This is a genomic window from Streptomyces sp. NPDC021100, assembly GCF_044333095.1.
Classification (GTDB): Bacteria; Actinomycetota; Actinomycetes; order Streptomycetales; family Streptomycetaceae; genus Streptomyces.
In genome coordinates, this window is record NZ_JBIRQH010000003.1 from 480099 (window position 1) to 536559 (window position 56461).

A 56461-nucleotide genomic window follows, 5' to 3' on the forward strand; every position below is an offset into this window, starting at 1 on the left:
GGGGCCGCAGCAGGGCGGCGGTCAGCACGGCGGGCGTGGTGAGCAAGAGGGTGAGCGTGACCACGGAGGTGTGCGGTACGAGGGGGTTGCCCCCTGCCGCCACCGCGTTCCGGTAGAGGTGATGCGGCGGGATGGGGAGGTGGACCGGCGGAATCGGCGCCGGGATGTGGCTCTCCGCCGGGGGTGGTGCGGCGGGCGATGACGGTGTGGACGGAGAAGACGGCGCGGCCGGCGCGGGTGCCGCGGCGGCGGGGGCCGGTGCGGCGGGGCGGGCGGGCGGGTTCGCGGTGGCGGGGGTCGCCGGGCGGGCCGGCTGTGCGGGAGCGGGAGCAGGAGCGGGCGCTGCTGGTGCTGCCGGTGCCGCAGGAGCGGGAGCGGCTGGTGGTGCTGCCGGGGCGGCGGGAGCCGCGGGTGCCGGCGCGGCGGGAGCTGCCGGTGCGGCTGGGGCAGGTGCGGCCGGAGCGGGAGCCGCTGGTGCGGGGGCTGCCGGTGCGGGTGCCGCGGGAGCGGCGGGCGGGGGAGCTGCCGGGGCGGCGGGCGCCGCCGGTGCCGCTGCCGGCGGGGCGGCCGGGGCCGCAGGGGCGGCGGCTGGTGGTGCTGCCGGGGCGGCCGGTGCCGCGGGGGCCGGAGGGGCCGCGGGGGCGGGAGCCGCAGGAGCAGCGGCCGCCGGGGGAGTCTGGGCCTGGCAGTTGCCCAGCCGCACATGGGCGGTCACCCGGAGCACCCCCGCCCCGACGGCCAGGCAGCGCACCCCGTCGTCGTCCACGTTCGCGCGCACCGCGCCACCCAGCGCGCGCACCCGCACATGCGACGGCGGATGCGGCGGTAGCAGTCTCGGCACGTGGTGGACGACCGCGTGCAGCGAACTGTTGCCGGCCGTCGCGTCCGCCTCCAGGTCGTCGGCGGCCGCCTTGCCCGCCAGCCCGAAGACGGCGAACGCCGCCAGCGCCGTCAGCCGTCCCGCTCTCAGCCATCCCCGCACCCGTACAGCCTGACCAAGAACACGGTTCCCTGGGCCAGTTCGGGCCCACGTTCCACCGATGGGGTGGAAAAACCCCGGGATTCGTCCGCGGACGTTTGGCGCCCGGGGACGCCGGACGGCGTTCGGTACCGGCCCCTGTCCGGGGGCCGGCCCGTGACGGACGTCCCGGGAGCGTCGGCGGTGCGGCGACCGGGGCACGTTCTCCGGGTTTCCGGCAGGGCCGGCCGCCCCGGCAGGCACCCCGGCTCACGCGCCGGCGGCCGGCCCGTCCGCGATGCGCGCCGCCAGGCCGTCGAGTACGCGCCGCAGCCCGTACGCGAACTTCTCGTCCCGCGTCTCGCGCGGGTCGCGGTCGCGCAACGCGGCGTACCGCGCCCGCACTTGGGGGTGCTCGCCGGTCGCCTCCTCGGCCGCGGGCCACAGGCCCCGGACCCACTCGCGTTCGGTCCGGCCGCTTCGGGCCACCGTCGTCAGCCACGCCGCCTCGCTGATGCTCATGCCGATGACGTACGCGCTCACCGTGGACACGGCGAGGTCCGCTTCGTCCGCCGGGAGGCCCGCCGCCTCGAACAGGGCCAGGAGCCCCTCGGAGAGCCGCATGGCGTTGGGGCCGAGCTGGGTGAGTCCGAGTCCGCCCAGCGCGGGGGCCAGCCAGGGGTGACGGAGGATCGTCGTCCGCAGACCGTGCGCGCAGCGGCCGGCGGCCTCGCGCCAGCCGGCCGGGTCGTCCGCGGCGGGCACCCCGATCTCGCCGTACACCTCGTCCACGACCAGTTCGATCAGCTCGTCCTTGGTGGACACGTGCGTGTACATCGAGGTGGCCCCGGCGTTCAGCCGGGCGCCGAGCTTCCGCATGCTCAGGGCTTCGAGGCCGTCCGTGTCCAGCAGGTCGAGGGCGGCGGAGACGATCTGCTCCCGGCTCAGGGCGGGCTGCTCGCGGCGCGGCCGGCGGGGCCGCGTCCAGACGGAGGCGACCGGCCGGTCCCCTCCGGCCGGCCGGTCCGGTGCCGTCCGCGGAGTGTGTTCCTGCTGGTCGGTCGCCATTCGGTGGCCCCTCTCCTCGGTATTCACGCGTACGCCTCGGTTCCGCGCCGTCGCGCCTGCGCGGCCCAGGATAGCCCGACGGCGTACACCGTACGGTCTTGCGAACAGTGTGCGGAGCTCCGTACAGTGTTCGGTGTCGGCGGGTCCGGGGAGGCCCGCCGCAGCGACCGTGCGTTCCAGGGGGAGCCATGCCGAAGGACTTCGACAACACCGCCGCCGACCACGACCGGGGCGCGGCGCTGCCGCCGGGCGCCGTCTTCGACGCCGCCCGCTGGCAGACCCGCCTCGACGAACTGTGCGCGGCGCACCACGTGCCGGGGGCCGCGCTCGCGGTCCTCGCGGACGGCGAGGTCCACGAGCTGGCCACCGGCCTGCTGCACCGGGGGACCGGGGTGGCGGCCACGCCCGACTCCGTCTTCCAGCTCGGGTCCATCGCCAAGATCTACACGGCGACGCTGGTGGTGCAGCTGGCCGAGGAAGGGGCGCTGGACCTGGACGCGCCGGTCACCGCGGTACTGCCGGAGTTCTCGGTCGCGGACCCCGAGGCCACCGCCGCCATCACACCGCGCATGCTGCTCAGCCACACCAGCGGTCTCACCTGTGACTTCACCCTGGACACCGGACGCGGTGACGACTGCCTCGCCCGGTACGTCGCCGCCGCCGAGGGGGTGGCCCTCGACTGCCGCCCCGGCACCGGCTCGTCGTACAGCAGCGTCGGCTACAACGTGCTCGGCCGTATTGTCGAGGTGCTCACCGGTCTGACCTGGGACGAGGCCCTGAAGCAGCGCCTCGTCGCCCCGCTCGGGCTGACCCGGACGATGACCCTGCCCGAGGAGGCGCTCGCCTTCCGGACGGCCATGGGCCACCTGGGCGAGCCGGGCCGCCTGCCGGACCCGGCGCCCGCCTGGGACCTCATGCCGCGGTCGGCCGGCCCCTACGGGAGGGTCCTGGCCAGCGCCGGCGACGTCGTCCGGTTCGCCCGGACGCACCTCGCGGGCGGTGCCGCCCCTGACGGAACCCGGATCCTCGCCCCCGAGACGGCCGTGATGATGCGCCGGCGCGAGGTCGACGTCCCCGACAAGTGGACGGTCAGCGCCGACGGTTGGGGCCTGGGCTGGTCGCTGTACGACTGGTCCGGGACCCCCGGCTTCGGTCACGACGGCGCTTCCATCGGCCAGTACGCGTACCTGCGGGTGGTCCCGCACGCGGGGGTGGCCATCGCCCTGACGACCAACGGCGGCGGCGCCCGCCAGGTCTACGCCGCCCTCTTCCGCGAACTGCTCCACGAGCTGGCCGGCGTGCGGATGCCCGACTCCTTCGCGCCGGCCGCCGTCCCGCCCGTCGTGGACCTCGCGCCGCTCGTCGGCACGTACCGGCGCGAGGGCGTCGTCATCACCGTCAGCGAGCGCGACGGGGCCGGGCACCTGCGGTACGCATTCGTCGACGGCATGAAGGACTTCTCCGAACCGCTGGAGATCGACCTGCGGCCGGTGAGCGAGACGGTGTTCGCGGGGTCGGGGGTCGGCGCGGCCTTCAGCGAGGACTGGATGCCGGTGGTCTTCTCGACGCTGGCCGACGGTACGGGGTGCTGCTACATCGGGATGCGGGCCGCTCCCAAGGTCGCGTGAGGTCCGGACGGGGTGCCCCACCCATCCGCCCTTTCCTGGGGCTGCGCCCCAGACCCCGCTTGTCGCGGCTTCGACGCTCGTCCTCAAGCGCCGGACGGGCTGGGTCTCGCGCCCCGGGCGCGCCCTCCGGTCCGTCCGGCGAGGGAGGACGACTGCGCCGGGGGCGGGACCCCCGGGCGGACGGGACCCGCTGCGGTGGATGCGGGAGCATGGTGCGGGAGGTGGCGAAGATGACGCGTGAGCGAGTCGGGGCGGAAGCGGCAGGACCCGTGGAGTGGACCATCCAGCAGGTGGCGCGCCGCGCCGGCATCACCAGCCGCACGCTGCGCCACTACGACGACATCGGCCTCCTCCCGCCCTCCCGCGTCGGGTCCAACGGCTACCGCTACTACGACGTCGACGCCGTGGCCAGGCTGCAGCGCGTCCTGATCCTGCGGGACCTCGGGCTGAGCCTGCCGGTCATCGCGGAGGTGCTGGACCGGGAGGCCGACGAGGAGACGGCGCTCCGGGAGCACATCCGGCTGCTGGAGGCCGAGCGCGAGCGCCTCGACCGGCGGATCGGGGCCGTCCGGCGCACCCTCGACGCCCGCCGCTCGGGGCAGGATCCGACGATGGACATGATGCTGGAGGGGTTCAACGACAGCTACGAGGACGAGGTGGTCGCCCGCTGGGGCGAGCGCGCCTTCCGGCTCAGCAACGACTGGTGGCACGGGAAGGACATGCGGCAGCAGCTCGCCTGGAAGCGGGACACCGACGAGCTCGTCGACGCGTGGGCCGCGGCCTGGAGGGAGGGCGCGTCCCCGCTCTCGGACCGGGCGCAGGCGCTCGCCGCCCGGCACGTCGCCTGGCTCGGCGCGATCCCCGGCACGCCGGTGGCCGACGGGGACCGCGAGCGGTCCGCCGTGATGGTGCGCTGTCTCGGGGACATGTACGTCACGGACCCCGACTTCGCCACCACTTACGGGTCCGTCGAGGGCGCCGCTTTCGTCCGGGACGCGTTGCACGCGTACGTACGGGTCACCATGGAAGCTCCGTGAGGGTCACCGCGCGGGGCGCGGTCCGAGGGGGTGGGGGTGCGGGAGCCGGCCCCCGCTCGGGGGCCCTCGCCCGGTAGCCGGGAGCCGCGTCACTCTGGCGCCACAGCTCCCTCCCCCTTACCTTGGCCCCGGTGGGCACCCCCATCGAACAGCTTGCCGCGTCTTCGGCGGTCAACTCCTGACGCCAGGAGACGACTTCAGACAAGAGGTGAGTCTTGTTCCTCCACCGTCACAGACGTGCACCGGGATTACCGCCCCGCCGGGCCGGACGCGCCGGACGCGGGCGAATACGGTACGGTCGCGTCCGCGTCGCCGCCGCGCTCCTCGGGCTGACGGCCGGCGCCGTCGCCGCGGGACCGGCGCTGGCGACGCCCGACGCGGGGCCACGGGGACGGCAGTCCCTGGTCCGTCCGATCGATCCGCAGAACTGGCGCAACCCCGACGACATGACCTGGGCGGAGTACCGCTCGGTCCCCGGGACCCGCTGGGCCGACCCCGCCCTCCAGCCCACGCAGCGCAAGTTCAAGGGCGCGCTGGTGCTCCTGGACTACCCGGACGAGGAGTTCTCGGTCAGCAAGCCGGCCGGCGCCGGCCGGTTCGGCAATCCGCAGGCGCCCGCCTCCGGCATCCCCCGCGACCGCGTGCCCGCCTTCTACCGCGACTTCCTCAACAAGCCGGGCACCCTCAACCACGGTCACACGATCAACGAGTACTGGATGGAGGACTCCGGGGGCCGCTTCGGGGTCGACCTGACGGCGTTCGGGGCGTACCGGCTGCCGTGGAAGTCGTACCAGTACGGGATCGAGCCGGAGATGAACCCCGGGGCCTGCCCCCGCGGCGACACCTGCGGGAAGGACATCAGGGCCGACGGGAAGCGGGCCTGGGTCGCCGACGTGGGGGCCGACCAGGTGAAGAAGTTCGACTTCGTCTTCTACCTGACGGCCGGCGTGGACGAGTCGTCCGCCTGGCAGGAGTTCGGGCAGATGAAGTTCCGGTCGGCGGCCGACGTGCCCGCCGCCTGGGGGCCGCCGTCCCCGCTGGCGTCCGGCGGCAACGCGGCGAAGACCCGGTACGTTCCCTGGACCTCCTGGCAGGCCGCCGCCCGGATCTGGCCGAACGCGGCCGACGGCTCGTCCACCCAGGCCGAGAGCTCCGGCATGGCGACGTTCGCCCATGAGCTCAGCCACATCCTGGGCATCGGGGACAACTACAACAACCCCTACGGGACGCCCCTGAGCCGCAGTTACACCGGCATCTGGGGGATGCTCTCGCGCGGGTCCTTCAACGGACCCGGTGGCCCGCACACGCGGTGGCGGATCCCCGCGACCGCCGGCGGCTCCATGGGCGCCCAGCACGTCCTGCGGGACAAGATGAAGCTCGGCATCGTGGACGACAAGAACGTCCTCCGCCTCGACCGCGACGACCTCAAGAACCAGGGGCTCATCGTGGCCCGTGTCACCGCGCGCTCCGCACCACCCGGTGACAAGGGCCTCTCCGGCATCAACGTCAGCATGGGCCGCGACCTCTCCCCGGCCTGCGACCGCACCAAGGACCCGCTCTGCGACGGCGGCGGCTACGACAACTACACCGTCGAGGTCGTCGACCGCATGGGCATGGACTCCTTCACCCCCGACCACGGCGTGCTGATCAGCAAGACCAAGAACGCCGACCGCGCCCCCTTCGCCTGGGTGATCGACGCCCATCCCGAGGACATCGGCATGGTCGACTTCAAGCGCCCCGACGGCTCCCTCCAGAAGATCACCATGGGGGACTACCGGCAGCTCAGCGACGCCCTCTTCCACGCGGGCGCCGACTCCGGCAGCTCCTACGAGTACGTGGACCACGCCAACCGCCTGCACTTCTACGTCCTCGACATCCGCCGCGACGCCGCCGGCGTCCTCTCCTACAGCGTCGGCGTGAAGTCCCTCGACGGGACCGGCCCGCAGGCGCGCGGTGCCGCGCTGGGCCGCGGGACGGCGAAGGGCCGGCCGGTCGACGGCCGCGCCCGGTGCACCTTCGACCTCACCAACACCGGCCGCCCGGCGGAGGCCGACGACGGCTACCGCTCGGCCGACGTCTACCGGCTCTCGGCCACCGCCTCCGGCCGCGGCTGGTCCGCCTGGCTCCCCAACCGCCTCGCGACGGCCGGGGCTGGCACGTCCGTCCCGGTCGACGTGTTCGTCGCGGCCACGACGGGCGCCGACCGCAACGGGAAGATCACCCTCACGGCCCGTTCGGAGAGCGACCCGAACCGGACGGCGACGGCCACGTGCTCGCTCCGCAAGTCGGGGCGGTAGCGACCCCGTTGGGGTAGAGGGGTGGGAGCGGCCGGACACCGCCGCTCCCACCCGCGGGGGGGCTTGTCCGCCGCGCCTCCGGCCACCCCCCGGAGGGGGGCTCGGTCATCAGTTCGCCGGGGAAGGCAGGCCGCGTGAACGGGTCTGTGCGGCACGGGGCGTCGGTCATTCCCCACTGGTTCGGAACGTCCAGGGGCGGTTCGGCCGCCGGCGTGCCCTCCGGCGGCTCATCGGTACTCATCAGCGGCGGTTTCAGGGGCGCTTATGCCCATACACCCTTGCTCCGTACGGAGGTTGGGGCATCCCATGCCCGACGGTACGGAGCGCCGGTACGTCACTCGGCCGTTCGGTGCACATGGATGCTCTGCGCAGGACGATTCGTGGTGGCGGAAGGGGGCGAACGGCACTCATGGTGCTCCCCGGCGGACTCAACGCCGCCCGGTTATGCCGTGTTTGGCGGCATATCGGGAGTGCGATTAAGTCAAGATTCACCTCACCCTTGTCCGGACGGTTGCCCGCATCCGGCGCATGATTTTGAATCGCAGGCAACACGCGGTAATGGCCGTCACACAGGAAAGAGCATTCCGCTTGGTGCCGGTGGTGACCCTCCCGGACGCGGACCGGGAAGGCGGGGTGACCTCGGCGGGCAAGGCCGGCCGAGCAGGTCGGAACGGTGTGTGGTCAGTGTCCGGAAAGCGACGGCGGAGACGGCCCCGGCCCCCACGAAGGAGCTCCGTGGGGTGGGTGGACGGCCGCGGTCCTCACCGGACTTGGCCGGGCGCGACCGGGCGCCCGGTAACGGGGAGAAGAGGCGCACATGATGCGGGACAGCCGGCAGCGAACCGATGCCGACCTGCGAAAACACCGTGAGGAACTGGTCCTCAGACACACCGCGGCGGTGATGTCGAGCGCCGGGCGGGGGCCCGGCGGCGTCTGCCGCGTCGTGCCGTTCGACGAGCAGCCGCTGGTCGGCGACGACGCGGTCCGCCGGCACTTCGAGGGCATGCTGGCGGCCTTTCCCGACCTCGAACACGAGGTGCTGGCCATCCACCACACGGCCGACGTCGTCATCCTGGAGAGCCGGATCAACGGCACCCAGGCGGCCGACTGGCAGGACATCCCCAACCGCGGCAAGCGGATGGAGCTGCCCGTCGCCGTACTCTCCCAGTTCGACGGCGAGTTCCTCGTCGATGGGACGCTGTACTACGACCGCGTGGTGGCCGCGCGGCAACTGGTCTGAAGCGTGGGACGGGGGGTGCCTGCGTGATGACGCCGTACCTGACGCCGGCGGCGGGCGAACGGCCGCCGGCGGGACTGGACCTGTTCTGCCTGCCGTGCGCCGGGGGCGGTGCCTCGGCGTACGAACCGTGGCAGGAGCGGCTGGACGCCCGCGGCGCCGGGGTGCGCGTGCTGCCCGTGCAGCTGCCCGGGCGCGAGGGCCGGGCGCACGAACCGCGGTTCACCCGGCTCGACGACCTCGTCGCCGAGCTGGACGACCACCTCGACGAGGCGCTGTCCAGGCCGCACGTCCTGTACGGGCACAGCATGGGCGCGTTCGTCGCCCACGCGCTGGCGCTGGCCCGGCAGCGCCGGGGTGCCGCGCCGCCGCGCGCCCTGGTGCTCAGCTCGCACCGCGCGCCGCACGTACGGCCGACCCGGATCCTCGACCCGGACGCCGACGACGAGACGCTCGCCGGCGCCCTGGCCGAGCTCGGGGGCATTCCCTGGGAGCTGGCGCGGAGGCGGCGGTTCCGGGCCGCGTACATGCCGCTCGTCCGGGACGACCTGCGGCTCTGTACGGGCTGGGTGGAGCTGGCGGACATCGAGCCGCTGGCGGTTCCGCTGCACCTGTTCGCCGGGGCGGACGACCACCTGGTGCCCGTGCCGGCGATGGCGGCGTGGCGTGACCACGCCGGCCGGGGCAGCGAGCTGCGGGTCCTGCCGGGCGGGCACTTCTTCGTCCGCACGCACGCGGAACGGCTGCTGCGCGAACTGGCGGCCGTCGTGGCGCGGTACGCCCCGCCGGTGCCGGCGGTCTGAAGCGGGACTCGACAGCTCGACAGGTCGACAGCTCGACAGGGGGAACGGCGACGTGAGGAGCAAGGAGGCTGCTCGCATGCTGGTCACAGAGGGTGCGGGGGAAGCCGGCGGGGTGGGATGCGGCCGGGGCGAGGCGGGGATCGGGGGTGGGGGCGGGGGCGCTCCTCAGGGCTTGACCCCCCAAGGGCCGGCCCCCCTAGGGGCCCTCCCGCAAGGGCTCACCCCTCACGGGCCCGGCGATCTCGGCTTCGGCGAGCTGTTCGGGCGGGAGAGCGAACTGCTGCGCCTGCGCGCCTGGTTGGCGCGCCCGGCGCGAGTGCGGCTGCTCACCCTGACCGGTCCCGCCGGAGTCGGCAAGAGCCACCTCGCGCACGCCGCCGTCACGCCCGGGCGCGAGGACGGTACCGGGGGCGCCCGCGGACCCCTGGGCGCCGGGTGCCCCGCGCCGCCGCCGCGGCTCCCGGTGCCACCTCCGTCCCTGCCCGACCCGCCCCTTCCCCCGCCCCCGCCGTCGGTCTGGGTCGACCTCGCCGACGCGCCCGACGCCGCCGCCTTCTGGGCGCGCCTGGGTGTCCGCGACGCCCGCGAGGCCGCCGCCCGGATCGCCGGCGCCGACCTGCTGCTCGTCCTGGACAACGGCGACCGCCTGGTGGCCGACATCGCCCTCGACGTGGCCGCCCTGCTGCGCTCCTGCCCGGGCCTGCGCACCCTCCTCACCAGCCGCGTCCCGCTGGACATCCGCGCCGAGCGGCTGTTCCCCGTCGGCCCGTTGCCCACCGGCGCGGGCTCGCCCGCCGAGGCCCTCTTCGCGGAGCGGGTGCGCCCGTACCACCGTCCCGGCGTCGACAGCGGGCCGGGCCGGCTCGCCGTGGGGGAGATCTGCCGGCTGCTGGACGGGCTTCCGCTGGCCGTCGAGATGGCCGCGGAGGCGGTCGGTACGGAGGGGCCGCGCGCCCTGCTCGAACGCCTGGAGCGCGGCGACTGCGACCCCGGGCGGCACCGGGCGCGCGACACCCCCGAGCGGCACCGCAGCGTCGCCGCCGCCCTGACCTGGCCCGCCGGGACGCCTGGGGAGGGCGACCCGGCGCTGCTGCGGGCCCTGTCGGTGTTCGACACCTACATCGACCCGGCCGCCGTGCGGCGCGTCACCGGGCTCGACCACAGCGCCGCGGTCGCCGGCATCGACGCGCTGCTGCACAAGAGCCTGCTGCTGAGCACTCCCGGGCAGGACGGCGAGCCGGAACTCCGCCTCACCTACATGGCCCGCGCCTACCACCGCGCCCGGCTGGCCGCCGACCCCGGCGAGCTGCGCCGCGTCCTCGACGGGCACGCCGCCCACTGGGTGGCGTACGCCGAGGCCACGGCGCAGGCCCTGCGCGCGGGCCGGCACCTGGACCAGGTGCTGCACGCGGTCGCCGGCCGCCTCCCCGACGTCCTCAAGGCGGCCCGCCACCTGACGTCCACCGGCGACCACCTCGCCGCGCTGCGCCTGCTGACCGCCCTGGAGGTGCCGCTGCTGCGCCACCGCCTGGCCCCGGAGGCGGCGGACGCGGTCGAGGCGGCCGCCGACGCGTGGACCGCGGCCGGCCGGCCCGCCACCCGGGCCGCGGGCGGCGAGGTGGTGGCCGGGGCGCTCGTCGCGGTCGGGCGGTGGGCCGTCGACCGCGGGGAGTACGCCCGCGCGGCGCGTGTACTGGAACGGGCGGATTCCGCCGCCGCGGAACTCCCCGTGGCCCGCGCCCGCGTCGCGGCCGCCACGGGTGAACTGCTGCGGCGGATGGGCGAGTCCACGTCCGCCGCCGACGTGCTGGAGCCGGCGGTGCGCCGGCTCGACGCCCACGGCGACCGGCGCACCGCCGCGCTGGCCCGGCGCGGCCAGGCCCTGCTGCGGGCCGCGCACGCCGACCCGGACGCCGAACGTCCGCTGTTGCGCGCCCTGGAGGACGTACCGGACGACGCCGCGCTCCGGGCGTCGCTGCTCACCGCGCTCGCCCGGGTCCGACGGACGCTCGGGCGCGACCGGGAGGCGCACGAGACCGCCCGCGAGGCGGCCCGGCTGCTCATGGGCACCGGCGACCCCGCGCAGGTGGCCGAGGCGCTGGAGACGGTGGCCGTCACCTCCGGCGGCGCGTGCGGCGACGGGGAGCAGCGGCGGCACGCCGTCGCCCGGGTGCTGGCGCACGCGGAGGCCGTCCGGCGGCGGTACGGCGTCGTCCCCGACGGTGACGACGCGGCCGGCGAGCTCGCCCGGAGCCTCGTCGGGAGCCCCGGCGCCCGCCCGCTGCGGGAACTGCGCCGCGACGCGGAACGGGTGTCCCTGCACGACGCCCTCGTCGCCGCCCTGTTCGCCCCGGCCCCCGCTCCCGAGCCCGCGCGCGCGGCCCGCCGGGGAACCGCCCCGCACGGCCTCACCCCACGGCAGCACCAGATCGCGCTCCTGGTAGCGGAGGGCCTCACCAACCGGCAGATCGCGCGGCGGCTGGGGATCTCCGAGTGGACGGTGACCAACCATCTGCGCGTGGTGATGCAGAAGTTGGGGTGCGCGTCACGCGTGCACGTCGTGCGGGCGGTGCAGGGCGGTACGCCGTGAGGGGCATGCGGCGTCGGGCACCTCTTGAGGTCCATGCCGGAGGGGGCGCCCCCGAGGCGGAATCCGCCGCCGGGCGCGCCCCCGATCGGAACCCCCGAGGACCGTCGTCCGGGCCTCGTACCCGGCTCAGAAGACGAGCGGGCCCGGGGTCTGCGAGGACACGGCGGTGCAGGTGTTGGCCGTGCCGAGGACGTTCAGGCTGAGCGACGAATCGCCCGAGCCCGCGGCCGGGATGTAGGAGTCGAGGCGGTCGCCCGCCGCCACCGGCCCGGTGAGGGGGCCGACGACGACCGGCTGCCCGGCCGGGGTCGCCGCGTTGGCGGTGCCGCTGAAGGTGGCGATGCCGCCGTCGGCCTTCCGCAGCCGCAGCGTGGCGCTGACCGAGTCCGCGGGGATGTCGGCCGGGGCCAGGCCGCCGCTGGTGGAGAAGCGGAGGGAACCGACGCCATGGTCGGCCGAGCCCTCGATGGTCAGGTCGGTGACGCCGAATTGGCCGCAGTCGTACCGGGCGGTGACCGTCTGGACGCCGGCCGGGGAATCGGCGGCGGCAGTGGCCGGCCCGGCCGTCGCGAGGCCGCCCAGGAGCAGGGCCGCGCTGGCGACGGAGGCGGCGGTGAGCTTCTTCCGCATGATCGGTTGCCTTTCCACTGAACGGATGGTGTGGGGAAGCGTCCGGGCGGCGGATCCACCGCCCGTCGATCACCCGGTGACGTGGGTGACACGCCCCCGGGGGCTTGGGGGGCGGCCGGCGGACGCGGGTCCGCCGGGCCGTCGCGGCGACTACGTCCGGGCGTCCTCGGTGACGTCGGTCGCGGTCGTGCCGGTCCCGGTCACGTCGGCATCGGCTCCGTGCCGGGCATCGTGCCCGGCCCCGCCCCGCCACCGGACCGCCGCCGCCCCCGCGAAGTCCCCCGCGTGGGCGAACCCGGCGAGCATCAGCAGGCTGCCGTCGGGGATCCGGCCCTCGCGGAGGGCGTGGTCCAGGGTGATGGGGACGGCGGCGCCGAAGAGGTTGCCGAACCGGTCGAAGGTGTCGAGGTGCCGGGCGGGGTCGAGGGAGAGGCGGGTGCGCCACTGCTCCAGGAACATCCGGTTCGGCTGGTTGGTGATCAGCACGTCCAGGTCGCCGGTCTCCAGCCCCAGTTCCGCGCACAGCCCCGAGACCACGTCGGGCACCAGCCGGTTGCCGCGCTCGACGATGTCCTTGACCCGGCCGGGTGTGAACCCGACGTGCATCTGGCTGGTCCCCGGCTCCCAGTACTTGCGCCCGTCGGACAGGGTCAGGCCGCAGTCCCGGGTGTACTCGCCGTGGTGGGCGACCCGGATGCCGAGCACGGGCGATTCCGCCGACGCGGCCACGAGGGCCGCCCCGCAGCCGTCCCCCGGAATGACGGCCTCCGGGAGGGTGCGCACCTCGGACTGGGTCATCACCGGCCCCGCGCAGTTCTGCACGTTGAGCAGCAGCGCGGACCGGGCCTGCCCGGTGCCGACGAGGACCCGCGCCAGCCGCAGCAGGTGGACGAAGGAGGCGCAGCCGCCGTTGTGCGCGTCGATCACCCAGTCGGCCCGGATGCCGAGCCGGTGCGCCACCTCGGCGCCCGGGCCGGTGAACGGCACCTCCGGCAGCAGCGTGTTGGTGAGCACCACGTCGACGCCGCGCACCGCGTCCCGCCCGACGCGTTCGGCCAGGGCGGTCGCGGCCTTCTCCATCATGTCGGCGGGCGTCTCGTCCCGGTCCACCTGGTGCCGGAAGCGCGGCGCCTTGAACATCGTCTCCGCGCCGGACTCCTCCCCGGCACCGTCCTGTTCCCGGTGGGCCAGGAAGTACTCGGTGCCGACCGGCTCGCCGGGCAGGTAGGAGGCGACTTCGAGCAGACTGACGTCGTGGAGCGGGCCGGTGTCCCTCATGCGGCGGTGTCACCCCCGAAGCGGTGCTCCAGGATCTTCTTCAGGTTGTCGATCTCCACCTGGTGCCCCGCGTAGAACAGCGGCCACATGTCGCCGACCCACGGCCGGTCCGGGGAGGACGCCAGCTCGGGGTGGGGGTTCTTGTCGTAGTAGGGGTGGCGGCAGTTGGTCCAGATGACGACGGAACCGGGCTTGTTCAGGACGGTCTCCGCCGGGACGATCCGATGGAGGTAGTTCATCCACAGCTCCCGGCCCTGGTCCCACGCGCACCGCATGTCGACGGTGAGCGCGTCCGGGTCGCCGTCGATCCGCATGAAGATCTTGGTGGTGTCGTCGAGCAGGACGTCCCGGCCCTGGTAGAGCCCGGGCACGTCGGTCGGTGCGAAGTCCCGTGTGCTGTACGTGTATTCGTTGAGGTGGCGGATGTCCGTGAGGTAGTCGTACACGGCCCGCGGCGGCGCGTCGATGTACTGGTGGACGGTGACGAACCGCCCGTACACCTCGTCGTAGGTGAAGCTCTCCTTGGTCAGCTGCGCGGCGAGGGCCATGGCCTCCTCCCGCGGGGTCGTCTCCCAGCGCAGCAGGCCGGGGACGTCCTTGATGCCGTCCGGGATCGGGGCGGGGGCGACGTAGCCGGGGTCGGGGGTGGGGGTGGGCCGGTCGGCGGTGGCGGTCATCCTGGCACTGCTCCTTCACGTGCGGGCCGTCCGGGACCGGCGGGCAGCGACTGCTGCCGGAAGGGCCGGAACGGTGGCATCTCGGTGGGGTCGACGTCCACGCAGATCAGCGCGGGCGTGGGGGTGGCGTGGGCGCGGCCGAGGGCCGCGGTCAGTTCGCCGGCGGTACGGACGGTCACGGCCGGCAGGCCGGGGAACAGGGCGGCGGCACCGTCGCCGATCCGGGCCGGGCGGAAGAGGTTGTAGGAGTAGTCGCCGGCGAAGAACAGCCGCTCGCGGGTGGCGCACATGCCGTGCGCGTTGTTGTTGAGCACCACGAACGTGACGGGCAGCCGGTGTTCGACGGCGGTGTGCACCTCCATGCCGTGCATGAAGAACGCGCCGTCGCCCGCGACGACGCAGGCGCGGCGGCCGGTGGCGAACGCGGCGCCGATCCCGGCGCCGAAGCTGTGGCCCATGCCGCCCATGCCGAGGGCCGCGACGAACCGGCCGTCCGGGGGCACGTCGATGTGGTGGGTGGCGGCGGCGCCGGCGTTCCCGGCGTCGGCCACCACGGTCGACCCCTCCGGCAGGGCGGCGGAGACGAGCAGGACGGCCGTCCGCATGTCGAGGAGGGTGTCCGGTGGGGGCGTTGGAACCGTTGGCGTCACCGGGGCCGGCGGTACGAGGTGGGTGGCCGGCCGCGCGTCGTCGTCATCGGCCGGCGGTTCCGCGGCCACGGCCCGGGCCAGCAGGTCGAGTTCGGGGCCGAGGGGGCCGGTGAGACGGACGAGTTCCCCGTGCGCGTCGAGGAAAGGAGTGCGGGGGTCGACGCAGACGACCGGTACCGCCTTGAGGTGGTCGCGCAGTCCGCCGCCGGCCATCTGCGGCAGCCGGGTGCCGGCGAGCAGGACGGCGGCCGCCCGCTCCAGGGCCTCCTGCGTCGCGTCCGTGCCGATGGCGCCGGAGATACCGAGGTAGCGCGGATCGCGGGGGTCGAAGACGTCCTTGGCGTCCGGCACCACGGCGACGCCCGCCGGCAACGCGGCGGCCAGCCGGGCGAGTTCCCGGCGGGCGTCGGCGCGGGCCACCGCCTCCCCGGCGATCACCGCGACGCCGCCGGGTTGCCGTGCCGCCTCCCGCAGCAGGCCGGCGGCCCGGGAACGCTCGGCGGCCGCCGACAGCGCGGGCGCGGCCGGGACCACCGGGCGGGGCGGTGCCCAGGCGGGGAGCACGGCCTGCTGGACGTCCTTGGGGAGCAGCAGCACCGCGGGGCCGGGCGCGGAGGGGTCCGTCGCCGCCGCGAAGGCCCGCGGCAGGGCGTCGGTGATCGCCTCCGGCTCGTCCACGCGGACGCAGTGCACGCCGAGTTCGCCGAACAGCCGCACGGCGTCGATCGAACCGGCGAGGCCGCTGGTCTCCTGGAAGGAACCGCGGCCGTCCAGGGCCGCAGGCGGCTGGCCGACGAGCACGACGGCCGGTACGCAGGACGCCCTGAGCTCGGCGACGCCGGGCACCAGGTTCATCGCGCCGGCGCCCGAGGTGGACGCGATCACCGGGACGCGCTGCGACGCCCGGTGGTAGCCGTCCGCCATGGTGGCCGCGGAGAACTCGTGCTTGGCCACCACGCCCAGCGGGCCGCCCCGCGCCTGGTGCAGCGCGTCGTACAGGTCCTCGATGTTGGCGCCGCCGACTCCGAACACATGGCGGACGCCCTGCCTGCGCAGGAAGTCCACGACGAAATCGACCACGCGGGGTGAACTGCTCATGCGGCACGCCCCCTCCGGCGGTGGTGCCGCCCATTACAGGCAGCGCCGTCCGGGGCGGACAATGACCCGGTCCTGTCGGTCGACGGGGTGGGTCCCGGCAGGGTCCTGCCGGTGCGGGGCGGTGGGCGTATGGCAGGGGAAACACGCGGCGTATGGCAGGGATCTGCCATATCCCCCTGTCACGTGCGGGGCGGGCCGGCGCCATAGGTTGCCGACACGTCCACGGGGAGGATCCCCGGGGGACGGCCCCTGGGGAACAGCCCCCGCGGGCGGACCCCTTGGACCCCTTGGACCTTTGGACCCCTAAGGAGCGGCCCCCACGGCTGGACCCCTGACAGGAGGACGCATGGGCAGGGCTACGGCCGCGGCCACCGCGCCGGCCACGACCGGAACGGCGGGCCGGGCGGCGGGACTGGTGCTCGCGGTGACCTGCGGAGCACAGTTCATGGTCATCATCGACGACACCGTCGTCGCGATGGCGCTCCCCACCATCCGCACGTCACTCGACTTCGAACAGGCCTCGCTGGCCTGGGTCGTGGACGCCTACATGCTGCTCTTCGGCGGCTTCCTGGTGCTCGGCGGCCGCTGCGCCGACCTCTTCGGCCGGCGCCCGGTCTTCCTCACCGGCCTCGGCGTCTTCACCGCGTCGTCGCTCGCCTGCGGCCTGGCGCAGAACCCCGAGACGCTGATCGTCGCGCGCGGGGCCCAGGGCTTCGGGGCGGCCCTGCTCAGTCCGGCGGCCCTGTCCATCCTGATCACCGCGTTCTCCGAGGCGAAGGAGCGGCGCAAGGCACTCGGCGTGTGGGGTGGCCTCACCGGCATCTCCGGCGTCTCCGGCGTACTGCTCGGCGGGGTCGTCACCGACACCGTCGACTGGCGGTGGGTCTTCTTCATCAACATCCCCGTGGGGATCCTGCTGTTCGCGCTCACCCTGCGCCCCGCCCTCGCCGACCGCGAGCCCCCGGCCAAGAGCACCTCGACCGACACCACGGGCGCCCTGCTCATCACGTCCGGGCTGCTGCTGCTCGTCTACACTGTGATCAGCACCAGCCACCGGCCCTGGGGGTCGGCCGCGACCGTCCTCGGCCTCGCCGGCGCCGGCGTGCTGCTGGCGGGGTTCGTGGTGCGGGAGTCGCGCGCGGCGCAGCCGTTGATCCGGCTGGGGATCTTCGCCCGCCGGCAGATCGCCGTGGCGAACCTGATGATGCTGCTCGCCGCGTCCGGCCTGTACGGCATCTTCTTCTTCCTCACCCAGTACATGCAGATCCTGCAGCACTGGTCACCACTGCGGGCCGGGCTGTCCTGGGCGCCGTTCGGCGTGACCATGGCGGTCTTCTCCGGTCTGGCGATCCAACTGCTGCCGAAGCTCGGCAGCCGGGTGCTGTGCCTGGTCGGGCTGGGCGCGGCCACCGGTGGACTCGCGCTGCTGCCGGGTTCGCCCGCCGAGGCGTCGTACGCGTCGGACATCCTGCCCACCCTGCTGCTGTGCGCCGCCGGCTACGGGCTGGCCATGGTGCCGATGGTGGTGGCCGCGGTGAGCGGCGTGGCGAAGGCGGACTCCGGCGCCGCGTCCGGCGTCCTCAACACCGGCCAGCAGATCGGCGGCGCCACCGGCCTCGCGGTACTGGCCGCGCTCGCGAGCGGCAGGCTGGACGACGGACTGGCCGACGGCGAGACGCTGCCCGACGCCCTGCTGGGCAGCTTCCACTCGGCGTTCCTCGTCGGCACGGTGCTCAGCGCGTGCGCGGCGGTGCTGGCGCTGGCGCTGCCCACGCTGCGGACGGAGTTCGATCCGGAGACGACGTCGGGGGTGTGAGCCGCCGGGCGGGCCGCTTCGGGCTTCGGGCTCGTGGGGCTGTTTCGGGCCCGCCGGGGTGCGTCATGGCGCGGCTCGCCGGGTGGCGTGCGGTCCGGCAGGCGGCTCCGGCCCGGTCCGGCAGGCGGCTCCCGCCTGGTCCGGTACCGGGATCGCGCCCTGGTCCGGTACCGGGATCGCGCCCTGGTCCGGTACCGGGCCCGCGCCTCGTACGGCGCGGGGCTCCTGCCTCGTCCGGTACCGGCCTCCCGGCTCGTACGGCGCCGGGCTCGCGCCTCGTCCGGCACCAGGCTCCCGCCCGCCGCCCACACCCCTCACCCACACCCCCCGCGGAAAGGTTCCACCATGTCCCAGGCCCAGGTCCTGCCACCGGGTTTCTTCGCCGACACCGAGATCCCGGACGGCGGGGACCACCTCCGCCTGCACCTCAACGAGAACCCCTACGGCCCGCCGCCCGGCACCGTCGAGGCGGTCCACGACGAGGCCGACCGCCACCTGAACCGCTACCCGGACGCCGACTGCCGCCTGCTGCGGGAGGCGCTGGCCGCGCACTTCGGGGTGCCCGCCGGCATGGTCGCCGTCGGCAACGGCACGGACGAGCTGGTCCTGGTCGCCTCGCTGACGTTCCTCCGCGAGCCGGGCACCACGGTCCTGACCACGGCCACCACCTTCCCCGGGTACGCGATGTCCGCCGCCGCCGTGGGCCGCGTTCCGGTCACCGTCCCGCTGGACGGCGCCGGTCTGCCCGTGGGCGCCCTGGCCGAGCGGATCGCGGCCGGCGCCGGCCTCGCGTTCGTCTGCAACCCGCTCAACCCGACCGGGGCGCTCCTCGACCGCGCCTCCGTCACCCGGCTGCTGGACGCCGCCGACCAGGGCGGTGGCGTCGTCGTCTTCGACGAGGCGTACATAGACTTCGCCGGTCCCGAGCACGAGTTCGCGCTCGAAGCGGTCCGGGCGGGCCGCCGGGCGCTGGTGACCAGGACGTTCTCCAAGGCGTGGGGTCTCGCCTCGGTACGGATGGGGGTCGCCCTCGGCCCCGCCGACCTGATCGCCCGGCTGTCCGCCACCGCGGGCGCCCTGCCGTTCAACGTCAACCGGCAGGCCCAACGGGCCGTCCTCCGCGCCCTCGAACACCCCGACCACCTCGACCGCGTACGGGCCGCCAACGCCCGGGCCAGGGAACTCCTCCACAAGTCCCTGGACGCCCTGGGCCTCGTCCACGCGCCGTCCGCGAGCAACTTCGTGATGGTGGACGTGCCGCCGCCGGGCGACAGCGCCCGGTTCGCGGCCCGGCTGGCCGGCGAGCACCGGATCTTCGTCCGGGCGCTCGACGCCCTCGGCATGCCGGGCCGGCTGCGGATCTCGGTGGGCACGGAGGCGGAGGTCGGACGCCTGGCGGGCGCGCTGGCGGCGCTGCTGACCGCCGAAGCGTCGTGACGGGGCACCGAGTTCGCACGCCACGCGATTCGGGCCCACCGGCCTTTCTCCGTAGGCAAGATGGTGTCCGCGGCCGACCACTCGACGCACCGTGGAACGGGCGGCGCACCGTCCACGCCGCCGTCCGAGCAGCCCGGTGAGACGCGCCGGCCCCGTCGGCCCCGCAGGCTCCCGCCGAACCCCGAGGAGTACCGATGACCACTCAGCCCTCCTTCGCCTCCCTCGCCTCCGGCCACCGGACGATGCTGCTGGCCCACCGCGCCATGGTGCGCGACCTGGACCGCGTCGCCCGCACCGCCGAGCGGCTCGCCGCGGCCCCGGACCCGGAACGGGCCGCCGCCCTCCGCGCGTACACAGAGAAGCTGTCCCAGATCATCGAGCACCACCACGAGGGGGAGGACGAGTTCCTGTGGCCGGCCCTCCGCCGGCTCGGGGCCGACGAGGCGGCCCTCACCCTGATGACCACCGAACACGACGAGCTGGCCAAGAACCTCCACCGCTGGCACGAGACCGCTCGGGGGCTGGGCACGGACGCGTCGGCCGCGGCCGAGCTGGCCCGCCTGACCCACCCGCTCCGCGACGAGCTCGCCCGGCACGCGGCGGACGAGGAACGCGAACTCTCCGGCCGCCTCGCCCCGGTGCTGGACGAGAAGGTGTGGAAGGGGTTCGCGGCGCACATGTGCAAGACGGCGCCTTCGTGGACGCTGAAGTTCATGCCGGCCTGGCTGTCCTCGGTGGCGGGCCCGGACGAGCGCTCGGGGGTCCCGGCGCCGCCGGTGGCGGCCCTGTTCAGGGGCTGGCTAGAGAAGCGGCAGCGGGCGGCGTTCGGCGACGATTACTGATCGCGAGCTTCCGGCAACCAAGCCGGGCGGCAACAGCAGCCGCAGAACCCGATCCGTGAGGCCAGGATGACGACCGACCCGAACCCGGACACCACGTGGCGCCTCATGAACGGCGGCACCCTCGTCGGCACGATCACCGTGGACGACGGCGGCATGCCGTGGCTGCGCGGCCGTTTCGTCCCCGAAGCGGCCTTCGGCCGGTTCAAGCCCTGGTTCGACGAGGCCAACGCCCTTGTGGGGGCGGAGGAGTTCGAATGGTTCGACGCCGCCTACGACCCCATCGAGAGCGCCCTGACGCTGGTGTCGCCGACCGGTCCCGTCGCCGAGTTCCTGCTCCACATCGACCGGGACCGTGCGTGGTTCCGCTGGGACGGCGCGGCGGCGGGGTGAGGCCCGGGCCGATGCGTCGGCCGGACACCGATCAGCCGGCCGGGCGCCGATCAGGAGGCCGGGTGCTGATCAGCCGGTCGAGGGCTGATGCGTCGGTCGAGCACTGATCCGTCGGTCGAGCGCTGATGAACGGTCGAGCACTGATCAACGATCGAGCCGGACCGCGAGCGCGGCGATGTCGTCGTCCAGCCCGCCCCGGCTGTAGCGCAGCAGGTCACGGTGGAGGGCGTCGAGCAGCGCCCGGGGCCGCGCCGGCGTCTGCCGCCGCATCCAGTCCTGGAGCGGGAAGAACGCCCCGCCGTGGCCGCGGGCCTCGGTGACCCCGTCCGTGTACAGCAGCAGGATGTCGCCGGGGGAGACGTCGAAGACGTCGACGCTGTACGTGTCCCCGATCAGCTCCGCCAGGTTGAGCAGCGGCGAAGGGGCACTGGACTCCAGCACCCGGAGCCCCCCGTCGCCGAGCAGCAGCGGCGGGGGGTGTCCGCAGTTGAGGACGCCGATCCGGCCGCCCTCGTGCGGGATCTCGACGAGCAGGGCGGTGGTGAAGCGTTCCATGAGGTCGTCGGGGGGAAACGCGGCGCTGTACCGGGTGCTGCTGGCCTCCAGCCGGCGGGCGAGGTCGCCCAGGTCGGGTACGTCGTACGCGGCCTCGCGGAACGAGTTCACCATCGCCGCGGCCGATCCCACCGCGGGCAGCCCCTTGCCCCGTACGTCCCCGATCAGCAGCCGCACCCCGAACCGGGTGTCCGCCACCTCGTAGAAGTCACCGCCGATGCGCGCCTCGGCCGCCGCCGCGAGGTACAGCGACTCGATCTCCAGGCTCCCGCACCGCCGCGGCATCGGACTCAGCACCACCTGCTGCGCCGCGTCCGCCACCAGCCGCACCTGGAACAGCGTCCGCTCCCGCTGCAACCGCGCATGACTGCCGTACGCCGCCGCCACGGTCACCGCCACGATCCCGGCCGCGGTGTAGCCCGTCCCCAGATCGGGGAACACGATCCCCAGCCCGATCATCAACAGCAGACAGATCGTGCCCAGCAGCACCGTCGGCAGCACCGGCCACATCGCCGCCGCCAGCGCGGGCGCCGCGGGCAGGAGGCGGCTGAACGCCATGCTCCGCGGCGTGTTGTACGCCAGGCTCGCGATCACGACGGTCAGGAGCACCGGCGACAGCAGGGTAAACAGCTCCCGCCCGGGCCGACGCCGGAACCACAGCCGTCCAGGCTTGATCACATTCCATAGCATAGCCAGGCAAGCCAGACATGGCTTTCCGGCGGGAGCGCCGGCTTCCGGGGCTCAAGTTCTGCAGAGTGAGACGAATATCGAAAATCCGTTCGTTGTGGCGGCTGGGCGTGGCGCTCGTGCGCATCCGGGATGTCGTTCAAGGCTCCCTCAGGTCGGCCGGCGGGTGCCCGCGTGCGGCGGCGTTGCGGACGTGTGGGGGCGAGAGGGTGCGGCTCGCTTCGTACGGAAGGAGGAAACATGAAACCTGTCCTTTGCCCGACAGGACAATGCCTGACCGTGGCAGACTCTTCGCATAGCGCAGAGAAAGGGAGGGGTATGGACGCTCCGTTACGCTTCGGCGCCCAGTTGCGTCGGTTGCGCGAGGAAGCGGGCATGACGCTTCAACGGTTGGCCCGCGAGACGAGTTACAGCAAGGGGCACCTTTCGAAGATCGAGCGGGGGCTCAGCCTCCCGCCTCTGAGGCTGGCCCAATTCTGTGACGCCTACTTCAAGGCTGGTGGGCGATTGAGGCAGGCGTACTCTGCCGAGGTGGCGTCCGCGAAGAAAAAGCCCAAGCCGGCCCGTCGACGGGTTATCGCCACGGGGGTCGGCTCATCGCTTGCCACTCGCCTTGCCGAAGGTGGGCGGTCCCATCAAGACAAGGGCGGCGACGAGAGGGATTTCCCTCCGGAAGCCCTTTACCGGGTCCAGCTCAGCGGGATGAAGCAACTGGGGCAGAGCCTGGCGCCGACCGTGATGCTGCCGGTTCTCCGCTCGCAGACATCGTCTTTGATCAGGCTCTCTTTTCGAGCCACCGGTTCTTCCCGGGCGGGTCTGCTTGTAACGGCATCCCGCTTCGCCGAGTACGTCGGGTGGGTGGCGCAGGAAGACGGTGACGAGAGGGCGGCGCTGGACGCCACGGCCGAGGCCGTGGAACTGGCCCGTGCCGGTGGTGACGAATACCTGGCAGATTACGCGCTGGTGCGGCGTGCTCTCGTTACCTACTACAACGGAGACGCGTCCGGCACCATTGCTCTTGCCCAGCAGGCGCAACGTAGCGGTGCCCCGCCCCGGGTCCGGGGCCTGGCTGCCCAACGCGAGGCCCAGGGACATGCGCTCGCAGGTGACGAGAAGGCTTGTCGACGGGCGCTGGACCGTGCACGTGACCTCTTGGGCGAGGAGAGCGCGCCGGATTCGCAGGCCCTCGGCACGACACAGTTGACGGATCCCGTTTCCATGGTGACGGGGTGGTGCCTGTATGACCTGGGTCGGCCCCGGCAGGCAGCACCCGTTCTGGAACGGGAGTGTCGGCGCATCGCCCCTCACGCGCTGAACACGCGGATGCGGTACGGCCTCCGGCACGCCTTGGCGCTGGCGGCGTCGGGTGAAGTGGAAAGCTCCTGCGAAACAGCCCGGGAACTGCTGGCTGTCATGAGCGTTGTTCCCTCCGCCACGGTGCGTACGGACGTGCGCCGGCTGGACCGTGAGTGGTCGCGGTTCCGAGGGAACCCTACGGTCCGTGGCCTCCGCCCCGCACTGGCCAATGTACTGAACATCGGCCCCTAATTCGGATTTCCTGACGTCGAAACCTCACCTGGTATTGATCGATTCCAAATGTCGGTGATAAGCGTGCGTCCGATGGCAAGTGCCCCCGCACGCCTTTTGTCGCGAAATGAGCTCCTTGTTTTCGCGCTCCAAGCGTCGTAGGTCCAGTCGGCCATTCGAGCTCAAATCTTCCAGGAAGGAAGTCAACATGCCTTTGGTCTTCGTGAATTACCGGACCAATGATGAGGAGGCGACCGCCACGCTCGTGGATAGAGAGCTCTCCCGGGTGTTCGGCGACGAAAACGTTTTCCGAGCGAGCAAGTCCATCGGGATGGGAAGCCGTTTCCCTCAGGAACTGCTTACCGCCGTTCGGCGCAGCACCGTGCTGCTGGCCGTGATCGGCCCTCGCTGGCTGAAACCCGCTGGTCCCGGTGGGCGAAGCCCTTTGGAGGACGAGAACGACTGGACTCGGCGAGAAATCCACGAGGCGCTCGAAACCGGGGCAATCGTTATTCCTCTGCTCGTCGGGGGAGCACAGAGGCTTCGGCACGAGGAGCTTCCCGTGGAGATCGCGGATCTGGCTGAGTGCCAGTACCGCAGGCTCAATCACCGCAACGCGGACGCTGATCTGAAGACCTTGACCGACGACCTCGTCAAGTTGTCGCCCGAGCTGGCCGCCGCCGCACGGAGCAACGGGTACCAGGCCCCGGCGGAGGATCAGGCGGCCGAGGTCGGCGAGGCCCGGGTGAAAGCTCAAGTGATCAAACATCGCCAACGAGGGGGAATTGGCAACCTCGACGGCGACTTCTCCGGGACCCTCGTCAACGAGCCGCAGGGTCCGGTGCACACGGGAAGCGGCCATCTGTACCAAGCGCGCGAGCAGCACATCGGCCCGCGTATGTCGAGTGACGGGGGTGCCGTGAACTACGTAGTCGACAACCACGGAAACGTCGGCCAGGATTCAGGCTGGGACCGACTGCGTGTGGACGGGCAGCGTTGACAGGGCTGGTTGGCACATCGGTCAGTAACCCTAGAGGCCCCATGCACAGCGGCGGCGGGGATCAGCACATCTACTACTGGTCGGTCGGTGCGGAAGAGGGGCTGACCCGGCGAGGTGCAGCGCGGCTTGAGATCATTCACGAGCATCGGCGCCGTTTGGGCAGGTGCTTCATCCGGCCACGCGGCTATGCCGAGGCCGCGGACCGGCTGACGCGACCCGGTGCCGTGGTGCTTCTGGAGGGGGCACCTGGGTCGGGGCGGCGAGCGGCGGCGACGGTGTTGCTGGAGGAGGCCTCCGTGCCCGGCAGCCGAATCGAGGAGTTGCCGGTGAACCCGGAGGGCAGCGCGCTGGATGACGCGGCATCCGGCGACTGCTACCTGCTTGACCTTTCCCACATGAACGACAGCCAATATGCCGGCGCACAGCGGGCGCTCATGTTGTACCGGTCGCTCGCTCGGAAGAGCGGCGCACGCGTGGTCGCCGTTTCTCCTGCGGGCTTGGAATGGATGCTCGACGCCGAACTCACCCCACTCGCCGTACAACTCGGGCGACCCCGCGCACGAGCCGTGCTCAGCCGTCATCTGCGCGTCCGTGGAGTGCGATTCGCGCATGACCAATTGTCCACTGACGAGCTCGCCCACCTGCTTGCCACAGCACCGATGCGGGAATTGGACCGCCTGGCGCAGTTGGTGGTTCAAGCGCGGGACAGTGCCCGATGCGGCACGGAATTCGAGGACTGGCGGGACGAGGCCTTGGCCGCTGCGACGAACTGGTCCCAGCAGGTGGCGAGGCAATTACGGGAGCACTCCGGGGTACGGGAGCGTGCCCTGCTGCTGGCGGCGGCCATGACGCATGGAGCCGCGCCGGACGCTGTCGTCGGTGCCGCGCGCGGTCTGGTGGGAGTCCTCCGGTATCCGGAGGACGACACACCGAGGCTGGCACAAGAAGGACTCGCTGAGCAGTTCGAGAGGCTGTCGCTGGCCCGGGAGAGCGACGGCCGTGTGAGATTCCACAGACTCGCTTATGACAGCGCGGTCAGGAGTTATTTCTGGGAAAACTTTCCCGAACTTCGCCAAGGATTCCGGGACTGGGTGAGGCAGTGCGTGAGACTTCCCGAGCTCGGCTCGGAAGACCGGGCACAACTCGTCGGCCGCTTCGCGGAACAAGCGCTCTCGTCCGGCCGGGCGGAGGACATAGGCCTGCTGGTAGAGAAGTGGACGCATTCCTCGGCAGCGGGAAGACTGCGCGCCGAGGCCGCAGCGATACTCGAACTCGGCCTTAGCCATGAGGAACATGGTGCGCATCTCCGTTCCCGCGTCTACCAATGGGTGACGGCCGCCCGTCTCATGCCCGACCTCGCACGGGTACTGACCGATGTGTGCCACCACGTCATGTCCGTCACACACCCCGAACAGGCTGCCGTCAGACTCCGCCACCTCGCGCTGCGGCCCGACACCCCGGATACGACCGCGCAAGCAGCTCGGACGGCTCTGCTGGAACTGGCCCGCGGGAACCGTCGGCTGTACCGGCGGTTACTGAGCCGTCTCCTCCACAAGGTGCGGATGCCGGACCGGTGCCTGGACGTGCTGGCGGACCTGCTGAAACCGAATGTCCTGAATTTTAAGCCCCCTTGGGAAGAGTTCACGCTGGCCTGGCGGGCGGTCATGACGGGCCGTCCACCCACTGCCTGGGCGCCGATCGTGTGTCGGTGGCTCACCTTGATTGCCCAGCGCCAAGCGAGCCCTCAAGTGCTCGATGCTCTGCTGCTCGGGGCTTCCGCCGACCGAACGCTCCTCAACCAGCTTTACGTCACCACGTGCGATTGGTCTGGAGAAAGGCCGGTCACCGCGGGGCAGGGCGGGCCGGGGGAAGCCCGCGAACGCGTCGCCGACAGGTTCTTCCGGGAAATCGACCTGGCGCAGGGAATCCGGGTGGGCCCCCTCGGAGGTCCCGCACGAGCGACTTGGGGCGGAAGATGACTCTCCTCACATGCACGCGTCTCCTCTCGGCTGCTGCCGTCACTGCGGCGCTGACCATCGGCGGTGTGCTGGGCTGGCCGATCTGGCTGTGGTTCCTCCTGCCGGCACTCTGCGCCGCCGCCCTTCTGATGGACATGCGTGTGCCGCGTCCCGAGAGCCGACGGCCGGACGACAGTGATTCGGACGGAGCCGCACCGGAACCTGCGGCAGAGGCCGCCTACGAAGAGACGTCCGTGGTCGTGGTGCCGGTGGATAGCGCCGTGGCGGACTGCCCGTTCCTCTTTTCCGCAACGATCTGGTGGCGCCCCGTCGACGAGGACACCACATTCGCGCACAGAAACCCGGCGGCTCTGGCGGTGACGTCTGTCCTGCGACGCGTCCAGAGAACGACGTCGGCTCAGCATCCGAGTCGGTGTGCGCATTTGGAGCGCGAGATAGAGGGCTCTCTGGGGGTTCCGGTGCCCGACGACGTGGGACTGGTGACGGCGTTCGCCACAGATATCCGACTGGTTCTGCGGCAGCGGGACCAGGAGTATCTGGAAGAGCTGGACGCTCTGCGTAAAGACATGGGCACTTGGGAGAGCCGACGGCAGCACGAGCGGAATCTGCGGGAGTACCTAGGAGAGGACGTCCTGCGCAGCCCCGGCAGTGCGGTTGTGTGGTGGATGGCGCGGCACGACGACGAGATCGAACGAGCGGTGGAGATGATTGCCCCTCTCACGATTCTGTCCGCTGCCGCCAACGATGAAGAGATTCCGGAGGAGTACCACGACTTGTTCTGGGCGGCTGGGGGCTCGACTGAGGAGCCTAGGAGCGGGTTCGACCACCCGGAGCCACCGGGTGAGGAGGACCCGCCGGACGGGGAGCCCCAGTGTGCCTCGGCGGAACAGCAGTCGACGGTAGGCGATTACATCGACGGCCTGCTGGATCGAATGGATTTCGCCGAGGGGGCGCCCGAGCGCAGGGCATTCCTGCAGCGCCTCGCGCAGATGTCGGAAGCGGCAGGCCGACCGGAGGCCGCCGAGTACATCCGCGTAAACCTGCGAGGCGAGGGCCAAGAGAACGCACCTGCCTCCGCTGGCCCCTGGATCGCCGAAGAAGGGCCGAGGCGGGCTACGGGGAACGGGCGCTTGTCACCGTCGTACGTCGATCACGGCCCCGACGCGGTGCGGAAACCATCCGCGGCCGATTGGCAGGTGACTCCGGAGGGACTCGTGTCAGAAGCCGACCAGACCACGTGGCATGCCTCCGAAGAGGTGCGGCAGAACCGTTCTGATGAGGATCACGAAGGAAGCGAGTGGTGATCGTGTCGTCGACCACTGACCTCTTCACGCGCGTCGGCAGACTGGTTGGGGAGATGTACGCCGGAGCGGAGCCGTTGTGCGCCCCTATCGACGGGTGCGCGGCACCGTGTGGGGCCGGGGCCTCCCTGTCGCTGGACGCCCTGGGATTCCGGGCCTCCCGTGGCGTGCCCGGTCACCCGGAACGAGACGTCGCCTGGCGTCATCTCGCCCATCACCTTCGTGAGGAAGCTGCGGCCGCGTGTGAGCGGAACTGGACGTTGATCGCCGTGTCGGTTCTCGGGCCCCGCCTACGTGGAGCGGGGTTCACGATCGCGCGGCGCGCGGGGACCGAGCGAGCCGACGTCGATTCCGCACTCATGGAGGGCGTGCTGGAAGGCGCACGGTCCATTGACGGAACGGATGCGGAAGGTCTCGCACAATGCCTGATGAATGCGGCCTTTGCCTCCGGGTGGCGTACCGGACGCCGCCCCCCGGAGGAGATTCCGGTAGCGGAATGGAGCACAGCGGGCATCGGCGCCGCGGCCCATCCCACGGCGGTGGCACTCGGCAGCCTCGTCCACGTCGCCGCCATGTCCAGCGCTCTCGCGCGACAGGCACAGGGGGAACGACTGGGCGCGCTGGCACACCGGCTCGGACTCCTGACACACGTACGTCAGACGCGCCGAATCAACCGATCGAGTCCACAACCGGCTCGTGGCCATGCTCACAGGGCTCGCAGTCGTCAGCCGTTTCTGTTTGAGAAATGGGGGATCAGTTAGTGAAGCGTCTCCGTGACGAGACCGTGTCTTTCTCTGAGTTGTTCGCCCTCCCGACGGAGGTAGGACTGCAGACCGCTGCAAAGGCGCTGGGGCTATGCCTCACGACAGCTTACAAACAGGCACGAAGTGGTGACTTTCCGTGTCCACTGCGGAAAGTTGGGCGGATCTACGTGGTGCGCATGCCCCATCTGATGCGTGCTCTCGGTATTCAGGACGTACGGGTGCATCACGACGACGTGGAGGCGGGAGCCCGGTTCGCTGCCGAGGGGGTCGGTGCCTGATTGGTGTCGGTCGTGTCGCGGCCGGACATGTGACTACGGAACGACGAGGTCCCCGACCGCTGAGCGGTCGGGGACCTCGTCTGCCCTGCTGGGCAAGTGCGGAGGATACGAGATTCGAACTCGTGAGGGGTTGCCCCCAACACGCTTTCCAAGCGTGCGCCCTAGGCCTCTAGGCGAATCCTCCGCCGCAAACAATACAAGACGTGGAGCAGTGCTCGCGAACCCGATCGACGACAAGATCGTCGGGAGGGGGTGAGGCCGGGGGAGGGGGCCGGGGCGGGGGTGGAGTGCGCTAGGGTGGGGGGCAAGCCCCTCACGTGGCGCTATCTCACCCAACTCCCCCAGGGCCGGAAGGCAGCAAGGGTAAGTGGGCTCTGGCGGGTGCGTGGGGGGCCCTTGTGTTTTCCGGGGTCCGCGGGGGCGGAGCCGGGTTTCGGCGGGGCGTCGATGGAGGCGCTGCCGGGGGCGGGGCCGAGGGGGCGCCGGGATCGGACAGCTGGCGGGCCCGGGCGGAATCTGTGAGCGAGGCCACTTGTCAGTGGGGCCCGATATCGTCGTAGGTGTGTCGTCCCTCGCGCTCTACCGCCGCTACCGCCCCGAGTCCTTCGCCGAGGTCATCGGGCAAGAGCATGTCACCGCCCCGTTGCAGCAGGCGCTGCGGAACAACCGGGTCAATCACGCGTACCTGTTCAGCGGGCCGCGCGGCTGTGGCAAGACGACGAGCGCGCGCATCCTCGCGCGCTGTCTGAACTGCGAGGAGGGGCCGACGCCCACCCCCTGCGGGCAGTGCCAGTCCTGCCAGGACCTCGCGCGGAACGGGCGGGGCTCGATCGACGTGATCGAGATCGACGCCGCGTCCCACGGTGGTGTGGACGACGCCCGTGAGCTGCGGGAGAAGGCGTTCTTCGGGCCGGCCTCCAGCCGCTACAAGATCTACATCATCGACGAGGCCCACATGGTCACCTCGGCGGGCTTCAACGCCCTGCTGAAGGTGGTCGAGGAGCCGCCGGAGCACCTCAAGTTCATCTTCGCGACCACCGAGCCCGAGAAGGTCATCGGCACGATCCGGTCGCGTACGCACCACTACCCGTTCCACCTGGTCCCGCCCGGCACGCTCCGCGAGTACCTGGGGCAGGTCTGCGAGCAGGAGAAGATCCCGGTCGAGGACGGGGTGCTGCCGCTCGTCGTCCGGGCCGGTGCCGGTTCCGTGCGTGACTCGATGTCCGTGATGGACCAGTTGCTCGCCGGTGCCGCCGAGGACGGTGTGACATACGCCATGGCGACGTCCCTCCTCGGGTACACGGACGGGTCGCTGCTCGACGCCGTCGTCGAGGCGTTCGCGGCCGGTGACGGCGGCGCCGCGTTCGAGGTCGTGGACCGGGTCATCGAGGGCGGCAACGACCCCCGCCGCTTCGTGGCCGACCTCCTGGAGCGGCTGCGCGACCTCGTCATCCTCGCCGCCGTCCCGGACGCCGCCGAGAAGGGGCTCATCGACGCCCCCGTCGACGTCGTCGAACGCATGCAGGCACAGGCGTCCGTCTTCGGCGCCGGAGAGCTCAGCCGCGCCGCCGACCTCGTCAACCAGGGGCTGACGGAGATGCGCGGCGCCACATCCCCCCGGCTCCAGCTGGAGCTGATCTGCGCGCGGGTCCTGCTCCCGGGCGCGTACGACGACGAGCGCTCCGTCCGCGCCCGGCTGGACAAGCTGGAGCGGATGGGGCTGAGCGCCGGCCCCGCCGCCGGCGGGTTCATGGGGGCGCCGCAGGGCGGCCTCTCCGCCGGGTACGAGCCGGGGCCGCAGGGGCACGCTCCTGCCGGCGCCCCCGGAGCCCCTGGCCTCTCCGGGCCTGCCGCTGCCCGCGCGGCCGTTGCGGGCGCGGCTCCCGGGGGCGCGCAGCCTCCGGTGGCCCCCGCACCCGCAGCTCCTGCGGCCGCTCCGGCACCGGCTCCCGTCGCGCCCGCGCCTGCTCCCGCGCCCGTGCACGCACAGCCGGACGCCGCCGTGCCGCAGCCCGATGCCGCCGCTCCCCGGCCCGGCGCCTGGCCGACGGCTACGGCGCCTGGGCAGGGGCCGACGCCGGGGCAGGGCGCTGGGTCCGCTGGTCCCTCGGCCCCCGCCGGTGGGGCGCCCGCCGCCCAGCCCGGCGCCTGGCCGACCGCCGCCTCCGCGCAGCAGGGGTCCGGCCAGCCGGGTACGCGGCCCGGTGGCTGGCCGACCGCGGCCGCAGCGACCACACCGACCGCACCGGCGCCTCAGCAGCCCCAGCATGCCCAGGCGCCGCAGCCCCAGGCGCATGGCGGGCATGGCGGCAGCGTCGACCAGGCGCGCCAGATGTGGCCGCAGATCCTCGACGCGGTCAAGAACCGCAGACGTTTCACGTGGATCCTGCTCAGCCAGAACGCCCAGGTCAGCGGCTTCGACGGCACCACGCTCCAGGTGGGCTTCTCCAACGTCGGGGCGCGTGACAGCTTCGCCAACAGCGGCAGCGAGGACGTCCTCCGGCAGGCGCTCAGCGACGCCTTCGGCGTGCAGTGGAAGGTCGAGCTCGTCGTGGACGCGACCGGTGGTGGCGGTGCCGGTGGCGCCGGCCCGGCCGCCGGACCCGGCGGTGGCTTCGGCGGCGGTGGCGCGTACGCGGGCGGTGGCGGCTACGGCGGCGGTGGCGGCTTCGGTGGTGGCGGTGGCGGCTTCGCGCAGGGTGCCGCGACGCCCCCCGCCCCCCGCCCGCAGGCCGCCGCCCCGGCCCCCACGCCTGCCCCGCAGCCCCCGCAGGCCCCTGCCGGCCCGGCGGCGGCACCGCAGCAGGCCGCCCCGGCCGCCCCGGCGCAGCCCTACCGTGAGCCCGAGCCCCCGTCGGTCTCCATCGAGGACGACATGCCCGCCGAGGACGACCCCGACCTCGACGACACCGCCCTCACCGGCCACGACCTGATCATTCGCGAACTCGGCGCGACCGTGATCGAGGAAATCGCCAATGAGGGATGAGTAACGGATGAAGAGCGGATGAGTGCGGATGACTAGGCCGTGTCCGGTGGGTTGAGTTTCAGGGCCCACTGGGCACGCCTGGAGCCGGCCAGGCGGTGAGCTCAGGGAAGCAGCTTGTCCAGGGCGGCAGCTCCCTCTGTGGCCAGCTTGCGTTTCGCCCAGGCGAGGTTCTCGGGAGTGATGTCGCGCCCTGAGGCCAGTAGCAGGTCCTCGGCCGTGACGTCGCCCCCAGAGCCGGTGTGCAGCAGTGAGTCAGGGGTGACGGGGTCGGGCTGCGAGTTCGGATCGGGCTTTGCGTTCACGGGGCCTCCTTAATGACCGGTGGTGTTGGTACTCGTGGTGAGCGCTTGCCGCTCCCCACCCCACATTGGGCCGAGGCGCGCCGCAACCCGCGTAACTCTGGCGAGGGACTTGAGGCAGTTCTAGGAAGACAGCGTCCTATGGACGTGTCCAACGGGCCCGTCGCTCGACCTATCGGACACGCCTTAGCGAGAGAGCGCGGTAGGGGTGCGGAAGGGCGCCGGCGGCAGCGGGTCCGCGCCCCCGGCTCGCCCCCCGGCCCGCCCGCGTGCGGCCGCGTGCCGCCCGAGTGCCGCCCACCCCGGACTTCTTCCCCTCGCATGGCGCGCCGCGCCCGGCGAGCACGTAGGCTCGGGCTACCGACCCCGCGTCGGACCGGCGCGGCGCCCAGCCGTGCCGCACGGCGCGCCGTCGTACCCGTAGTCGCGAGAGCACAGGAGCGAAGCCGTGATCCCCGGTGGTGGCCAGCCCAACATGCAGCAGCTGCTTCAGCAGGCTCAGAAGATGCAGCAGGACCTCGCCGCAGCTCAGCAGGAGCTGGCGGAGACCCCGGTCGAGGGTTCGGCCGGCGGCGGCCTCGTGAAGGTCACCGTCAGCGGTGCCGGGGAGCTCCAGGGCCTGGTCATCGACCCGAAGGCCGTCGACCCCGAGGACACCGAGACCCTCGCCGACCTGATCCTCGCCGCCGTCCGCGACGCCAACAACGCCGCCCAGCAGCTCCAGCAGCAGAAGCTCGGCCCGCTCGCCCAGGGGCTCGGCGGCGGCGGCATCCCCGGGCTGCCGTTCTGACGTCCGGCCTCAGGCCGCCTGACCGTCCGGCCGCCTGAACCTCCGGCCACCCGGGCCCCCGGGCCCCGGCCGTCCGAATCCCAGAAGGAGAACCCGATCCGTGTATGAAGGCGTGGTCCAGGACCTCATCGACGAGCTGGGCAGGCTGCCCGGCATCGGTCCGAAGAGCGCGCAGCGGATCGCCTTCCACATCCTCCAGGCCGAGCCGACCGACGTCCGTCGGCTCGCCCAGGCCCTGACCGAGGTCAAGGCCAAGGTCCGGTTCTGTGCCGTCTGCGGCAACGTGGCGCAGGAGGAGCGGTGCCGGGTCTGCCAGGACCCGCGCCGCGACCCGGCCGTCATCTGCGTCGTGGAGGAGCCCAAGGACGTCGTCGCCATCGAGCGGACGCGTGAGTTCCGCGGCCGCTATCACGTCCTCGGCGGGGCCATCAGCCCCATCGAGGGCGTCGGTCCCGACGATCTGCGCATCCGCGAGCTGCTGGCCCGGCTCGCGGACGGTGCCGTCACCGAGCTGATCCTCGCCACCGACCCCAACCTCGAGGGCGAGGCCACGGCCACGTACCTGGCGCGCATGGTGAAGCCGATGGGACTCAAAGTCACCCGGCTCGCCAGCGGGCTGCCTGTGGGCGGAGACTTGGAATATGCCGACGAGGTCACGCTCGGGCGTGCCTTCGAAGGGAGACGACTTCTCGATGTCTGACGCAACGCTTCACGACGCCAAGCGCGAACCGGACGACTTCGTCGTCTCCGTCGCCGACTCGATCGAGAGCTTCATCGTCGCCGTCACCGAGGTGTCCCGGGGCGATGAACCGGACAGTGCCGTTCCGTTCCTGCTGCTGGAGCTCTCCCAGCTCATCCTCACCGGCGGCCGGCTCGGAGCGCACGAGGACTTCCTGCCCGACGAGCGCTACGAGCCCGACGTGGGCCCGGAGCCCGACGTCGACGAGCTCCGCGAACGGTTCGCCACGCTCCTCGACCCGGTCGACGTCTACTCCGAGGTCTTCGATCCGTACGTCCCGCGCAGCGCCCCCGTCGCCTGCCGGATCTCCGACGACCTCGCCGACATCATCACCGACCTCCGGCACGGCATGGCCCACTACCGGGACGGCCGCGTCAGCGAGGCGCTGTGGTGGTGGCAGTTCTCGTACCTCTCCAACTGGGGCCCCACCGCCTCCGCCTGCCTCCGCGCCCTCCAGTCCCTCGTCGCCCACGTCCGCCTCGACCAGCCCCTCGACGAACTCGACGGGCTCGACACGGACACCGTCGGCACGGAGGAGCAACTGGAGGAGGAGGCCGGACGCGTCATGGCCGCGGAAATCGGCGGAACGGCGCGGCTGCGCTCGCTCTGACGGACGCTCGCGCTCGCGCCCGCCAAGGGACCTGTCTGGTGGCGACGCAGGCATGCGGAACGGATATTCCGTAGCAGTGCGTCGCTTCAGGCGGAACGATCCTCGTCATGGACCGGACCATCGATCTCGACCAGGCTGCCGCCGCGATCGCGGAACGTCTTCCCCGCTGGCAAGCCCTGGGTCTCGCGGCGCAGCCCCTGACGTGGCGTGACGAGACCGCATCCTGGCCGCGGCCCCTCCTCACCGAACGGGCGTCGGTCCACGACCCCGACTCCGTCGGCCTCGTGCTCACAGGCCCGAACGACACCGAACTCCACGTCGTCCTGTTCCGCGGCGGCTGGGCCGACATCGACTTCTGCGCGGACGCGGACGGGGACGGGGACGACTTCGGATCGCTCCCCACCCCGCACTTCACCTCGGTCGCGGAATTCCCCGCTCACCTTGACCGATGCGTGCGTCGCGTGTGGCCGTCGGCGGTGTAAGCGGTTCAGACGGTGCGGGAAACCCCGAAGCTCGGGGCCCGGAGCTTGGAGCTTGGAGCGCACACGGCGACGAGCGGCGAAATTCCCGACTTCGCCCCTGGGGCTCAAGCTTCGGAGCTCCGAGCTTCGAGACCCGAGCTTTCTTTATGCGGAACGGGGGGGTGGATTGAGTTTTCCCACCCACCCACCCCTCGCGCGCGGCAACGCGCGTATACCACAGGGGAGATGACGTTCAGTGATCAGCTTGCGACGGTCGGTGGGGAACCTCTAGCGTTCGCGACAACAAACGACCCCGGTCGGTGCGCCAACACCGGGTCCGGGGTCTGACCTACGAGATCGGAAAAGGCGATCTGTGGCTGCCGCCCATGCTAGTGCTGTCATGCCCACCCCCGCATACCCCATGGCGAAGCCGGGGTTCGGGAAGCGCGAGGCGCCGGACCAACATCCGCGCGCACGTGCCGACTTCGCGCACCTGCCCGCTCGCGAGGCGTCGATCGCGGTGTTCGTCGACCGCCTCCCCGAGGGCGCGGCGATGGACGCGAAGACCCTGGCCAAACTGCTGCCGAACTACGGCCAGGCCGCGTGCCGCACGGCACTCAGGAACCTTGTCGCGGCCGGGCACTTGATCAGCAAGCGGATGCAGGTGATCGGGGAACACGGTTCGCGCTGGGTCACCTGCACCTTCTTCTCCCGGACGCCGCGCCCGCGGGAGTGGTGGGAGAGCGTGGCGGAGGGCATGTTGCCCGACGGGGGCGCGTGGGAAGCCGCGCACCACCTGGACGTACTTCGAGAGCCTGTAGGGGATGCGGAGCCTGTGCGGGACACGGAACCCGTAGGGGATGCGGAACTGGTCGGGGAGGCCGAGCCCGTAGGGGGCGCCGGGCCCGTAGGGGGCGCCCCCGACCTCGTACGGGACGAGCCCGCGCCCGTACACAACCTCCACCCGTCGTCCCGCGCACCCGATTCACCCCGCCCACCTCTCCTACCTCACCCGCCCCAAGCGTCCAGCCCATCCCGTCCCTCCCCCGCCTACCGTGCCCTCGCCCTGCTCGGGAGCCGGGATCCTCGTCTGACCCTGTCCGCCGCCGACTGCTCCGCCCTCGAACCGCTCGCCGCCGAGTGGCTGGCGCGTCAGGTGAACAGGGAACAGCTGTTGGCGGCCCTGTCGAACGGGCTGCCGCCGCAGATCCACAATCCGGCCGCCCTCGTGCGGAAACGGCTGGAAAGCAAGATGCCGCCCATCCCGTACCGGCCGTCCCTGTCACCTCCGCCACCTCCGCCACCCCCACCGCTCCCGCAGCCGGAGGGTGCGGCCGAAATCGTCGCCCGGAGCCACGTCGCCTGCGCCGTCTGCCACGGAACCGACGCGGCCACCCGTGATGGCGCGGGTCTCTGCTTGACGTGCGCCGTCCCGGAGGAACCCGAGCCGCTGCCCGGCGACTTCGACGAGCTGGTGGCCCACGTACGGCGCGGCGTGGCACACGGACGGGCCGGTTTCCGCTCCCGGTGGGAGTACAAAGCGCGCCCTGCCCGTGCCGCCGGCCGTCGGCGGCCCGGGCGGGGACCGGTCGAAACGGAGGAGGCCACAGCCGAGTGACTGTCACACAGGACGCTCCCGTAGGGGCACCATGGGGGCGAGGAGGCGACACCATGACACGCAGCGCCGCCGGCTGGCCCCAGATGAGCGTCGAGGACTTCGAAGAGCTCGCGCACGCGGCACCAGAGACCGTGCGCCTGGAATTCGTCAATGGAAGGCTAGAGGTCAAGCCGGTGCCGGACGGGGATCACGGAGCGATCATCATGTGGCTCTTGGAGCGATGCATGCAGCAACGCTCTGAACTGCGTCTATACCCAGAGCAGGGACTCAAGGTCGAGGGCTACCGCACCGGCCGGGCTCGTGCGGACGGCGCGCTTGTGCCACGAGACCACTTCGTCGGACAGGGGGAGTGGGCGGATCCGGACGGTGTGCTGATGACGATCGACGTCACCTCGTACGACGGTGACACCGACCGGCGGGACCGCCGGGAGAAGCGCGACGGGTACGCCGCCGCGGGCATCCCCGTCTATCTGCTCATCGATCGTGACGCATGCGAGGTGACCGTCTACAGCGAGCCGGGGAAGGGGAAGTACCGGACCCGGAATTCGTACCCGTACGGGTCGGTCGTGGAGATTCCCGACCCGGTCGGCATCGCTCTGGAGACAGACCAGTTGAAAAAGTACGTCCACTAAGGGGCCTCACCGCAAGAACTCCCGTTTCTCCCGCAGGGGGCGCCCCGGAGTTCCCGTAAGGGGCTCGTCGGGGCTTTCCCACGCCCCTTACGGGCGCACTCGGAAGCCTCGCGGAAGCCCCCCGGAGCCCCCGGAAGTCCCCGGAGAAACGCGCGCCGACGTCTCAGCATGCGGCTCCCCCGGGGCGCATTCCCGCCGCTCGTTAGACTGAGCCGACCGCATTACACAGAGCTGCGAGGAGCGCACGTGGGCCTTGTCGTGCAGAAGTACGGAGGCTCCTCCGTTGCCGATGCCGAAGGCATCAAGCGGGTTGCCAAGCGAATCGTGGAAGCCAAGAAGAACGGCCACCAGGTCGTTGTCGTGGTTTCCGCGATGGGTGACACGACGGATGAGCTGATCGACCTCGCCGAGCAGGTATCGCCGATCCCTGCCGGGCGAGAGTTCGACATGCTGCTGACCGCCGGAGAGCGCATCTCCATGGCGCTGCTGGCCATGGCGATCAAAACGCTCGGCCATGAAGCGCAGTCGTTCACGGGCAGCCAGGCCGGCGTCATCACGGACTCGGTCCACAACAAGGCGCGCATCATCGATGTCACGCCCGGGCGCATCCAGCAGTCGGTCGACGCGGGCAACATCGCGATCGTGGCCGGCTTCCAGGGTGTGTCCCAGGACAAGAAGGACATCACGACGCTGGGCCGGGGCGGGTCGGACACCACCGCCGTCGCCCTCGCCGCCGCGCTGGACGCCGAGGTCTGCGAGATCTACACGGACGTCGACGGCGTGTTCACCGCCGATCCGCGCGTGGTGAAGAAGGCGCGCAAGATCGAGTGGATCTCGTTCGAGGACATGCTGGAGCTGGCGAGCTCCGGTTCGAAGGTGCTGCTGCACCGCTGCGTCGAGTACGCGCGCCGTTACAACATCCCGATCCATGTGCGGTCGTCCTTCTCGGGGCTCAAGGGCACATGGGTGAGCAACGAGCCTCCAGGAGGTCAGCCGGTGGAGCAGGCGATCATCTCGGGTGTCGCGCACGACACGTCCGAGGCGAAGGTCACGGTCGTCGGGGTGCCCGACAAGCCGGGCGAGGCCGCGACGATCTTCCGTGCGGTGGCGGACGCCGAGATCAACATCGACATGGTGGTCCAGAACGTCTCGGCGGCGTCCACCGGTCTGACGGACATCTCCTTCACCCTGCCGAAGGCCGAGGGCCGCAAGGCGATCGAGGCGCTGGAGAAGACCAAGGGCCGCGTCGGCTTCGAGCACCTGCGCTACGACGACCAGATCGCCAAGATCTCCCTCGTCGGCGCGGGTATGAAGACCAACCCGGGCGTCACGGCGGCTTTCTTCGAGGCGCTGTCCAACGCGGGCGTGAACATCGAGCTCATCTCGACCTCCGAGATCCGCATCTCGGTCGTCACGCGCGCCGACGACGTGAACGAGGCCGTCCGCGCCGTCCACACCGCGTTCGGCCTGGACAGCGACACGGACGAGGCGGTCGTGTACGGCGGCACCGGGCGCTGACCCGCTGACGGTCACGGGGGGCAGGGCCGGCGGCGCCGTCGTCGTGACGACATCGGCGCCGCCTGTTTCGTCAACGTGCTTGTGGGGCAGGTGGTTTGTCTCCTCGCCTTCGCCGCACCCGCCGTCGGTGAGCGTCCGAGCGGTGGCTCCGGGTCCGTATCCCGCCGTCTCCGGATCGGAGAACTCGTGGCGGCGGGGACGGGTGCTCCGCAATACTGGGGAACGTGTGAAGGTTCTGTGATCAAGCCATTGATCCGGGCCCCTTGAACTGCGCGGACGCTCCGTTCGAGCAGGCGCTTCCCGTTTCGCGCGTTTTCCGCCGCCCCTGACCGGCGGTGGCACGGGCGCGGCAGGACCGCGGTGCCCGTCCGGCGCCAGGACCGGCCGCCCGGCGGGAGCCTGCTCGCCGCCTTCGCTCAAGGCGGCCGGGATCAGGGCGTTTCGCGGCATGAGGAGGGCTGGTACGCATGGCGGCACACGGCGCGGCGGTCCGTGACACGTCGGCGGCCGGGGCGCCGAGCGCGTACAACCCTGTCGGGGGGAAGCGTGTCCAACAGGCGTGGCAGAGGTCATCAGCATCGCAACGGTCCCGAGGCGCGGAAGCGTCGCCGCGCGCTCGCGTACGCGGGCTGTGGGCGGTATGCCGGTGATCGCCCCTCGGCCCCCGTCGTCTTCCGCTCCGGGTTCTGAATCCGGTACGACGTCTGCCGCTGCTTCGTCCGCTTCCTCCGCCTCGTCCGCCGCTTCTGCCGCGTCCGCTGCGTCCACCACGTCTGCTGCGTCCGCCACGTCCGAGCGGACGGCTCGTATTCCGGCCCAGCCCACCCGGGGCCGGGCCGCCGACGCGCAGACCGGTGAAGCCCAGAGCGTGGTGACCCATGCCCCGGTGACCCATGCCCCGGTGACCGCGCTGCCGCAGCCCGGGGCGCGTCAGGCCGCCGACGTTCGGCCGGGGACCGCCGACGCGGCGATGGCCGTCGGCACCACGGTCGATCACCTCACGGAGACCTACCGGGCGCACTACCGGTCGCTGCTCGGACTGGCCGCGCTGCTCCTGGACGACACCGCGTCCTGCGAGGACGTCGTGCAGGAAGCTTTCATCCGGGTGCATTCCGCCCGCAACCGGGTCCGGGAGCCGGAAAAGACCCTGGCCTACCTGCGGCAGACTGTCGTCAACCTGTCCCGCTCCGCGCTGCGCCGCCGCATCCTGGGCCTCAAGCTGCTCTCCAAGCCGATGCCCGACATGGCGAGCGCCGAGGAGGGGGCGTACGAACAGCTGGAGCGAGACCAATTGATCAAGGCGATGCGCGGCCTGCAGCGCCGGCAGCGTGAGGTGCTCGTCCTGCGGTACTTCGCCGACATGACCGAGGCCCAGGTCGCCGAGGTGCTGGGCCTCTCGATCGGCTCGGTCAAGGCGTACGGCTCACGGGGCATCGCCGCGCTCCGTGTCGCCATGGAGGCTCCGGCATGAACCACCGCAATCCGGGCGACGGCCGCTTCCGCGGCCGCCACGGCAACCGATGGACGTCCTCCCCGAACGAGCCGACGTCCCCCCACCCCGGACCGCCGCCCGCCGCACCGCCGCGCCCGGGCGAACAGCACCCGAACGAGCAGCACGTGAACGACCAGTTTCCGGACCGACGCCCACACGACTCGCAGCCGCACGACTCGCAGTCACACGACTCGCAGTCACACGACACGCGGCCGCACGCCGAGCGGCCGCAGGAGGCGCAGCCGTACGACGGGCAACCGCACGACCCGCGGCCGCACGGCATCCAGTCGCACGGCGCGCCCTCACTCGGCGCGCCCTCACTCGGCGCGCACTCACCCGGCGCGCAGCCGCGCGGCGCGCGGCCTTACGGAAGCCCCCCAAGCGACCGGCCCCTCGACGAGCAGGCGCTGCGCCGGATGCTGCAGGGGGCCGTCGAGAACCTCGAACCCTCCGACGACGCGCTGGAACACCTGCGCCGTGCCGTACCCGCCCGGCGCACCCGCCGACGTCAGGCGCTGGGCGGCGCGGTGGCGGCCGTGGTGCTGGTGGGGGCGGCGGTGCCCGCTCTGATGCACGTCGCCGACACCGTCGGAGTCCTCGGTTCCGACGACCGCCCCGCCAATGCCGCGAACAGCCACCGGCATGCCGAGGAGACGGTCGGAGGGGGAGAACGCGAGGGCGGCCCCGCCGATACCGCACGGCCTGGCGGCGGAACGGCCGCCCGTGGCGAGCGCCGTGTCGAGCAGCCGGGCGGTGAGGCCGGCACCCCCGAGGCGAGCCGGGAACCGAGCCGTCCCCACGGCACCGCCGGCAGCACCTCCCCGACCCCCGGCGCCACCCACAGCGCCGCCGCTCCGACCTGCGGCCGCGCCCAGCTCGGCAAGGGTTCGGGAACGGTCGGCGCCGCCGACGCCACGGGCCGCGTGTACGGCGCCTTCCGCATCGTCAACGTCTCGCACGCCCTGTGTGCCGTGACCGGCCCTGGAGCACTCGTGGCCCAGACCGGCGGCGGCGCGCAGAAGGCGCGCGTCTCCGTCGTGGACCACACCGCCGGCGATCCGGCGGCCGGCCTCCCCGACCCTGAGGGGGCACCCCGCACGGTGGTCCTCCGACCGGGGCAGGCGTACGAGGTGAAGTTCGCCTGGATCCCGGCCACGAACAGCGGAGCGACTGGCTGTACCAAGGCCGGCGACACCGCCACGCCGCCCGCCGCCGCCAGTGCCCCCGGCAAACCGGTCGGCCGGGACGCCGACGCCCCCGTCGCCTCTCCCACCCCCTCCCGTCCCGCCGTCGTGTCGCCTGAGACGCCCGCCCCGCCGGCGCCGACGGGCAGCGTCACCCTCACCAACACCCCGGTGGCCGGTGAACCGGCCGCGGCGGAGGCCCGCATCCCCGACGTGTGCGCCGGAACCGTCTACCACACGGGCGCCCTCCCGGCCGTCGCCCCGCCCACGTAGACCGCGAACCGGCCCCGCGGGGCGGCCCAACCCGAGGGCCGCCTGCCGTCACGCTCCGCGTTCCCCGTACCGTGGAGGTGTGTACCGGTTCCTGCTGACTCCTCGCTGGTGGGGGATCAACGTCTTCGCCGTGCTCGCCATCCCCTTCTGTCTCTTCATGGGCAGCTGGCAGCTCGGCCGCTTCGAGACCCGCGTCGACTCGCACCACGAACAGCAGACCCAGGCCGACGAGGCGCGCCGTGCCGCCGCCACGCCGCTGCGCGAACTGCTGCCGGTGACGACGGAGACCTCGGGACGCAAGGCCAGTGCCACCGGCCGCTACGACACCGAGCACCAGCTGCTCGTGCCCGACCGCGACCTCGACGACCGCAAGGGCTTCTACGTCCTGACGCCGCTGCGCACCGACGACGGCAAGGCGCTGCCTGTGGTCCGCGGCTGGGTACCCGGCGACGCCGACTCCAAGGCGGATACGGCCAAGGTGCCGGCCCCGCCGCCCGGCCGGGTCACCGTCGCCGGCGCGCTCCAGTCGTCGGAGAGCGCGACGTCGAAGGGCGTACACACCGGCGGCCTGCCCACCGGGCAACTGGGCGTCATCAGTGCCGCTTCACTGGTCAACCTCCTTCCCTATCAGGTGTACGACGCCTGGATCACGGCGACGGACGCGCCCGCCCCCCTGACCCCGGTGCCCCCGGCCGCTCCGCCCAACACCGGCCTGGACCTCAAGGCGTTCCAGAACCTCGGTTACACCGGTGAGTGGTTCGTCTTCGTGGGCTTCGTGCTCTTCATGTGGTTCCGGCTGTTCCGGCGCGAGGCCGAGGCCGCGCGGGACGCGGCCCTGGGCATCGCCCCGGACCCGGGTCCGGTCGTCGCGGCTACCGCATCCGCCGCGGCGGGCAAGGCCCCGGCGGCCGGCCAAGCCACTGCGCCCGACCAGACGCCCGTGGCCTGACGAACCCGGTTCCCGGCCGGACCCCCGCCCGCCGCCGGACGCAGAGCCCCGCCTCCGGCCGGGGCCCTGCACCTGCACAGGCACCAGGCATCCGATGCCCGGGCGCCCGTCCGACGTCCGGGCGTCCGATGTCCGGATGCCCGACGCCCGAGCATCAAGCCGGTGCGGCGCTCCGGTCCTCCGGGCGGCCGTCCCGAAGGCCCAGGTGACGCTCCGCGAAAGCGATCTCCAGCCGGAGCTGCTTGATCCGTTCCTCCACGACCAGCGAGCCGTGGCCGGCGTCGTACCGGTATACCTCGTGCGGGTGACCGCGCTCCTCGAGCCGCCGCACGTAGTTCTCCACCTGGCGTATGGGGCACCGGGGGTCGTTCACACCGGCCGAGATGTAGACCGGCGCCCGGACCTCGTCCACGTAAGTGATCGGTGACGAGGCGGCGAAGCGCTCCGGTACCTCCTCGGGAGTGCCGCCGAGCAGAGTGCGGTCGAGGGCCTTCAGCGCCTCCATCTCGTCGTGGTACGCCGTGACGTAGTCGGCGACGGGCACGGCGGCCAGGCCCACCGTCCAGGCGCCGGGCTGCGTGCCCACGCCCAGCAGCGTCAGGTATCCGCCCCACGAGCCGCCCGCCAGCACCAGCTTCTCGGGGTCGGCGAGTCCGGAGGCGACGACGTGCTCGCGGACGGCCGCGATGTCCTCCAGCTCGATCAGCCCGACGCGGTGCTTGAGCGCGTCCGTCCACGCCCGGCCGTAGCCGGTGGAGCCTCGGTAGTTCACCCGGACGACCGCGAAGCCGTGGTCCACCCAGGCCGCCGGGCCGGCGGCGAAGGCGTCGCTGTCGTGCCAGGTCGGGCCACCGTGGATCTCGAAGACGGTCGGGAAGGGGCCCTCGCCCGCCGGCTTCTGCAGCAGGGCGTGGACCCTGCCGCCGGGCCCGTCCACCCATATGTCCTCCACCGGGACCGACTCGGGCGCCCGGATCACACCGTCCGCCCCGGCCGGAGCCTCCAGCACCACGTGCCCCGCCGTGGAGCGGACCACGGGCGGTTTCTCCGCCGAGGACCAGAGGAACTCCACCGACCCGTCGGGGCGCGCCAGGGCACCGGACACCGTGCCCGAGGGGGTGTCGAGACGGCTCAGGGAACCGTCCGCCAGGTCGTAGCGCCACAGCTCGGTGCGGGCGTGGTGGCTGTGCTCGACGAGCAGAGCCGAACCGTCCGGGTACCAGTCGGCTTCCAGATCGCCGGGGAGGTCGAGGGATATCACGGTCTCCTCGCCGGTGACCGCGTCCCACAGCAGGGGCTCCCACCGGCCGCGCCGCTGGTGGCCGAGGAGCAGCCGGGAGTCGCCGGGGACGGGGGAGAAGGCCGTCACCGACAGCCCGAGCTCCTGGGTGCCGCCCTGGGTGTCGTCCAGCTCGGCCACGGTCGTGCCGTCCAGCCGGAGGATCCGCACCGCCGAGTGCATGGCGTCGCCGTGCTCGGTGTGCTCTATCGCGATCAGGGTGCTGTCGTGCGAGAGCCCGGCGACCACGGCCGACTCGTCGTGGCGGTAGATCTCCACCGGCTCCGCGCCCGGGCGGGCCACGTGAACCGACGAGCCGGACTTGTCGGTGGACCGGCCGACGACCGCCGTGCCGCCTCGGCCCAGGGCCAGCCCGCTCGGGTAGGAGGGCTCCAGACCGGGCACCGCCGGCTCGTCCGCCCCGCCGTGGAAGGGCTGTCGCATCCAGACGCCGAACTCGTCGCCGTCCGTGTCCGAGAACCACCAGATCCACTCGCCGTCCGGCGTCAGTATCCCGCCCGTGGTGCCGTTGGGGCGGTTCGTCACCTGCCGCCGCTCACCGCTCGCCCGGTCCCACGCGTACACCTCGTAGGTGCCCGTCGCGTTGGAGGTGAACAGCGAGCGGTCCGGCGCCTCTTCCGCCCATCCGGGCAGCCCCGTGCGGGGCGCCCGGAAGCGCTTCTCCCAGTCGGGCATGGACTCGTCGCCCCGCAGGGCCCCGTTGCTCTCAGTCATGCCCCCATTCTGCGCCGGACCACCGACATCCGGCCCGGACGGCACCGAGTCTGTGGACAACCACCCGCTTGTGGATAACTCCGTGACTCCCACGGGTGGTTGTCCAGCCGACCGAGCCGGATGCCGGGCATTTCGCCGGCCGCTGTCAGTGGCGTGACTCATAGTGGGGAACATGTACGAGACGCCGGAAGACATGAAAGCTCTCCAGCGCCTGCTCGACGACAGCTACGCAGGGGCGGGCCCTCATCTGCGGCGGATCATCGGCGAGGACCGCCGGATGGACGCCGCCGGAGTCGTGGCCGCGCTCGACGGCATCAAGATCATGGCGCTGGCCACCGCCGGCACCTCGGGCGACCCCCGGATCGGCCCCGTCGACGGGCACTTCTACCGGGGCCGCTTCCACTTCGGATCCGGCCCGGATTCCGTCCGTGTCCGTCACATCCGCGCCCGCCCCGCGGTCAGCGCCACCTTCTTCGACGGCCAGCGGCTGCAGATCACCGTGCACGGCAAGGCCGTTCGGGTGGCGCCGGCGGAGGACCCGGACCTGGAGAACTACCTGATCGAGCTGCACGGGAGGGCACTGTGGGACGGATGGCTCAAGGGCATGGCGTGGGCCCGGATCGATCCCGTAAAGATGTTCACCTTCCGCAACCCCGAGCCGGAGAAGGAGCCGTGAGGGACGATACCGAGCGGGCTCCCCTGATCGGTCCGCCCGGTCCGCCCGGTCCGCCCGGTCCGCCCGGTCCGGCCGGACCGGGGTGCCGTCCGCTCAGCCGACGCGCTCGGCCCAGCCCTCCGGAAGGTCGCCGGGAGCCACGGAGATGACCGAGTCGTCGTCCGGACCGACGTATTCATCGAGCGTGATCCGGGCGAACTCCGGGACGACGTAGATGGGGTAGGTCGGTCCGGCGTCACGGTAGGCGCGCATCTCGTCCAGGTGGTCGTTCTGGAAGCAGACGGTCCGCTCGCCGTGCCGCCGGATCCAGTCCGGGAAGAAGATCACGCCGTGCAGGCGCCGCTTGCCCGGCATGATGTTGACGGCGACCGAGGTGCCGGTGGGCTCGGTCCAGGACACCTTGAAACTGTCCTCGTCGAGCTGGACCAGGTCGACTTCCTGGTCCTTGACCCAGCGCCCGCCGACGTGGCCGCTGTGAATGCGGTAGTCGATGGTGTGGTCGTTCTTGACGTACATCTCGTACTGCCAGCCGTTGGCGTACGTGTAGATGAACCGGTGGCCGACGATTCCGGAGAGGTCCTGCGCCGGGACGAGGTCGCTGAGCGAACCCATGATCTACCTCCAAGGAGCTGTTGAAGTGCGGGCAACTTCATTTTGCAGCAAAACATATTTGATGCAAAACAGCCTCACCGGCACAATGGAGTCATGGACACCGCGACAGAGCTCGGACGGCTGCTCGGCCCCCTGCGCCGCGCCGTGCTGCGCACCCGCCGTTCGGAAGGGCTCCCCGACCTCCCGGAAGCGCAGATCGAGCTGCTGCGCGTACTCGCCGAAACGGGGAGCATCACCCCGCGCGAGGCGGCGGTACGCCTCCGCGCCGCCCCCTCCACGATCAGCAACCTCGTCCGCACCATGGCCGCCGCGGAGCTGGTCGAGCGCACCCCGTCCGCCACCGACCTGCGCACAGTCCACCTGTCCGCCACCCCGCGCGCCCTCGACATGTTGGACCGCTACGACCGCACCAGCACCGCCGCCCTCCGCCGGGCCCTCGACGCCCTGCCTCCGGACGGCCGCCTGGCCATCGACGACGCCCTGCCCGCCCTGGCCGACCTGCTGGTCACTCTGGAGCAACGGGACGTGACCGACCGCCGGCGCGCCTGACGACCCGAGGCGCGAGGCGCCGTGTGTCGGGCGTCAGCCGACCAGCCCGGAGCGGTAGGCGTAGCGGACGGCCTGGGCGCGGTCGCGGGCGCCGGTCTTCGCGAAGACGCGGTTGATGTGCGTCTTGACCGTGGCGCGGCTGAGGAAGAGGCGTTCGCTGATCTCGGCGTTGGACAGCCCCTCCGCGATCAGGGTGAGGATCTCCGTCTCCCGGGCGGTCAGCCGATCCTGCGGAGGCGCGGAGACGTCCCGCGTCGTCTGAAACGTCTGAGACCCCTGCGACGTCGGAAGAGTCTGAGCCGCGTGCGACGGTCGACTCGGTTGAGCCGGCCGGGGCGCGGCTGCTGGAGAGTCCTGCGGCGAACCGCCCGGGCCGGTCCCGGACGGGGGCAGCTGGTCCCCGGCGGTGACGATCGCGATCAGACGTTCCTGAACGACCGGGTCCATCCAGATCCGCCCCTCGTGCACGGCCCGGATCGCCCGTTCGATCTCGTCCGCGCCCGCGTCCTTGGTGAGATACCCCTTCGCCCCCGCCCGCAGCACGGGGAAGACCGACGAGTCGTCCGCGTACGTCGTCAGCACCAGGACGGCGATCCCCGGCGCCTGCTCGCGGAGCATCCGGGTCGCGGCGAGTCCGTCCGTCCCCGGCATCGCCAGGTCCATGAGCACGACGTCCGCTCGGTGCTCACAGGCCAGGGCCACCGCCTCCGCGCCGTCGGCCGCCCCGCCCGCCACCTCCATGCCCTCGTTCAGACCGACCAACAGCATCAGGCCCTCGCGGGTCACCCGCTGGTCGTCGGCCACCAGCACCCGGATGGGAGCCACGGAATCGCTCATACCGGTATCTCCATCTCCACGGTCCACCCTTCCCCGGCGGGTCCCGCGTGGCTGCGGCCGCCGACACGTTCGATGCGCTCGCGCATCCCCCGCAGACCGTTCCCGCCGCCCGTCCACGCTTCGGCGGGCGGTGCCGGAACGCCGTCGCCGGTGTCGTCGTCCCGCGCGCCCGCGGCCCGGCCCTCGTCTGAGACGGTCAGTGTGGTGGCCTGCGGCGTGTAGCGCAGCACGACGGTGGTGGGCGAACCGGGGGCGTACCGTGCGGCGTTGGTCAGCGCCTCCTGCGCACCCCGGTACAGCGCGAGGTTCGCCTCCGGCGCCAGCGTCCGGGGCTGTCCCGAGACCGACAGGGTGATGGGCAGCGCGAGGTCGCGACGGCACCGGCCGACCAGCGCGGTGAGTTGGTCCGCGACGGGCGCGTCGTCCCCACGTAGGGCGGCGACGGCCTGCCGTGCGTCGGAGAGGCCCTCCCGCGTCAGTTCGCCGCTGCGGACGATCAGTTGGTGCAGGGCCGGGGCGACTCCGTCCCGCTCGGCGAGCTTGCGGGCCCCTTCCAACTGCACGGCGAGCGCGGACAGGGACTGCGCGAGGACATCGTGCAGCTCCCGGGCGATGCGGGTGCGCTCGGCGACGGCGGCGGCCCGCGCCTGCGCCTCCCGGGAATCCTCCAGCTCGGCGAGCAGCAGCTCGGCCTGGTCGTGCCGCAGCCGGGCCTGGCGGGCGAACATGCAGACGGCACCGAGCACCGCGCACAGCAGGGCTGCGGCCGTCCCCTCCTGAAACGCGTTACCGGAAGTGCTGACGCATACGGTGACGACGGTGATCGCCGCGGTCAGCGGTACCGCCGGCAGAACGGCGAGTCCGGGCCGCAGGCGCGCGAAGAGCAGCGCGACGGCGGCGGACACGGGGACGACCATCAGCGAACCCGGCTGAAGGAACGCCAGGACGTTGCCGCCACCCCCAAGGACCAGCGACAGCGCGACGGTGACCGCCTCGGGCGGCCTGCGGCGGATCAGTGCCGCGAAGGCCAGCGACAGTACGCACACGGTCAACGCCAAGCTGACGACGAGGCGTTCGCCGGCGACGCCCGGACGAGGGCGGCTCTGGACGGCGGACAGCGCGGTGGAAACCATGATCACCCAGAGCGCCAGGTGCATCCGTGTGCCCTGACGCAGAGCGCGCAGGGTCGCGCGCGACCGTGCCTCCGCGACCCTCGGACTGTCCCCCGCACGACCGCCGGGCGGCGTCGAACTCATGTCGGACAGCATAGGCGCGGCCGGACCCGCGAAACGCGAGCCCGGCCTCTGACGTGCGGCGATCACACCGACACCGAGGGGATCGCGGGGGAGGAGGACATCCGGTAGCCCCGGTACCGGATCGCCACCAGACGGGCCACCGCCTCGGACAGCGCCATCAGGACGAAGGCCGCCACCCACGCCTGGGACGAGGTGATCTCGTGCGCCCGGCTGAAGTCGGCTATGGCGTCACCCGCGCCATGGTCGGCGGCGAAGACGAAGCCCATCCGGAACGCCATCCCGAAGACCCAGAACGCGGCGGCGGCGACCCCCGCCTTGGCGTACACCCCGTCATTCCGGCGCCAGAGCCGCGTCGTGATCCCGCAGAGCACCCCCAGCACGGCCCCCGCGCCGGCCAGCACCAGCTCCAGCACGAGGTCGTTCCCGGCCGTCGGCACGTCCCGCAGGTAGTACGCGGCGGTGGCGCCGACCAGCACGACCGGCAGCACCAGGTTGGACAGGTCGAGCCGTCCGCCGCGCACCTGGCGCAGGACGATCAGGACGAGGATGCCGTTGACGATGTAATCGGTGGTGTTCACAACTCCAAGACTGCTGCGAACGGCCCTCCCGATCGTCGGCCCCCGGGTTGACCACCGGTTGGAATCCGGGTGGAGAACCATCTCAACCCACGGGTTGATGCCCCGGCCGCCCCCCTCCGCCGACCCGCCCCCCCCACAAAGCCGACCACCCCGTGACCCGCATCACAACGCGCCCCGCTGCACCCCAGTGGCCACCCAACCGACCACACCAAAAAGCCGGAGCCCCGATCCACTCTGTGGATCAGGGCTCCGGCCTGTGCAACCAAGTCGGGGTGGCGGGATTTGAACCCACGACCTCTTCGTCCCGAACGAAGCGCGCTGCCAAGCTGCGCTACACCCCGCTGCAACGAGCTCTACTTTAGCGGACTGGAGCCGGGAGGCGAAATCCGGTTCTCGGGGAGGTGCAGGTGGGGGGAGCGGAAGGGGCCGCCCTCGTTGTGTGAGGGCGGCCCGGCGGGGCTTCGGCGGGGGTGCGGGTCAGGCGTCGCGTGGGGTGAGGGTGAGGAGGGTGGCCTCGGGGGGGCAGGCGAAGCGGACGGGGGTGTAGCGGTTGGTGCCGCAGCCGGCCGAGACGTGGAGGTACGAGCGGTGGCCGCCGGCGCGGTGGGTGGAGAGGCCCTTGACCCGGTCGGTGTCGATGTCGCAGTTGGTGACCAGCGCCCCGTAGAAGGGGATGCAGAGCTGCCCGCCGTGGGTGTGGCCGGCGAGGATCAGGGGATAGCCGTCGGCCGTGAAGGCATCGAGGACCCGCAGGTAGGGGGCGTGGACGACGCCGAGGGAGAAGTCGGCGTCCTGGACCGGGCCGCCCTGGACGGCGTCGTACCGGTCGCGCTTGATGTGCGGGTCGTCGAGCCCGGTGAGCGCGATCTCATTGCTGCCGATCTTCAGGTGGCCCCGGGTGTTGGTGAGGTTGACCCAGCCGGCCTTGTCGAAGGCGTCCCGCAGCCCCTCCCAGGGGTTGTGGATCACGCCGACGGCCGGTGCGTTGCCGTTGAGGCCGTGCCGTCCGCTGGCCTTCTCGAAGAGGTAGCGGGCCGGGTTCCGCAGCTTGGGCCCGTAGTAGTCGTTCGAGCCGAAGACGTAGGCGCCGGGGAACTGCATCAGCGGACCGAGCGCGTTCAGGGTCTCGGGGACGCCCTCCGGGTCGGAGAGGTTGTCACCGGTGTTGATCACGAAGTCGGGGCGCAGGCCGGCGAGGGACTGCAGCCAGCGCTGCTTCTTGCGCTGCCCGCTCACCATGTGGATGTCCGAGACCTGCAGCACCCGCAGCGGCCGCATCCCGGGCGGCAGGACCGGCACGGTCACCCGCCGGAGCCGGAAGGAGCGGACTTCGAAGCCGGCGGCGTAGGCGATGCCCGCCGCGCCGACTGCTGTGATTCCCAGGGGTACTGCGTATCGCGCGCGCATACGGCCATGGTCGCAGACGGCAGGGTGCGGCCGTGCCACGGGCCGGGTGGCCAAGGGGAGTTGTGGGACGCGAGCGGCCGCGGAGGCGGATGCCGTCGTTAATGCGGGGCACGGGCGGGGGCGGGATGCGAAGATTGCGGCATGACCACGCTCAAGGCAAAGCTCCAGGACGACCTCACGGCCGCCATCAAGGCGCGCGACGAGCTGCGCTCCGCCACTCTCCGTCTCACCCTCTCCGCGATCGGTTACGAGGAGACCGCGGGCAAGCAGGCCCGTGAGCTCTCCGACGACGAGGTCCTGAAGGTGATCACGCGCGAGGCGAAGAAGCGCCGCGAGGCCGCGGACGCGTTCGCGAAGGGCGGCCGGGCCGACTCCGCCGAGCGGGAGCGGGCGGAGGGCGAGGTGCTCGCCGGATACCTGCCGCAGCAGCTGTCGGACGAGGAGCTCACCGCGCTCGTCGCCGAGGCCGTGGCGGAGGCCAAGAGCGGCGGGGCCGAGGGGCCGAAGGCCATGGGCGCCGTAATGAAGATCGTCAAGCCCAAGGTCGGCAACCGCGCCGAGGGCGGCCGGGTCTCCGCCGAGGTCAAGCGGCAGCTCTCCTAGGGCGCCGACGACAGGACCGCATAAATAAGAGGGAGGGGCTTGCCGGACCGCGAACGGTCCGGCAAGCCCCTCCCTCTTATCCCTCGCGCCTCAGTGCCCCCGGCCCGGCTTGTCGTTCCCGTCGGGCTTTCCGTTCTTCCCGTTCTTGCCGGGCTTGTTGCCCTGCCGGCCCGAGCCGCCGCCCTTCTTGCCCTTCCCCTTCTTGTCCCCCTTGTCGGAGTCCCCGGTGTCGATGCCGGGCACCATGTCGAAGGTGGGGGCGGACCTGTTCTCCAGGGCGCCGCTCATGGCGTCGCGCCAGATCGGGCCGGGGGTGTCACCGCCGTAGACCTGGGCGTGGTAGACGCCGCCGATGGTGATGTCCTCCATCTGCACCTCGTCGCCCGCGCCGCCGACCCAGACGGCACCGGCCATGTTCGGGGTGTAGCCGACGAACCAGGCCGCCTTCCGGCCGTCCGTCGTACCCGTCTTGCCCGCGCTGTCGCGGCCGCTGAGGCCCGCCTCCTTGCCCGTGCCGTCCTCGACGACGCCCTTGAGCAGGGTGCTGATCGTCTCGGCCGTCTGCTCGGACATGGCGCGCGAGCACTGCGCCTTGGGGATGTTCAGCGGCTTGCCGTTCGGGCCCAGGGCGGAGGTGATGACGACGGGGGTGCAGTATGTGCCCCGGTTGGCGAAGGCCGCGTAGGCGGCGGCCATGTTCAGCGGGGCCATGCCCTGGGAACCACCGATGGCCATCGAGGGGACCTGGTTCTTCGGGGTGAGCGTGAGGCCCAGCTTGTCCGCCATCTTCACCGCGGGGCAGAGGCCGACGTCCTCCAGCAGCTGGATGAAGTAGGTGTTGACGGACTTGGCGGTCGCCTCGGCCATCCCGTACGGACCGACCTCGCTCCGGTTCTCGTTGCTGACCGTGTCCCCGCCGTTCTTCCAGGTGCTCTTGCAGCCCTCGATCTCGGACGGGTACGACATGCTGTACGGCGAGGGGTACACCTGGTTCGCCGACTTGCCCTCCTCCAGCGCCGCCGCCGCGATGATGGGCTTGAAGGTGGAGCCGGGCTGGAAGCCGTAGGTCGAGCCGCCCATGTCGTGGTTGGCCGACAGGTTGATCTGGGTCTGGTTCTTGCCGAAGCCGTACGGCTTCGACTGGCCCATGCCCAGCACCTTGCCCGTCCCCGGCTCCACGATGGAGATCGCGGTGGCCACCTGGTCGCCCTGGTAGACGTGGTCGGTGATCGACTTCTGCACCGACTTCTGCGTCTGCGGGTCGAGGGTGGTGCGGATCGTCATCCCGCCCTCGTTCCACCGCTTGGCGCGGGCTTCCTTCGTCTTGCCGAAGGCGGGGTCCTGGAGGAAGGTCTGCCGGACGTAGTCGCAGAAGAAGCCGGCGCCGTTGACGGCGGTGATGCAGCCGCTCTTGGGTCGGCTGACGTTGAGCTTGATCGGCTTCGCCTTCTCGGCGGCCAGCTGCGCGGGGGTGATGTTCTTCAGGTCCGCCATCCGCTGGAGGACCAGGTTCCGCCGCTTGACGGCCTCCTTGGGCGCGTTGACCGGGTCGAAGCGGCTGGGCGACTGGACGATCCCGGCGAGCAGCGCGGACTCCCCGAGGGTGAGGTCCTTGGCGTGCTTGCTGAAGTAGCGCTGGGAGGCGGCCTCCACGCCGTACGCCTGCTGCCCGAAGAAGGTGATGTTCAGGTAGTTGGCGAGGATGCGCTGCTTGCCCAGCTCCTTCTCCACCTGGATGGCGTACTTCAGCTCCTTGACCTTGCGGCCGATGGTCTGCTGCGTGGCGACGGCGACCTTCTCCGGATCGTCGCCGGCCTCCTCGATGAAGACGTTCTTGACGTACTGCTGGGTGAGCGTGGACGCGCCCTCGGAGACGCCGCCGCTCTGGGCGTTGCGATTGACGGCGCGGAGCACGCCCTTGAGGTCGACCGCGCCGTGCTCGTAGAAGCGCGCGTCCTCGATGGCGACGATCGCCTTCTGCATGTACGGGGAGATCCGGCTCAGCGGGACGACCGTGCGGTCGCGGGAGTAGACCTTGGCTATCTCCCCGCCTTCGGAGTCGAGGATGATCGTGCGCTGGCTGAGCGGGGGCGTCTTGAGGTTGGCGGGAAGTTCGTCGAACCCCTCCACCGTCCCCTTGGCCGCCAGGCCGAACGCGCCGACGGCCGGCAGGGCCAGACCGGCCAGCAGAACTCCGGAGAGGACGCTGACGCCGAGGAACTTGGCGGCCTGCTGGGCCCCTGAAGAGGCCCCCCCGCCCGAGCGCTTCATAGCCATGAAGGAAAGCCTACGTTCTCATTCGGCGGACAGACGCCCGTGTGTTCGCCTACGCTGTTTTACGCCAGCCACTGCGGCTTCTTCAGCATCACCCGTGCCTTCACTCCTGTAGGTGATGAGGTGTGTCCGTATTGCCGCGTGTGTCACTGGGTGTCCAGTGCGAGAAGGGTGAAGTGTCCCTGTCTGCACAGGAAAGTCTTTGATGTCGTCAGGTCACTCCGTTGGGTGATCTGCCGCGTACGCATAGTCCGTTCGGGCCATTCAAGATTGGGCCCGAAGGGGGTGTTGCCCCCTGTCCTGCTTCCGTAACGTCCTCAACTGGCAACGGTGAATATGCCGCTGCCGCCGTGGGGGAGCCTCAATTCGGGAGAGGACGGCGCCAGCATGGGCTGGGTAACCGACTGGAGTGCGCAGGCCGCCTGCCGCACTACCGATCCGGATGAACTGTTCGTTCAGGGCGCAGCGCAGAACAGGGCCAAGGCGGTCTGCACCGGGTGTCCGGTCCGCACCGAGTGCCTGGCCGACGCGCTCGACAATCGCGTCGAGTTCGGCGTCTGGGGCGGGATGACCGAGCGCGAGCGGCGGGCACTGCTGCGCCGCAGGCCGACGGTCACGTCCTGGCGCAGGCTGCTGGAGACCGCCCGCACCGAGTACGAGCGCGGCGCCGGCCTCCTGCCGCTGGGCGAGGAGGAGTACGACGCGTACGCTGCGGCCGGGTAGACCGGCCGGGCTGACGCGGGCCGGCGTCAGGGCCTGCTGCTCCCTATGGCCCCTCCGGCCGCTCCGTTCCACCACGCCGCCCGGCCCGGGCCTCGTCGGACCGGACCCGGTCCTTCCACTGTTACGCGCGCTACGGCTCAGGACGCTGCGGCCCGCGGCACTACGGCTCGCGGCCGCGGCTACTCCGCCCGGTCCGCCCCCTGCTGGGACGGCACCGCGCCCTCGGCCGCCCCGCCCGGCCCGTCGGCCGGGACCGGCTGGCCGGCCAGCCGGTCACCGATGGCCCGCAGTCCGGACAGGTCGTGCACATCGCCGGGGAGCGCCGGCACCTCGGCCACCGGAACGTCCGGGTGTAGCGCGGTGAAACGGTCCCGGGTGCGCCGCTCGCGCGTGAGCACCCGCATGCGCTCCGCGTGCAGACGCAGAAGCCCGGCGGCGAGCTTCTCGGTGGAGAGCGTGGTGCTTCCTCCGGCCGGACCCATGGTTTCCGCTATGACGGATTCCGCGACGACCGACTCCGCGTCGGAACCCGCTCGCGCGGCACCGACGGAATCCGCGTCCGCGCTCGATGACGTCGACGACCTCGGTGACGTCGATGACATGGACGACACCGGTGACGAAGACGACGGCGCGGATACGGATCCCGATGGTGCCGGCGCTGCCGGAGCTGCTGTTCCTGACGGTGCCGCGGAGTCTGCCGACACCGTGGGCACTCCGGGTGACACGGGCTGGGGGAAGCCGCTCTCGGGAGAGGATGTGTCGAGGGGAGTGACGGTGCCAGGGTCGTCAGCGGTACGTGTCCCAGCTTGCCCGCTGCCACGATCCACAATGCCGGAACCGGCAAGATTTTCTGTGTAATCCGCCGTCGCGGTGCCACCCGCGTGCGCCGGGGACCGCACGGGCTCGTCCGGTCCGCCGGTCTCGTCGGCCAGGGCCTCGGCCGCCGCGAGCGCCCGCTCGGCGGAGAGCCGCGCGGCACCGCTGCCGTGCACCCGGTTCAGCACCAGCCCTGCCAGCGGCATTCGCTCGGCGGCCAGTCGCTGGACGAAGTAGGCGGCCTCCCGCAGTGCGTCCCGCTCGGGGGCGGCGACGACGAGGAACGCCGTCCCCGGGGCCTGGAGCAGGCGGTACGTGGCATCGGCACGGGTACGGAATCCGCCGAACATGGTGTCCATCGCCGCCACGAAGGTCTGTACGTCACGCAGCAGTTGGGCGCCCATCAGTTTGTTCAGGGGCCCGCTCATCACGGACATCCCGACACCCAGGAACTTCATCCCGGCCCGCCCGCCGAGCTTCGCCGGGGCCATCAGCAGCTTGATGAGCTTGCCGTCCAGGAACGACCCCAGCCGGCTCGGCGCGTCCAGGAAGTCCAGCGCCGAACGGCTCGGCGGAGTGTCGACGACGATCAGGTCCCACTCGTCGCGGGAGCGGAGCTGGCCGAGCTTCTCCATGGCCATGTACTCCTGCGTTCCGGCGAAGCCGGCCGACAGCGACTGGTAGAAGGGGTTCTCCAGGATCGCCCGGGCGCGCTCCTTGTCGGCGTGCGCCTCGACGATCTCGTCGAAGGTCCGCTTCATGTCCAGCATCATGGCGTGCAGTTCGCCGCCGGCGGCCGCGTCGACGCCGGGCACCCGGCGCGGCACGTTGTCCAGCTCCTCGATCCCCATCGACTGCGCGAGCCGGCGCGCCGGGTCGATGGTGAGCACGACCACCCGCCGGCCGCGCTCCGCCGCCCGCAGACCCAGCGCGGCGGCGGTCGTCGTCTTGCCGACCCCGCCCGAGCCGCAGCAGACCACGATCCGGGTGCGGCGGTCGTCCAGGATGGGGTCGATGTCGAGCGCTGTCGTCCTGTCCAGGCTCACTGGGCCCCCTCGGTCGTTCGGCTCGTGTCGTCGTGCGAGGCGACGTCGTGTGACGTGACGTCGTGTGACGCGGTGGTCCGCCGCACCGCACCCTCCCGCCGGACGATGTCCTGTTCCCGCAGCGCACGCGCCATGCGGTACAGGCCGGCCAGGTCCACGCCGTCGCCCAGCAGCCGCAATTCACTGATGGGAAGGGACAGTTCCGCCAGCCGGGAGCGGCCGAGGCGTTCCAGCGCCAGCCGTCCGGTGTGCTCGCGCGCCTCGTCGAGCAGCGGCCCGACCAGGGCGCCCGCCGCACCCGCCCGGCTCCCGCCGCCGGACGACGTCCGGGCCAGGGCCTCGGCGAGGGCCGCGGCGACGGCGTCGCGCCGGCCGTTCGCGGCCTCCTCGACGGCGGCCTCGTCGAGGACCTCGGGGCGCACCATGTTGATGACCACGCCCCCGACCGGCAGCCCGGCGGCGCGCAGTTCCGCCACCCCGTCCACCGTCTCCTGGACCGGCATCTCCTCCAGCAGCGTCACCAGGTGCACCGCCGTCTGGGGTGACTTGAGGACGCGCATCACGGCCTGCGCCTGGTTGTGGATCGGACCGATCCGGGCCAGGCCCGCCACCTCGTCGTTGACGTTGAGGAAGCGGGTGATGCGGCCGGTCGGCGGGGCGTCCATCACGACGTGGTCGTAGACGAAGCGGCCCGCGCGGTCCTTCCGGCGCACGGCCTCGCACGCCTTGCCGGTCAGCAGGACGTCCCGCAGCCCCGGGGCGATGGTCGTCGCGAAGTCGATCGCGCCGAGCTTCTTCAGGGCCCGCCCGGCGCCGCCGAGTTTGTAGAACATGTGGAGGTAGTCGAGGAGGGCGCGCTCGGCGTCGATGGCCAGCGCGTACACCTCGCCGCCACCGGGAGCGACCGCGATCTTGCGTTCCTCGTAGGGGAGCGCCTCCGTCTCGAAGAGCTGGGCGATGCCCTGCCGGCCCTCGACCTCGACCAGCAGTGC

General features: G+C 71.9%; 46 protein-coding genes, 2 tRNA genes and 1 other RNA gene (2 of these 49 only partly in view). 30 read left to right on the plus strand and 19 right to left on the minus strand.

All coding sequences use genetic code 11. The features are described from left to right. Together ACH4PU_RS08855 and ACH4PU_RS08860 are read right to left on the minus strand one after the other, a co-directional pair. Positions 1-982 carry the 5' portion of a hypothetical protein gene (locus ACH4PU_RS08855; RefSeq protein ID WP_398268121.1) on the minus strand. Its footprint begins 26 nt before the window's first position, so only the first 982 of its 1008 coding nucleotides appear in the window; its start codon is at positions 980-982; its stop codon lies off the left edge, out of view. A 246-nt stretch (positions 983-1228) separates the two neighbouring features. Continuing rightward, positions 1229-2026, minus strand: coding sequence for a TetR/AcrR family transcriptional regulator (locus tag ACH4PU_RS08860; RefSeq protein ID WP_398268124.1), 798 nt, complete (start codon positions 2024-2026; stop codon positions 1229-1231). Positions 2027-2214: 188 nt separating this feature from the next. Here ACH4PU_RS08860 and ACH4PU_RS08865 point away from each other — a divergent pair, with 188 nt between their 5' ends. The 6 genes from ACH4PU_RS08865 (at position 2215) to ACH4PU_RS08890 (ending at position 11618) form a co-directional block, all read left to right on the plus strand. Beyond that, entirely contained in the window at positions 2215-3654 is a 1440-nt protein-coding gene (locus ACH4PU_RS08865; RefSeq protein ID WP_398268127.1) for a serine hydrolase domain-containing protein, read from the plus strand. A gap of 230 nt (positions 3655-3884) precedes the next feature. Continuing rightward, positions 3885-4691 carry a MerR family transcriptional regulator gene (locus tag ACH4PU_RS08870; protein ID WP_398268130.1) on the plus strand — a complete coding sequence of 269 codons (807 nt, stop codon included), beginning with the start codon at positions 3885-3887 and terminating at the stop codon, positions 4689-4691. Positions 4692-5137: 446 nt separating this feature from the next. Beyond that, positions 5138-6988, plus strand: a complete 1851-nt coding sequence (locus tag ACH4PU_RS08875) for a M6 family metalloprotease domain-containing protein (protein WP_398268133.1) — start codon at positions 5138-5140, stop codon at positions 6986-6988. 817 nt (positions 6989-7805) lie between these two features. Further along, the gene (locus ACH4PU_RS08880; protein WP_398268136.1) at positions 7806-8228 is read left to right on the plus strand and encodes an ester cyclase; all 423 of its coding nucleotides are present in this window, start codon (positions 7806-7808) and stop codon (positions 8226-8228) included. A gap of 26 nt (positions 8229-8254) precedes the next feature. After that, positions 8255-9028, plus strand: coding sequence for a thioesterase II family protein (locus ACH4PU_RS08885; RefSeq protein ID WP_398268139.1), 774 nt, complete (start codon positions 8255-8257; stop codon positions 9026-9028). Positions 9029-9200: 172 nt separating this feature from the next. After that, on the plus strand, positions 9201-11618 hold the full coding sequence (locus tag ACH4PU_RS08890) for a LuxR C-terminal-related transcriptional regulator (RefSeq protein ID WP_398268142.1): 2418 nt from the start codon (positions 9201-9203) through the stop codon (positions 11616-11618). Between the two features lie 126 nt (positions 11619-11744). On the opposite strand, the gene ACH4PU_RS08895 is transcribed toward ACH4PU_RS08890, so the two are convergent. The 4 genes from ACH4PU_RS08895 to ACH4PU_RS08910 all read right to left on the minus strand — a co-directional run bounded on the left by ACH4PU_RS08895 (position 11745) and on the right by ACH4PU_RS08910 (position 15951). After that, positions 11745-12266, minus strand: coding sequence for a hypothetical protein (locus ACH4PU_RS08895; RefSeq protein WP_398268145.1), 522 nt, complete (start codon positions 12264-12266; stop codon positions 11745-11747). Positions 12267-12398: 132 nt separating this feature from the next. Continuing rightward, the gene (locus ACH4PU_RS08900; protein ID WP_398268148.1) at positions 12399-13526 is read right to left on the minus strand and encodes a 3-oxoacyl-ACP synthase III family protein; all 1128 of its coding nucleotides are present in this window, start codon (positions 13524-13526) and stop codon (positions 12399-12401) included. Continuing rightward, on the minus strand, positions 13523-14203 hold the full coding sequence (locus ACH4PU_RS08905) for an SRPBCC family protein (protein ID WP_398268151.1): 681 nt from the start codon (positions 14201-14203) through the stop codon (positions 13523-13525). The genes ACH4PU_RS08900 and ACH4PU_RS08905 overlap by 4 nt, the downstream gene beginning before the upstream one ends. After that, a complete protein-coding gene (locus ACH4PU_RS08910; protein ID WP_398268154.1) occupies positions 14200-15951 on the minus strand; it encodes a thiamine pyrophosphate-binding protein in 1752 nt (583 codons plus the stop codon). The genes ACH4PU_RS08905 and ACH4PU_RS08910 overlap by 4 nt, the downstream gene beginning before the upstream one ends. 346 nt (positions 15952-16297) lie before the next feature. Between ACH4PU_RS08910 and ACH4PU_RS08915 the strand changes: the two genes are divergently transcribed. The 4 genes from ACH4PU_RS08915 (at position 16298) to ACH4PU_RS08930 (ending at position 20436) form a co-directional block, all read left to right on the plus strand. After that, entirely contained in the window at positions 16298-17767 is a 1470-nt protein-coding gene (locus ACH4PU_RS08915) for an MFS transporter (RefSeq protein WP_398268157.1), read from the plus strand. 345 nt (positions 17768-18112) lie between these two features. After that, positions 18113-19204: a pyridoxal phosphate-dependent aminotransferase gene (locus ACH4PU_RS08920; protein ID WP_398268160.1), complete on the plus strand. Its 1092-nt coding sequence runs from the start codon at positions 18113-18115 to the stop codon at positions 19202-19204. 194 nt (positions 19205-19398) lie between these two features. Continuing rightward, on the plus strand, positions 19399-20046 hold the full coding sequence (locus tag ACH4PU_RS08925) for a hemerythrin domain-containing protein (protein WP_398268163.1): 648 nt from the start codon (positions 19399-19401) through the stop codon (positions 20044-20046). A gap of 66 nt (positions 20047-20112) precedes the next feature. Beyond that, a complete protein-coding gene (locus ACH4PU_RS08930) occupies positions 20113-20436 on the plus strand; it encodes a hypothetical protein (protein WP_398268165.1) in 324 nt (107 codons plus the stop codon). A 144-nt stretch (positions 20437-20580) separates the two neighbouring features. Here ACH4PU_RS08930 and ACH4PU_RS08935 read toward each other — a convergent pair whose 3' ends face one another. After that, positions 20581-21549, minus strand: a complete 969-nt coding sequence (locus ACH4PU_RS08935; RefSeq protein ID WP_398268512.1) for a PP2C family protein-serine/threonine phosphatase — start codon at positions 21547-21549, stop codon at positions 20581-20583. A 447-nt stretch (positions 21550-21996) separates the two neighbouring features. On the opposite strand from ACH4PU_RS08935, the gene ACH4PU_RS08940 reads away from it, so the two are divergent. The 4 genes from ACH4PU_RS08940 to ACH4PU_RS08955 all read left to right on the plus strand — a co-directional run bounded on the left by ACH4PU_RS08940 (position 21997) and on the right by ACH4PU_RS08955 (position 27488). Next, the gene (locus tag ACH4PU_RS08940; protein ID WP_398268168.1) at positions 21997-23226 is read left to right on the plus strand and encodes a helix-turn-helix domain-containing protein; all 1230 of its coding nucleotides are present in this window, start codon (positions 21997-21999) and stop codon (positions 23224-23226) included. Between the two features lie 187 nt (positions 23227-23413). Then, complete coding sequence (locus tag ACH4PU_RS08945) at positions 23414-24205, plus strand: toll/interleukin-1 receptor domain-containing protein (protein ID WP_398268171.1); 792 nt, start codon at positions 23414-23416, stop codon at positions 24203-24205. A 41-nt stretch (positions 24206-24246) separates the two neighbouring features. After that, a complete protein-coding gene (locus tag ACH4PU_RS08950; RefSeq protein WP_398268174.1) occupies positions 24247-26184 on the plus strand; it encodes a hypothetical protein in 1938 nt (645 codons plus the stop codon). After that, positions 26181-27488 carry a hypothetical protein gene (locus tag ACH4PU_RS08955; protein ID WP_398268177.1) on the plus strand — a complete coding sequence of 436 codons (1308 nt, stop codon included), beginning with the start codon at positions 26181-26183 and terminating at the stop codon, positions 27486-27488. The genes ACH4PU_RS08950 and ACH4PU_RS08955 overlap by 4 nt, the downstream gene beginning before the upstream one ends. 1138 nt (positions 27489-28626) lie before the next feature. Here the strand turns inward: ACH4PU_RS08955 and ACH4PU_RS08960 are convergent. After that, positions 28627-28711 (minus strand) — tRNA-Ser (locus ACH4PU_RS08960). Between the two features lie 121 nt (positions 28712-28832). Here ACH4PU_RS08960 and ffs point away from each other — a divergent pair. Both ffs and ACH4PU_RS08970 read left to right on the plus strand, forming a co-directional pair. Further along, an RNA gene (ffs, locus tag ACH4PU_RS08965) (signal recognition particle sRNA small type) lies at positions 28833-28927 on the plus strand. A gap of 162 nt (positions 28928-29089) precedes the next feature. Beyond that, positions 29090-31513 carry a DNA polymerase III subunit gamma and tau gene (locus ACH4PU_RS08970; RefSeq protein ID WP_398268180.1) on the plus strand — a complete coding sequence of 808 codons (2424 nt, stop codon included), beginning with the start codon at positions 29090-29092 and terminating at the stop codon, positions 31511-31513. 101 nt (positions 31514-31614) lie between these two features. On the opposite strand, the gene ACH4PU_RS08975 is transcribed toward ACH4PU_RS08970, so the two are convergent. Then, positions 31615-31815: a hypothetical protein gene (locus ACH4PU_RS08975; RefSeq protein WP_398268183.1), complete on the minus strand. Its 201-nt coding sequence runs from the start codon at positions 31813-31815 to the stop codon at positions 31615-31617. A gap of 445 nt (positions 31816-32260) precedes the next feature. Here ACH4PU_RS08975 and ACH4PU_RS08980 point away from each other — a divergent pair, with 445 nt between their 5' ends. From ACH4PU_RS08980 to ACH4PU_RS09025, 10 genes are all read left to right on the plus strand, one after another. Further along, positions 32261-32602 carry a YbaB/EbfC family nucleoid-associated protein gene (locus ACH4PU_RS08980; RefSeq protein WP_398268186.1) on the plus strand — a complete coding sequence of 114 codons (342 nt, stop codon included), beginning with the start codon at positions 32261-32263 and terminating at the stop codon, positions 32600-32602. Positions 32603-32702: 100 nt separating this feature from the next. Further along, positions 32703-33302, plus strand: coding sequence for a recombination mediator RecR (gene recR / locus ACH4PU_RS08985; RefSeq protein WP_004939553.1), 600 nt, complete (start codon positions 32703-32705; stop codon positions 33300-33302). Then, complete coding sequence (locus ACH4PU_RS08990) at positions 33295-33951, plus strand: DUF5063 domain-containing protein (protein ID WP_398268191.1); 657 nt, start codon at positions 33295-33297, stop codon at positions 33949-33951. Before recR ends, ACH4PU_RS08990 begins: the two co-directional genes overlap by 8 nt. A gap of 107 nt (positions 33952-34058) precedes the next feature. Continuing rightward, on the plus strand, positions 34059-34433 hold the full coding sequence (locus ACH4PU_RS08995) for a hypothetical protein (protein ID WP_398268194.1): 375 nt from the start codon (positions 34059-34061) through the stop codon (positions 34431-34433). Positions 34434-34812: 379 nt separating this feature from the next. After that, positions 34813-36030 (plus strand): MarR family transcriptional regulator, encoded by a 1218-nt coding sequence (locus ACH4PU_RS09000; RefSeq protein WP_398268197.1) that lies wholly within the window; start codon positions 34813-34815, stop codon positions 36028-36030. Positions 36031-36083: 53 nt separating this feature from the next. Next, positions 36084-36662 carry a Uma2 family endonuclease gene (locus tag ACH4PU_RS09005; RefSeq protein WP_398268200.1) on the plus strand — a complete coding sequence of 193 codons (579 nt, stop codon included), beginning with the start codon at positions 36084-36086 and terminating at the stop codon, positions 36660-36662. A gap of 246 nt (positions 36663-36908) precedes the next feature. Next, positions 36909-38180 (plus strand): aspartate kinase, encoded by a 1272-nt coding sequence (locus tag ACH4PU_RS09010; protein WP_185942413.1) that lies wholly within the window; start codon positions 36909-36911, stop codon positions 38178-38180. A gap of 868 nt (positions 38181-39048) precedes the next feature. Then, a complete protein-coding gene (locus tag ACH4PU_RS09015) occupies positions 39049-39651 on the plus strand; it encodes a SigE family RNA polymerase sigma factor (protein ID WP_398268203.1) in 603 nt (200 codons plus the stop codon). After that, positions 39648-41129, plus strand: coding sequence for a hypothetical protein (locus ACH4PU_RS09020; protein WP_398268206.1), 1482 nt, complete (start codon positions 39648-39650; stop codon positions 41127-41129). Before ACH4PU_RS09015 ends, ACH4PU_RS09020 begins: the two co-directional genes overlap by 4 nt. 79 nt (positions 41130-41208) lie before the next feature. After that, positions 41209-42078 carry an SURF1 family protein gene (locus ACH4PU_RS09025; RefSeq protein WP_398268209.1) on the plus strand — a complete coding sequence of 290 codons (870 nt, stop codon included), beginning with the start codon at positions 41209-41211 and terminating at the stop codon, positions 42076-42078. A gap of 154 nt (positions 42079-42232) precedes the next feature. On the opposite strand, the gene ACH4PU_RS09030 is transcribed toward ACH4PU_RS09025, so the two are convergent. Further along, complete coding sequence (locus tag ACH4PU_RS09030) at positions 42233-44053, minus strand: prolyl oligopeptidase family serine peptidase (RefSeq protein WP_398268515.1); 1821 nt, start codon at positions 44051-44053, stop codon at positions 42233-42235. A 211-nt stretch (positions 44054-44264) separates the two neighbouring features. On the opposite strand from ACH4PU_RS09030, the gene ACH4PU_RS09035 reads away from it, so the two are divergent. Further along, positions 44265-44768 (plus strand): pyridoxamine 5'-phosphate oxidase family protein, encoded by a 504-nt coding sequence (locus ACH4PU_RS09035; protein ID WP_398268212.1) that lies wholly within the window; start codon positions 44265-44267, stop codon positions 44766-44768. Positions 44769-44861: 93 nt separating this feature from the next. Here the strand turns inward: ACH4PU_RS09035 and ACH4PU_RS09040 are convergent, their stop codons facing one another. Then, entirely contained in the window at positions 44862-45380 is a 519-nt protein-coding gene (locus tag ACH4PU_RS09040) for a phenolic acid decarboxylase (protein ID WP_398268215.1), read from the minus strand. 93 nt (positions 45381-45473) lie between these two features. Between ACH4PU_RS09040 and ACH4PU_RS09045 the strand changes: the two genes are divergently transcribed. Then, complete coding sequence (locus tag ACH4PU_RS09045) at positions 45474-45929, plus strand: MarR family winged helix-turn-helix transcriptional regulator (RefSeq protein WP_398268218.1); 456 nt, start codon at positions 45474-45476, stop codon at positions 45927-45929. A gap of 33 nt (positions 45930-45962) precedes the next feature. Here the strand turns inward: ACH4PU_RS09045 and ACH4PU_RS09050 are convergent, their stop codons facing one another. From ACH4PU_RS09050 to ACH4PU_RS09070, 5 genes are all read right to left on the minus strand, one after another. Beyond that, entirely contained in the window at positions 45963-46766 is an 804-nt protein-coding gene (locus ACH4PU_RS09050) for a response regulator (RefSeq protein WP_398268221.1), read from the minus strand. Beyond that, entirely contained in the window at positions 46763-48022 is a 1260-nt protein-coding gene (locus ACH4PU_RS09055) for a sensor histidine kinase (protein WP_398268224.1), read from the minus strand. Before ACH4PU_RS09055 ends, ACH4PU_RS09050 begins: the two co-directional genes overlap by 4 nt. Positions 48023-48084: 62 nt before the next feature. After that, positions 48085-48600 (minus strand): hypothetical protein, encoded by a 516-nt coding sequence (locus ACH4PU_RS09060; protein ID WP_398268227.1) that lies wholly within the window; start codon positions 48598-48600, stop codon positions 48085-48087. Between the two features lie 267 nt (positions 48601-48867). Then, positions 48868-48941 (minus strand) — tRNA-Pro (locus ACH4PU_RS09065). A gap of 136 nt (positions 48942-49077) precedes the next feature. After that, on the minus strand, positions 49078-50007 hold the full coding sequence (locus ACH4PU_RS09070; RefSeq protein ID WP_398268230.1) for a metallophosphoesterase: 930 nt from the start codon (positions 50005-50007) through the stop codon (positions 49078-49080). A 141-nt stretch (positions 50008-50148) separates the two neighbouring features. On the opposite strand from ACH4PU_RS09070, the gene ACH4PU_RS09075 reads away from it, so the two are divergent. Continuing rightward, on the plus strand, positions 50149-50610 hold the full coding sequence (locus ACH4PU_RS09075; RefSeq protein ID WP_152263176.1) for a GatB/YqeY domain-containing protein: 462 nt from the start codon (positions 50149-50151) through the stop codon (positions 50608-50610). 90 nt (positions 50611-50700) lie between these two features. Here the strand turns inward: ACH4PU_RS09075 and ACH4PU_RS09080 are convergent, their stop codons facing one another. Continuing rightward, entirely contained in the window at positions 50701-52887 is a 2187-nt protein-coding gene (locus tag ACH4PU_RS09080) for a transglycosylase domain-containing protein (RefSeq protein WP_398268233.1), read from the minus strand. 384 nt (positions 52888-53271) lie between these two features. Here ACH4PU_RS09080 and ACH4PU_RS09085 point away from each other — a divergent pair, with 384 nt between their 5' ends. Continuing rightward, positions 53272-53607, plus strand: a complete 336-nt coding sequence (locus tag ACH4PU_RS09085) for a WhiB family transcriptional regulator (RefSeq protein WP_004939680.1) — start codon at positions 53272-53274, stop codon at positions 53605-53607. Between the two features lie 179 nt (positions 53608-53786). On the opposite strand, the gene ACH4PU_RS09090 is transcribed toward ACH4PU_RS09085, so the two are convergent. Further along, on the minus strand, positions 53787-55469 hold the full coding sequence (locus tag ACH4PU_RS09090; protein WP_398268237.1) for an ArsA family ATPase: 1683 nt from the start codon (positions 55467-55469) through the stop codon (positions 53787-53789). Next, positions 55466-56461, minus strand: partial view of an ArsA family ATPase gene (locus ACH4PU_RS09095; RefSeq protein ID WP_398268240.1) — the 3' portion only. 96 nt of this gene lie beyond the right edge of the window; only the last 996 of its 1092 coding nucleotides appear in the window; the start codon falls outside the window, past its right edge; it ends in the stop codon at positions 55466-55468. The genes ACH4PU_RS09090 and ACH4PU_RS09095 overlap by 4 nt, the downstream gene beginning before the upstream one ends.

What these genes read in the sequence shown, in the direction of transcription:
- ACH4PU_RS08860 (WP_398268124.1), bottom strand. Translation starts at nt 2,026, where the DNA reads ATGGCGACCGACCAGCAGGAACACACTCCGCGGACGGCACCGGACCGG.
- ACH4PU_RS08865 (WP_398268127.1), top strand. Translation starts at nt 2,215, where the DNA reads ATGCCGAAGGACTTCGACAACACCGCCGCCGACCACGACCGGGGCGCG.
- ACH4PU_RS08870 (WP_398268130.1), top strand. Translation starts at nt 3,885, where the DNA reads ATGACGCGTGAGCGAGTCGGGGCGGAAGCGGCAGGACCCGTGGAGTGG.
- ACH4PU_RS08875 (WP_398268133.1), top strand. Translation starts at nt 5,138, where the DNA reads ATGACCTGGGCGGAGTACCGCTCGGTCCCCGGGACCCGCTGGGCCGAC.
- ACH4PU_RS08880 (WP_398268136.1), top strand. Translation starts at nt 7,806, where the DNA reads ATGATGCGGGACAGCCGGCAGCGAACCGATGCCGACCTGCGAAAACAC.
- ACH4PU_RS08885 (WP_398268139.1), top strand. Translation starts at nt 8,255, where the DNA reads ATGACGCCGTACCTGACGCCGGCGGCGGGCGAACGGCCGCCGGCGGGA.
- ACH4PU_RS08900 (WP_398268148.1), bottom strand. Translation starts at nt 13,526, where the DNA reads ATGAGGGACACCGGCCCGCTCCACGACGTCAGTCTGCTCGAAGTCGCC.
- ACH4PU_RS08905 (WP_398268151.1), bottom strand. Translation starts at nt 14,203, where the DNA reads ATGACCGCCACCGCCGACCGGCCCACCCCCACCCCCGACCCCGGCTAC.
- ACH4PU_RS08910 (WP_398268154.1), bottom strand. Translation starts at nt 15,951, where the DNA reads ATGAGCAGTTCACCCCGCGTGGTCGATTTCGTCGTGGACTTCCTGCGC.
- ACH4PU_RS08915 (WP_398268157.1), top strand. Translation starts at nt 16,298, where the DNA reads ATGGGCAGGGCTACGGCCGCGGCCACCGCGCCGGCCACGACCGGAACG.
- ACH4PU_RS08920 (WP_398268160.1), top strand. Translation starts at nt 18,113, where the DNA reads ATGTCCCAGGCCCAGGTCCTGCCACCGGGTTTCTTCGCCGACACCGAG.
- ACH4PU_RS08925 (WP_398268163.1), top strand. Translation starts at nt 19,399, where the DNA reads ATGACCACTCAGCCCTCCTTCGCCTCCCTCGCCTCCGGCCACCGGACG.
- ACH4PU_RS08930 (WP_398268165.1), top strand. Translation starts at nt 20,113, where the DNA reads ATGACGACCGACCCGAACCCGGACACCACGTGGCGCCTCATGAACGGC.
- ACH4PU_RS08935 (WP_398268512.1), bottom strand. Translation starts at nt 21,549, where the DNA reads ATGGCGTTCAGCCGCCTCCTGCCCGCGGCGCCCGCGCTGGCGGCGGCG.
- ACH4PU_RS08940 (WP_398268168.1), top strand. Translation starts at nt 21,997, where the DNA reads ATGGACGCTCCGTTACGCTTCGGCGCCCAGTTGCGTCGGTTGCGCGAG.
- ACH4PU_RS08945 (WP_398268171.1), top strand. Translation starts at nt 23,414, where the DNA reads ATGCCTTTGGTCTTCGTGAATTACCGGACCAATGATGAGGAGGCGACC.
- ACH4PU_RS08950 (WP_398268174.1), top strand. Translation starts at nt 24,247, where the DNA reads ATGCACAGCGGCGGCGGGGATCAGCACATCTACTACTGGTCGGTCGGT.
- ACH4PU_RS08955 (WP_398268177.1), top strand. Translation starts at nt 26,181, where the DNA reads ATGACTCTCCTCACATGCACGCGTCTCCTCTCGGCTGCTGCCGTCACT.
- ACH4PU_RS08990 (WP_398268191.1), top strand. Translation starts at nt 33,295, where the DNA reads ATGTCTGACGCAACGCTTCACGACGCCAAGCGCGAACCGGACGACTTC.
- ACH4PU_RS08995 (WP_398268194.1), top strand. Translation starts at nt 34,059, where the DNA reads ATGGACCGGACCATCGATCTCGACCAGGCTGCCGCCGCGATCGCGGAA.
- ACH4PU_RS09000 (WP_398268197.1), top strand. Translation starts at nt 34,813, where the DNA reads ATGCCCACCCCCGCATACCCCATGGCGAAGCCGGGGTTCGGGAAGCGC.
- ACH4PU_RS09005 (WP_398268200.1), top strand. Translation starts at nt 36,084, where the DNA reads ATGACACGCAGCGCCGCCGGCTGGCCCCAGATGAGCGTCGAGGACTTC.
- ACH4PU_RS09020 (WP_398268206.1), top strand. Translation starts at nt 39,648, where the DNA reads ATGAACCACCGCAATCCGGGCGACGGCCGCTTCCGCGGCCGCCACGGC.
- ACH4PU_RS09030 (WP_398268515.1), bottom strand. Translation starts at nt 44,053, where the DNA reads ATGCCCGACTGGGAGAAGCGCTTCCGGGCGCCCCGCACGGGGCTGCCC.
- ACH4PU_RS09035 (WP_398268212.1), top strand. Translation starts at nt 44,265, where the DNA reads ATGTACGAGACGCCGGAAGACATGAAAGCTCTCCAGCGCCTGCTCGAC.
- ACH4PU_RS09040 (WP_398268215.1), bottom strand. Translation starts at nt 45,380, where the DNA reads ATGGGTTCGCTCAGCGACCTCGTCCCGGCGCAGGACCTCTCCGGAATC.
- ACH4PU_RS09045 (WP_398268218.1), top strand. Translation starts at nt 45,474, where the DNA reads ATGGACACCGCGACAGAGCTCGGACGGCTGCTCGGCCCCCTGCGCCGC.
- ACH4PU_RS09050 (WP_398268221.1), bottom strand. Translation starts at nt 46,766, where the DNA reads ATGAGCGATTCCGTGGCTCCCATCCGGGTGCTGGTGGCCGACGACCAG.
- ACH4PU_RS09055 (WP_398268224.1), bottom strand. Translation starts at nt 48,022, where the DNA reads ATGAGTTCGACGCCGCCCGGCGGTCGTGCGGGGGACAGTCCGAGGGTC.
- ACH4PU_RS09070 (WP_398268230.1), bottom strand. Translation starts at nt 50,007, where the DNA reads ATGCGCGCGCGATACGCAGTACCCCTGGGAATCACAGCAGTCGGCGCG.
- ACH4PU_RS09075 (WP_152263176.1), top strand. Translation starts at nt 50,149, where the DNA reads ATGACCACGCTCAAGGCAAAGCTCCAGGACGACCTCACGGCCGCCATC.
- ACH4PU_RS09080 (WP_398268233.1), bottom strand. Translation starts at nt 52,887, where the DNA reads ATGGCTATGAAGCGCTCGGGCGGGGGGGCCTCTTCAGGGGCCCAGCAG.
- ACH4PU_RS09085 (WP_004939680.1), top strand. Translation starts at nt 53,272, where the DNA reads ATGGGCTGGGTAACCGACTGGAGTGCGCAGGCCGCCTGCCGCACTACC.